The sequence below is a fragment of the Wolbachia endosymbiont (group A) of Hedychridium roseum genome, assembly GCF_964028325.1.
GTDB lineage: Bacteria > Pseudomonadota > Alphaproteobacteria > Rickettsiales > Anaplasmataceae > Wolbachia.
In genome coordinates this window covers 634,388-692,058 of the sequence record NZ_OZ034755.1, presented here as the reverse complement: position 1 = coordinate 692,058, position 57,671 = coordinate 634,388, and the positions used below count along the sequence as shown (strand labels likewise).

Genomic DNA, 57,671 nt, shown 5'->3' with positions numbered 1-57,671 from the left:
GTTATATTGTTAACCCATCTGCGGGAGATTTTGTTGATGTATCTTTCATTTCACTTTTTGGATTTCTTGCACGCTTTGTCTGTCGGTCATTGTCAGTAAAGTTCTTTGTTTTATTAGTTAGTTTTTCAAAACATTTCTTAACACCACTAAACCCTAAAGTGAGAGCAAGACATGTAGCTATAGCAATAGCTGCGAGGAATAAAGCGGCAAGGGCCCCAATGTAACCCTGAGAGACACCATATGCTACAGCTGAAATGAAAATAACCGTTGTTATGGATATTAATGTTTGACGGGTTCTCTTTGCTGGATCTATGTACTTTCCAGCAGCAGATACTGCTTTTCCTGTAGTAGATGCTGTTTTTTCTATAAAAGAACCTGCTTTTTCAATGCCAGACTGACATTTTTTTGAAGCAGTTTTACAGTGGTATTTTTCCTCGAGTTTCTCCTTTAGCTCTCTAACCTTTTTTTGTGCTTCTTGTGTAATTCTTGGATATTCTTTTAAATTAAGTAAAGTTAGATAATACTTTTTAGTATCAAATGTTTGACCTTCCAACTCTAGAGAACAGGGATCAGCGCCCATTTCTAGCAGCATTGCACAAAACTTTGTTGTATTGCTACAACTAACTGTTGAATCAAAAATTGTTCCTTGCTTTAGATATTCAATTTTTTCTTTCCTTGCTTTTGTTTTTAGCACCGCTTGTAGAGGCGTGTCTTCTTTCTGGTTGGTAGCATTCATAGCTTCTCTCAATTTATCTTGAGATATCACTTCTTTTTCTACTAAATTCAAAATCAACTCCAAATATGCAACTTTTTGCTCTCCTTTAAGTAAAGCAATATGATGTAAAGCATTGTTGCCATTTGTGTCTTTCAGGCTAATATCCGCCCCTTTCTGTAGTAACTCCTCAAAAAGTTTTTATCATTATTTTCAATTGCTGAATGTAATGGATTACTATCTGGAGTATTTATGGTATACCCTATAATTTCTTTAATTTTTGTTTCTGTATTGGTTTTTATTTCTGGTTCTAATTCAGACTTCTTTACTGACTCTGCCAATTTTTCTAAGAAGTTAAGATAATATATTTTTTGTTTTTCGCTTAACTCCTGTAATTCTTCTTTAGACAACTGCAAATCATCAATATTTGCTCCTAATTTGAGCAATTGTATAGCAGATACTATTGTATTGTCGTAGTGTGGTATAAGTTTTTTAAAAGGTGTTAAAGTTTTTCTAGGTGTAGTCTCAAAACTATGTTTTTCTTTTGTTACTTTACTAAGTAACAATGCTTGCAGTGGTGTTTGACCGTTGCCATTTTTATCGTTTACAGCTTTTTCAAGTTGTGCTTTAAGTTGCTCTTTTCCTTCCTTCTTACTCACATCTAGTACTGTATTTAAAAAATCAAACTTTTGTTTTTTCTCTAATTGTGTAACTATTAGGTGTAAAATATTATTTTACTTTTCATCTTTTGCACTGCTAATATCCTTACAACCTTTCAGATATTCTTCAAATTTCTTGCGATTTCCATTTTTAATTGCTTTGAATATTGGCTGTTCCTCATCAGTATATTGAACATTGCTGTTCGTTATCCCGTTGGTTTTCTCCACTTCTTGGTTTTCATTTGCTGTGTAGGAAATTGGTATACCCGAAATGTGGTCTTTCTCATCAGCAGGATCATCTTCAGCTTCGCTACTGTTGCCGCTTTCGATTCCACTGTCTCCATTGTCAATCGTCATCCCGTTGTCTTTCTCTACTCCTTGCCCTTCACTTATTGTGTTAGCACTACTGATTGAATGCTTCTTACTAGCGTTATGATCATCTTCAGCATCGCTACTGTTGCCGCTTTCGGTTTCACTCTCCATACTCCCTCTACGACCAATTTCATTTTGATCAACGTTATCAGGATGATCTTTTTTGCTGCTCTTGTTAATAGCTTCTGAAATTACTTGTTCTATTTCCTCTTTTTTTGTTGGGTCTAGTTTTTTTGACTGTTTGATTTCTTTTTTCAATGCTGGAAGGAAGTGTTGAGTATAATACTTATAATATTTTTCTTGTTCTTCAGGTGATTCTCCTAATTTGGTTAACACTTCGGTTAATATCTTAGGACTAGCCCCTTCCTTGAACAATCCCTTGCATTTGTTGAGAGTCTTGTCTTTCCCAACTTCTGGGTGTAGGTGTTTGTGCTTTCCTTTTGTTACTTTTTTCGTTATAATGCTCAATAATTCATTGTTGTGTACTAACTCACTAGATGTAGAATTTTCTTTTGTCATACCAAAGCCTCACTAAAAACTAACTATTTGTGTATCTTTGTAGTTGTAAGTGTCAACAATTTGAGATTGAGAACTAACAACTAAAAAGCTAGATTTAAATTTTAAAATGTTGTATATGTAATTGAAATACAGGCAGAAGAGCGTTTCTGCTAGTATCATAGTTAAACCTCACTTCAACGATTATCTACTATTTTAAATGTTTAGTTTTAAGAAAGGATAAATATTGGTATATAGCTAAAGTGAACAGGTGCAAAATGTGCTATACCGCGGCGCTAACGAGTAGCGGAATGACGGCATATCAAATTGTAGCTAGCTATAGAACGTTCCCTACTAGCTTATTCATGAATTGACGTAGTATTGATACATCGCTCATTTTAGTAGCTGGGTTTTCTGTATATTCTGATTGACTTGATGATTTTTGTACCTCTTGCTCTTCTAAATCGTTGGACTTATTTTCTATATCCTTAACAGAGTTATTGCATTGTGTATCATTTTTTGGTGCGTTATCTTGAAGTGTAAGTTGCTTTTCTTCAGTAAACTTTCCTTTAATTTTTCCAAATCCTTCATAAATATTTTCTAAATTCAAGTAAATAAGATAACAAACTCCAATAACTGCTATAATAGATGAGGCAGTTGCAATTGTAATACTTCCTTGAGAAGCGCTGAATATTACTGCACAGGCTAAAGCAGTAAATACAAGCGTTGTCACTACTTTACAAACAACATTATTGACATACTTCACAATATCGCGTGCTTTTAACTTCTTGCCAAAATTGCACTTCAGTTCAGTTCTCATATCATCTGGAATAAGCGCTCTACCCATTGATTTCTCTATTCCTTTTATAATTTTATAATACTCTTTGCTCCATAATCTTTCGGGTAGTATTAACTGCTTTGGGTCAACACCATTTTGCACTAATTTTACACAAAACTTGATCGTGTTATCACGGCTCTTAGGATTGACCAAATTATGTTTATCTTTTGTCGTCTTAGTAATTAGCGCTACTTGTAGTGGTGTGCGTTCTTTTTCGTTAGTGGCGTTTGCAGCTTTACTAAATTTCTCTTTTTCCACCGAATTTAAAATCAACTCTAAACATGTAACTTTTTGTTCTCCTTTGAATGAAGCAATATAGTGCAGAGCATTTTTTTCATCTTTATCTTGCACGGTAATATCTGCACCGTTTTGTAAAAATAACTCTAAGGCTTTATATCTATTTGTTTTTTCAAATTTCTTAAGTGATCGGTTCTCACTCTTCTCTTGTATGCGCTGGAGTACCAGATGGAGCGGTGTTTGCCCTTCTTTTTTATCATTTACAGCTTTTATAAATTGTTCTTTTTGGCTTGCTTCTAGCAATATATGGAGAAGTTTAAGTTTTTGTTTTGTTTCAGGTTTAACAATCAAGTGTAAAGCATTATTATCATCTGTGTCTTTAAGGCTAATATCTGCCCCTTTTTGCAATAGTTCTTTAAAAAGTTCTTTATCATTATTTTTAATTGCTAAATGTAATTGATAATTATCATTACTATCTGGAGTATTTATGGTACGTGGTATAATTTCTTTAATTTTTGCTTCTGTATTGATTTTTATTTCTGGCTTTAATTTAGATTTCTTTCCTTGCTCTGCTAATTTTTCTAAGAAATTACGATAGTATGTCTTTTGCTCTTCTTTTAAGCCTTGTAATTCTTTTGTAGATAATCCTAAATTATCAGAGCTGGCTCCATGCTCTAACAATTTTGTAAGAAACTTAAGTGTGTTATCATTATTTTGGATCGTATGAGACTCATGTTTTTCTTTTGTTATCTTGTTAATTAGTGCCACCTGAAGAGCGTCCTGATTTTCACTATTAATGAGTTGTGCTAAATCTTCCTTGGTGACCGTTTTTATTAGGATACCCAGAAACTTGCATTTCTGTTTCTTTTCGAGCGATGCAATAAGGTGTAAAATATTATTTCCTTTTTCATCTTTTATGCTGCTAATATCCGTACAATCTTTTAGATATTTTCTAAATTTCCTGTTATTTCCATTTTTGATCGCTTTTAGTAATTGAACATTATTATTCGTTATTCCGTTGCTTATTTCTACTTCATGATCATCTTCAACATCGCTACCGTAGCCACTCTCTGTTTCACTGTCCCTACGATCATTTTGGTTGTGGGTAAAACAATATTTGCTATTATAAGTAATTTCTGAAATTGCTTGCTTTACTCGCTCTTTTGTTTCATTTGGTGTTTTTTTCGATCGTTCTATTACTTCATCTAGCACTGGAAGGAAGCATTGGACATAATACCTATAATATTTTTCTTGTTCTCTAAGTGATTCTTCTAATTTAGTTAATACTTCAGAGCTAGCACCTTCCTCAAATAACCTTTTGCACTTCTTGAGGGTTCCATCTTGACCTCTTGGTTTTTCACGCTTGTGTTTTTCTTTTTTTACCTTTCTCTCTATAGTGCCATACAATTGCTCGTCTTTTCTATCCTGCTCTCGCTTTTTATTTTTATCTATGCATTCGTCTAACTTATCTGCATTAGTAGCTAGTGCGCTTAGATCTATACCCATACTAAAACCCCAATATTAAAAGCTATTTAAGTTGTCAGCACTAAACTAACAACCAAGAAGTTTGACTTTTAAATTGAGCTAAACGTTGTATATGTGATCAAAATATAGGTGGAAAGGCAGAAAACTAGTTTCTATTAGAAAATCTGTTATCATAGTCAAATCCTCACTTGAACAGTTGTCTACTATTTTAACCATTTAATCTTAAAAAATAATAAATATAGCTAAAGTGAGTAACTGCAAAACGTGCTACTGGCTAAAATATAGCTAAACTGACTTACGACAATTTGAAAAACCGTCATTCCGCTACTCGTTAGCGCCGCGGCGGTATGACGGTCCGCTACGTGTTAGCGGAATCTATGCTGAGATACCGCGGCGGTATGACGGTTCGCGGCGGTATAGCTATAGGATAAGAAACTATAGCTGCAGATCGATGCTTTTATAAATCTTCCAGACTTGGTTTTTCTTTTAGTTTTTTAAGTCTTTCTTTATTTAGTATGGAGCTTATCTCTTCTACACTTTTATCAATATCATCATTGATTATTACATAATCATATTTATCACGTTTGCTTATCTCTTTTTGAGCTTCGGCTAATCTGCGCTCTATTTCATCCGCACTGTTGCTATTACGCTTTTGCAGGCGTAACCTCAGCTCTTCCATTGAAGGGGGAAGTATAAAAACACTTACAACTTTTTTTCTCATGAGCTTGAATAAGTGAAATGCCCCTTGCCAGTCTATGCTTAGTAAAACGCTTATTCCACTGCTTAAGTTTTGCTCTATAAAATCTCTTGGTATACCATAAAAATTCTCAAAAACTTTGGCGTATTCAAGCATCTGACCAGCTTCGCATAACTCGTGAAATTTTTCTTCGGTAACGAAAAAATAGTCTTTTCCATTTATTTCGCCAGAGCGAGGCTTGCGCGTAGTCGTAGAAACAGACCTAACTAAATTAGTTGATCGCTCAAGTAATTTTTCTGATATAGTAGTTTTTCCAGCTCCAGAAGGAGAGGATAGAACCAATAATATGCCCTCACTTTTTATGGTCATTTTTCTTTGCATTTTTTAACATGGCGCTTTTTGGATCAGAGTTTAAAAAGCTAGAACCTTCTAAATTAGAATTTGATAAGTTGGTGCCAATGAGAGAAGAGTTATCAAAGACAGTATAGCGCAAATCGGTTTTTTCAAGATTTGCCTTATTCAAATTAACGTTTACAAACTTTGCTCTACTCAATGTTGAATTAGAAAAATCAGCATTTTCTAAATTCATATTCTTAAATTCAAAGTAAGAATAATTTACATTAAATTTTTCACCCTGTGATATTTTCTCTTGCAAATCTCCAATTGAAGTTATAGCATTTTCTAACCCTGCAAGTTTTTTCTGCCCTTGATTGTCAATCAAAATTGAATTATCAAACTTGCAATCTGTTAAATGAGCATCAGCAACTGAACTTTTATATATGCTTGAAGAGTGAAAAGACATATCACTAATTGTTGAATTGCTCAAATTGCTAAGAAAAAAGCTAGTTTTCCTAAAGGCATTAGCGTGAAGCAAAGAAGATCTGAAATCGCTTTCAATAAAATTTGAATTAGTTACTTTTAAATTGGACCAGCTCGAATTATCAGCTAATAAATTAAAGAATGTTGAATTTTCTATTTCACTGGAATCAATATTATGGTGAAAAAGTGTACTGTTATAAACTTGAGAGTCTTGGATTTTTATCTTATACATTGAAGTTGTAGAAAGGTCTGAATCTTCTATCTTCGCAGAGGTGAATAGTGAATGGTCAAAAAATGAGCCATTCATGTTAGAATTCGCAACTTTAGTATTATGAAACTTTCCGTGACGAATGTCAGCATTAGAGACATTAACTTGATGCAGTTCACTAAAACTAAAATCAATATTGGATAAATCAGCATCCTGAAGACTTGCTCCAGAAACATATACATGTTTTATCTTGGAACCATTTAGTATAGATTGAACAAAACTTGAATTATCGTCATTCACATAGGAAATTTGTGTGTTGCTTAAATTAGCTTCGTCGAAGTTACTGTTAATTATGATAGAAGAATTAAGGCAGGCATCGGAAAGATTGCTACCTGTAAAGTCTGATTCTTTTAACTCTGCACCGTATATGTTAGCATTTTTTAATGAAGAAAATTGTATCTTTAATTTATATGCATCCACTCCAAAGAAACTTGCATTATCAAGGTTATTTTTCTGCATAACAGTATCGTTTATTTCACTATCATTAAAATTTACGTAGCTAACATTCGAGTTTGATAAGTTGGAGAGATTCATTTGCACATTCGAGAAATTAGTATGCAAACCAATTACGTTGTGCATACTTACTTTTTTGAGATCGGAACTGATAAAATCAGCATAACTAACATGAGACTGATCAAATACGATATCTGTTAAGTTTGCAGAAACAAATTTTGTAAAACTCAAATTTGTACCTTTTATTTTAATGCCACGTAAATTAGCATTGGAGAAATTAGCACCACGTAAATCAACATCAATGAAAGACACGTCGGATAAATCGGTGTTAGAAAAATCAGCACCAATCAGACTTACTCCATCAAAAACAGATCCACTTAGGTACAATTGGCTAAAATTAGCTCCATTTAAGTTAGAGCCAAAACCTTTCTTAAAATCTTCTGGCACGCCCTCTTTGTGGCACTGCACCAAAAATTCAGCAAAGTCTTTTTTACTGTAAGATACGTATTTTGCATCATGTAGAGCGTTTAAAAAATCACTAATCTGATTTTTTTCATCATTTGTTTCGTTTCCATAACATAAATGACCAACTAAAATTAATATCAAAAATCTAATCATCTTGCTTATCGCACTGCGACTCATTGTTTTCTTTCGTTTTCACAGCCCAATCGTAAATTGCTGAGCTTTCTTTATTGTCTATTTTTCTATCCTCCAAAAGGTGTGGCATCATTTCGGCAATCGCATTTATTATATTGATCTGCTTTTTTTCGATTGCTATATCAATTGGGGATTGAAAATTATTATTAACTACTCTAAGATCAGCGCCTTGTAATAAGAGAAAGCGCACTATGTCTACCTCACCTTGTTTAACTGAATAAATGAGAGGAGTATCACCCAATTTATTTCTAAACCTTAGTATCTCTTGAGTTGTTAATCCAATTTTTTCTAGCTTACTCATTATTCCTCTTAAGCAAGGTAAGTTATTTTTCTTAATACAGTAAAAAAATTGCTTACTGTAATCATCAATAAATACAGTTGTAGGAAGATGCTCATTAAGGCTATCATATTGTCGTTTATATATTGACTTGCTTTGTATATCTTTATGACCCCATTCTTTTATTGGTTCTCTGTTTAGCTTTGTCCATTTTTGTAAATTTTTCTTTTCACTTTGCTCTTCTTCATCTTTTTTAGTTATAGGTTTTACTCTATTGCGGTCCTTAGAATTATTGTTTGTTTCTTTCACTTTTTTTTCTTCAAACTGATTCTCTACTTTTTCTTTTTTTCCCTCTAATAATTGACTCGCATCACTTTTTGAAAGTTCATTATCTTTTATATCAATCTTCTGATCAGCTTGTAGATTTTTTTGCGGGTCAGTTGTATTCTCATTTAAATCAGCACTTAAAGGCAAAGGCTCTGGTTTCAAATCTTTATTCACTTCTTTATTGGCCACATTTGGTAAATTTCGAGCAAATTCGCCTGTACTTTCTTCTAGCTGGTCATTTGGCAAACCTTTATCAATCCTTTCACCTTCACTTATAGTTTTTTCAACCACAGAAGCTTTATTCTCGTTGTGTTGCAGCTTCTCTTTATCGGTTACTCTTTTGCTCTCAGCCTCTTGTGTTTGTTTAGCATCGACGTTGCTTTTCAACTCATCTTTTTGATTTGTCCTATCTTGCTTCCTTACACCTACATTTTCGTTTTTATGAACTGATTCAATTTTCTTTTCTTCAAATTGCTCTACAGCAAATAGGCTCAGTGATCCAAATACAACAACTAATAGTACAAAGTATAAAATACTCTTCATAAATATTCCAAGCATAAGCTTAATTAAGATGATACTATAATCAAATGATTAATCTACAGTAAAAAATGCCTTAGGATTTAATTTATAAAAAAACAATAGATTTTTTGTATCTGTTCAGGGGCATCGCAAATATTGAAGCAAAGTGGTCAGTGCTTACTGTACGAACATTGTGATTTGAGAGCAATCTCCGCTAGGGAGGATGTCATCCCAGTGCCCTGACTACTTGGATCCAGGAATTTTGATTAGAGATTAAGTTGGTGAGTATAAAAGTAGCTAACCTTATGTTAAAACACAATATTTTTGGTGAGGGGTTGTATTAAAAGCTGGATTCCAGTGTCGAGCACTGCCGTCATAAAGGAACCAGTGTCAGCTACTTGCATGACACCCTGACAACCGTCATCCCGCTACTTGTTAGCGGGATCTATGCTAAGAGATACCGCGAATGAATCGCGGTATGACGTAGGACTGCTGTCATTCCAGTCTGGAATCTAGTCTTTACTGGGGAGAAGAAACTCTCCTTCTACAGTGTATCCGTTTAGGGGAGGTATCTGTTCAGATGCATGGCTAATGTACAAATATTGAAACAAAAATTCCAGTGCTCCCTTTCTTGTCATCCCAGTGCCCAGATACTGGGATCCAGAAAACTTAACTTTAAATAAGTGGCTGCATAATAAACTACACATTAAACCTAAAGTGCATTATATCACCATCTTGTACGATATAATCTCTGCCTTCAAAGCGAATTTTTCCTGCGTCTTTGCAAGCTGATTCACTTCCATACTTTATGTAGTCTGCAAAGCTTATAGTTTCTGCTTTTATGAAGCCTTTCTCAAAATCAGTGTGGATTACACCTGCTGCCTTATCAGCTGTTGATCCTATTTTTACTGGCCATGCCCGTGCTTCTTTGGGGCCCACAGTAAAGAAAGTTATCATACTCAGCACTTCATACATAATACGCGCTACCCCATCAAGGCCTGATTCTTGTAAGCCAAATTCTGATAAAAAACTCTGTTTTTCCTCTTCACTATCAAGATTTGCAATATCTGCTTCAAGTTTTGCTGAAATGCAATAAAATTTGCTTTTATTTTCCTCCGCCATTCTCTCTACCTTTCTAGATAATTCATTGCCAGTTATAACATTTGTATCTTCAACATTGCAAACGTACATAACGGGCTTTGTTGTGAGCAATTGAAGCGACTTCATCTCGGCTTCGTCCATGTTTTCCAAACTTCTTGCAGGTTTACCGAGTTTTAAAGTAGCTAATACCTCTTGCATTAATTCAAGTTGTCTCTTTAGCTCTTTATCACCTTGTTTTGCTTTCTTTTCCAATTGAGGAAGCCTTTTTTCTATGCTGTCAATATCAGCTAGGATTAATTCCATTTCCACCACTTCAGCATCTGATATTGGATCTATTTTACTGTGTACATGGCTGATATCGTCATCCGTAAAGCACCTGAGCAGATGCACGATGGCATCAACTTCTCTGATATGGCTTAAAAATTTATTGCCGAGTCCTTCACCTTTGCTTGCGCCCTTTACAAGACCTGCAATATCCACAACTTCTAATTGATTATAAATTATCTTCTCTGAACCGGCAATTGCTGCGATTTGTTTCAAACGCTGATCTTTTATCGAAATCTTGCCTATATTTGGCTCGATTGTGCAAAAAGGATAATTTGCAGCTTCGGCTGCACTTGACTCTGTAAGTGCATTAAATAAGGTTGATTTTCCTATGTTTGGTAACCCAACTATACCACAGTTAAAGCTCATATTTGCTATTTAAAGCCATAATTATTGCACAATTTAAGAATTTCTGCTATACTTAATTAGTTACTTATTGACAGTTTTGTTGGTATAGTAATATATAGCTTAAATTAAGGTAAAAATTATGCTTCAATCTAGGGAACGGAAATTACCAACTAATAGCCAAGTAGTTAAGTATAATACTGCGGGCGATGGCAATTGTTTTTTTCATGCTGTGTTTGGTGATAATAGCTCTGGTCCATATAAAGCTGAAAGAGCGCAAGATATGAGAATGGAATGGCACAAATTTTTAAGTCAGTTTGAGTCATTGGATGATGCAAGTATGCCAGCTCCTTTAAGAGATCATCTAGAAAATGTTTTTAATATGTTTTTAAACAAGCCAGGGGATTTAACTGGTAAGTCTGATAGAATAAAGGAGTTGGTTGAGCAAACAAATAGGAAAATTAAAAATGCTGAAGGTAATGTGAAGAGGTTAGTAAGTAAAGCTGTTAGCAAATTTAATATATCGCATGATCAAGCTATGCGTGATTTAAGAGAATATGCAGAGGCCCTTGGTGAAAATGAGTATGATGTCCAATATAACAGTGAATTTATTACACGCTCATTTCTTGACAAACCTGAACTCTATCAAGCCTATCTAGAAGCAATAGAAAGTAAAAGTTATTTTCCTTTCATTGGAGAAATTAGTATGTTAGCTTCTTTAGCTAACATTGAAATTAATGTCTACTACAAAGATAATAATAGCGAGGAGCAAAAAAAGTTTGAGCCAGATCCACAAATGATAAATAATGATGATCAGTTAAATCAGGTATTTAATCGTGAGAGTTATAAATTAAATGACGAGTTATGGGGTAGTAAAGAGCGAGAAACAATATATCTTGGAGGGAATCATTACTCTAGAGCTGAAATTGTAACTCAAGAATTAATAAGACAGCAGCAAGAGCAAGAAGACTTTCTATTAGCAAAAAAACTTCAGGTAGATGAGATCTTGGAATATTGTAACGTTTCAAAGGATATCTCTGAGAGAGCAAAGGTTGAGAAGAGATTTGATGAGTTATTGGCAGAAAATGCTGATAGAAAAATTGATGTTGTTGTAGGGCAGTGCGTTAGTGATATAAAGCAATACATAGAGCGCTCTGAAGAGCAAGACTCTTTGAACCCATCGTGTGGTATTGAAGAAACAAGGGTGGAAAAAGCATTTCATCATCAGCAACCAATACTTGTAAAGTAAATTTTCATAGCCCTGTATATTTTTATATAGGGCTTTTGCAAGCATTTCATATAATATGAACTTGCAGTACATACTAACCTAAATGCAAGTTGACCATGAAACTAGTTTAATCATCGATGCCATAGAGAAATTTGGTGGTGAGGCTAGGCTTGTCGGCGGGTGTGTGAGAGACTCAATTTTGCAGCGTGATGTCCATGATATTGATCTCGCTACCAATTTGCTTCCTGATCAGGTGATGAAAGCGCTAAAACTCCGTAATATAAAAACTATTCCAACTGGCTTAAAACATGGAACTATAACTGCGATCTTAAATCAGAGGTCTTTTGAAATTACAACATTAAGGCATGATGTGAAATGTGATGGCAGGCATGCGAAAGTAGAATTTACTAATAATTGGCAAGCTGATGCTTCAAGGCGTGACTTTACATTTAACGCTCTATATGCAGATAAGCATGGCCATATATATGATTACTTTGGTGGTATAGAGGACTTAAAGGCGCGAAGGTTAAACTTTATAGGCAACGCTGAAGATAGAATTGAAGAAGACTATCTACGTATTTTAAGAGCATTTCGTTTTCATGCAAAAATATGTGTCGGAGATTTGAGTGATGAAATACTAAGCGTATGCAAAAAGCATTCGCATATGATCCAAAACCTCTCTGGAGAGAGAATAAGAGATGAAATACTTAAATTGCTGGAGTGCAATGATCCTTTTCCAACACTTAAGAGCATGCAAGAATCTGATGTTTTGCAAAAGATTATCCCAAAAGAAGTAAAATGCGAAATTCTGTCTTCGTCACTTCTTTTCGGCACTGATGCACTAGTAAAATTAGCGTTACTCCTTAGGACCACCAAAAATGACAGGCTAAGTCTTGGAGAATATGTAAGCAAATTTTTACGTCTTTCAAACAAGCAAAAGAAAAAGCTGCTATTTTTACTATCCAACGATATCAAAACAGAACTTTCAGAAAAAGAGCAAAAAAAATACATATCTTTATTTGGTAGAGAATTATATTGTGATTTAGTAAAAATTTGTGGTGTTGAGTCTGGAGAAAATGTTGATAAATACATTTCGTTTGCTAATACATTCAATATTCCAAAATTTCCTTTATCTGGCGATGATTTAATAAGTATAGGTCACCAGCCAGGAAAAAGTTTAGGTAGGAGCTTGGAATTGCTAAAACAACATTGGGAAGACAGCTCCTACACTTTAACAAAAGAGGAGCTGGTGCTTTATGCTAAGAGCCTACTCTAACTGCTTTCCAACTGTTCAATGAATGTATGCTTGCAATATTAGTGTGACTCATCGAGGAATTAGGTGTGTATTCTTTTTTAGCTTTTTCTGTTAATTGGTATTCGTTTACTCCTCCTTGAGTTTGATTACACATTTTCTGATCTGGAGATAAAAATTTATCTCTTATACTTGGTGTCAGTTGTAACTCTTGAATCTTATTTGAAAAACATTTCATTTTAGCCTCTGTTAATTTTCCTGTAACAATTTCTTTAAGTAATTCTCCTGAGTCGTTATTATTATTATTCTTGCTATTAAAGCTGTGCAAGATAGAGTCTACAATCTTATTTACCCCTTCTTGTTTGTTAAATTCTAATTTTTTACACATTTTACAACAGAAGATGACAACTTGGCTTTTAACGTGCCATCTCGTGGTTCTTTACCTACATTTTCTCCAATGTTACAATGTTTGTTGACAACTTCTTTAACCTTGGCTTCTATGATCTCCCTTGCAGATTGTTTTAAATTACTTTCTAATAATTTAAGTAATTCTTTACTTTCAAATTTTCCACTATTTTTATTTGATAGAGATTTTATGGTTTCATCAAGCACGTTATGGCAAAAGTGCTTTTCTTTAAATTCAGGAAAACCTTTTTTTAACTCCTCGTTTTTCCTAGATAAAAAGTCATCAAGATTCTTATCCCTAAAAAGCTTATAGAAAACCTTTGAAACGTTTGACTGAGTTGATTTCATAGAATAATTAGGGAGTGTTAAATAAACTGTGTCAAACCGAAAAAAAAGTAATAAATTGATATAAAAAAATGGAGGTTTGACAATGAGTCAGAAAGTAGTAAACAGAACTACCGGTTTGGTAGATTATAAAGAATTAGAAACAAATATCCTGTCGTCTATACGAGAAGGAAGACCGTTGACAGGAAGAGATGGAGCATTAACACCGTTTATAAAAAAGTTGCTGGAGGTAAGCCTGGAAGGTGAAATAGAAAACCACTTGTCGGCTGAAAGCGAAGAGAATAATCGAAGAAATGGGAGGAATGCAAAGACTTTACGTACAAGCGCAGGGTCATTTGAGCTTTTGACGCCAAGAGATAGGGAAGGAAGTTTCGAACCACAAATAGTCAAAAAAAGGCAAACAAACTTACATCCAGAGCTTGAAACGAAGATTTTGAGCACATTTGCCAGTGGTATGGGCTATAGAGATATAGTGTCACATGTTGAGGAAATTTATGATCACAAAATATCGGTGGCAGAGATATCAAGTATTACTGACAAATTGCTACCAGTAATCAACGAATGGCGTAGTCGCCCGCTGCAGTCTGTATATCCGATAGTTTTCATGGTTTTTTAAAGTCAAAGAGGACGGGCATTGCGTAAGTAAATGCATGTATAACATATTAGGCATAGATCAAAATGGCAAAAAAGAAGTATTAGGTTTTTATTTGGCTGAAAGTGAAGGAGCTAACTTCTGGTTGGGAGTGCTAAATGACCTCAAAGAAAGAGGAGTAGAAGATATCCTTATTGCCTGCGTTGATGGGCTGAAAAGCTTTCCTGCAGCTATAAACAGTGTCTTTCCTAATGCGGAAGTGCAGATGTGTATAGTGCATCAGATACGCAACTCACTGAAGTATGTGGCCAGTAAAGATGCGAAGAGTTTTTTGAGCGATTTAAAGAAGGTATATCAAGCTTCAAGCAAGGAAATTGCCGAGAATTATCTGTTGGAATTAGATGAAAAATGGGGCACAAAGTACCCTATGGTTATAAAATCTTGGCAGAATAATTGGGAAAACTTGTCTGGTTATTTTAAGTATTCTGGTCCAGTTAGGAGGATAATCTACACCACCAATCCCATAGAGGGGCTACATAGGCAAATTAGGAAATTCACTAAGACCAAAGGCTCATTTACCAGCATAAATGCCTTGTATAAGCAGGTATATTGTGCTATAAAGAAGGCAGAGGAAAAGTGGACGATGCCTGTACATGATTGGGCATTAACTATCTCTCAACTTGATGTTTTCTTTCCTGGCAGATTGAAAATTGAGTTGAACTAAAAATGCGGTTTGACACAGTTTATTTAACACTCCCGAAGTAGTTGTAAACCGCATACCTATCGGTAACAACCAAATTCTTATAACTAGAAAATGTACTACTCTCTAGAAACTTAACTCCTCTTGTGTCTGCTAATTTAATAAGGCTTGCTTCATTATTAGCAAACACCCAGCACCAGCCAAGTTTACCTTTAGAATAATGGCTAGTTTCATCAATATGCAAAACTTTGCTTGCTCTCTCTACTTGTTCATATACATCTTAATACATAATTCTCCACAAAAACAATCTTCAGGGAGGAGCTGGATAATTATAAGCTCAGCATTATTGTTTGGCGCTATAGGAGCCACAATGGCTACAATGGGAATTATACCTGAAATTGCTGCTATTGGAGTAATTGCAACTGTTGTGTTGTCAGGAATCGCTGGTACTATAGTAGGTGGTGTAGCGGGATATCTTGTTAATGTGGCAATAAATCAATGCTGTGGAGCATGCAGCTCAGTAGTTCAAGAATAAGACCAATCCGGTAAAGAAGCATTTGTGGGAGTGGAAACCATTTTTTGATTTTTCTTTACTAAGTCTACTAAATATAGTTTAGAGTTGCTTGGTGATTCTGTTCTTGTGAAAATGATTTCTCTACCATTTGGTAGCCATGCCGGAGATTCAATTTTATGCCCTTCTGAAAGTAGACGTTCTTCTTTGCCACCTGGCTTCATAACTCCTATGTAAAATTTTCCTGACTGAATCTTTGTGAAAGCTATCAGATCTCCTTTTGGCGACCAAACAGGCGTAGCATATCTTCCACTTCCAAAACTAATTCTTTTAGGTTTTTTACTTTTGTTAGTAAAATCGATAACATACAGCTGCTGACTCCCACTCATATCGGAACTAAAAACCATATACTTTTGATCTGGAGAAAAAGAGGGAGAAGTGCTTATAGCTGAACCTTTAGTAATTTTTTTTGTCCGTTTACTACTTAAATCCAAAGATAATATATTCGTTTCACCACCCAATGAGTGGGAAATTAAAAGAGATTTACCATCAGGAGAAAATCTTGGTGCAGAAATAACTCCTTCAAATGCGCTGATTATTGATTCAGTGTGGTCTTTTAAATTTTTTAATACTATATAACTTTTACCATTTGCGTATGAGATATAAACAATACCCTTTCCATTTGGTGAGAATCTCGGTGTTGACACAAATCTATCGCCATTTGTTAAGTATTTTATATTACTTCCATCTTGATTCATCACAGCAATTTTACGCACAGATTTGTAGTTGCTATCTTTTTCTTCAGCGATATACGTGATTTTTGTGTTGAAGTGCCCTTTCTCACCAATCAATCTATCATGTATCACATCCGAAACGAGGTGACCAATTTTTCTCCAGTCTTTTGCTGGAAAAACAACTGACTGAGTAAGTAATTCTCTTTTTGTAAAAGTGTCAAATAAACGAAATGATAGCTCTAATGCACTACCAGATACTTCGCTTAAACTTACTGTGACTACAGTATCGCTTTTCCAAGATTTAAATTCAGCTTCCGCGCCACGTTTTACATTAAATAAGCCACAATTAGATAAATTTGTTCCTATTACCTTTGCAATATTTTCGCTTAATTCGCTTTCCAGCGCTGTTTTACATGTACATTTAGATACAACAAGACCAATGTTACCAACACTGCTTTTTTTTATATCAACATATAAAGCAGCTTTTGTAAAATAAGGAATAAATAACGAAACAAGCAATATTAATTGAACGAATAACTTCATTCTTTCATTTCATACCTGTTCTATCTGGACTTCAATTATAGGTCTTTTTAGTAAATATTCCTTTAAGATACTCAATATTGAACTTTCAATCTTATTTTTAATTTTTTTTGTTGGCTGCAAACTAAACAACGACTCAACTTTCTTGACAATTTTCTGTATAATAGCTGCATCTTCTAGCACTTCAAAAACACCAGGTACAAATACTTTCGGTTTAGTAAGCAATTTATTTTTCTTGTTTACAACTGCTATTACCACAATAACTCCGGCATCTCTCATTCTTTTACGCATTTTTATAACACTGCTCTCCGGATGACGTAGCAGCATACCATCAATACCAAAGTAGTCAACATCGATTGAATCAACTTTTTCTCCGTTCTCCAAATTAACAATATCACCTGGTGCAATCATTATTGCTTTTGCCACACCGCACTCTTTAGCAAATTTTACATGTGCATGCGTGTGAATATATTCGCCGTGAACTGGAATAGACATCTTCGGTTTTATTAAAGAATACATTTCCTTTAGCTCTTCTCTTGTTGGATGCCCAGAAGCATGAACATGCTCTGTTTTTTCAGTAACAACTTCTACCCCCATCTCAATAAAGGCATTGAGCATGTTGTGCGCACGAGTTTCATTTCCAGGAATGATTTTTGACGAAAAGATCATGGTATCACCTTGCTGCATTTTAAATGCTTGATGACTCTTATTAGCAAGCCTTGAAGTTGCTGCCAGTGGCTCACCTTGACAACCTGTGCAAAGTAGCACCAGTTTTTCCCTTGGAAAATTTACTGCTTCCTTTGCTTCAAGAAACTGAGGAGAATCAGTTAAATAACCACTATCTTGCGCAACCTTCACTATTCTCCATAAAGATCTACCAAGTAAAACTACTTTTCTATTTAGTGCTTTTGCAGCTTGGCTTATCGTTTCAATTCGTGCCACATTTGAAGCAAATAGCGAAACAGCAACTAATTTTTTAGACCGCTTTATTATGTTATAAATGTTATTATAAATTTCACCTTCTGACTCAGGGTGATGCTTGCTTAATATATTGGTTGAATCGCAAATTGCTGCAAGCAGGTCACCTTTATCGTCAATTTCTTTTAGACGCTCTATATTAGAAGTTAATCCAACAACAGGTTTTGGATCAAATTTCCAGTCTCCGGTATGGAGTGCACTACCCATTTCAGTGCTAATTAATATTGAATTTGCCTCAGGAATTGAATGAGTTATATTTATAAACTCGACGGTAAAAGGACCCAAATTTGTGCTGCCATTTATGTCTACCTCTTTCACAGGTACTGTATCTTCTAATCGAAACTCCTTTAGTTTCTCCCTAAGAAAATTAACCGTAAACTTTGTTGTATATATGGGGCACTGCAACTCTTCCCACAAGTGGGGCACTGCACCGCAGTGGTCCTCATGTGCATGTGTAATTATTATTCCAAGCAAATCTTTTTTTCTTTGAGCAATAAAATCTACATCAGCAATGAGCAGCTCAACACCTGGCATAGTTTCATCTGCAAAACCAACACCAAGGTCGATCATAATCCACTTACCTTGATAATGATATAGGCTAACATTCATCCCGATTCTTCCTACTCCCCCAAGCGGAAGAAATAAAAACTCATTTTTGTTTATATTCATTAAATTTAAATTATTAAAACCTGAGAATAGCAAAACTTCGACCTTAAATAAAGAAATTTATTGCTTTTACATAATTTTAAGGAACTAAGAAGTTTCTGTTGGCTAATAATGTTGATATCAACACTATTGTTAAGTTTTCCATTAATAAGGTCAAAGAATTGCAGGATTAAATGAAAACCCGTAAACAGTTACTCCTTCATGTCATTTAGCAGATTTCTTATTTTTTTTTTACTTTACTAAAAAACCCTTCAGATCGTTGTTGTACATTTGCATTTTCCTCTTCTTCAAACGCTTTTAATAGCTCAATTTGCTTTTTGGTTAAACTTTTTAGATTTAAGGTTTCAACTATTACCTGTACATACAAATCACCGCGAACATGTGAACTCATATGCGGCATACCCTTCTCCTTACAACGTAACTTGGTACCAGTTTGAGTGCTCTCTGGAACTTTTACTTTTGTTTTAGCTCCATCAATTGACTGAACATCAATTTCACCACCAAGCACAGCTAGTGTCATTCTTATAGGTACTTTACAGTGTAAATCTGCCTTATTTCGAGTAAAGATTTTATGGGGAGCTATTTTCACGTATACGTATAAATCTCCACTTTTTCCACCTCTTGCTCCAGCTTCTCCTTTACCACTTATCCTTACCTTAGCTCCTTCTTCTATGCCCTTTGGAATTGAAACGGATATATTTACTTCATCTCTTCTACGTCCACTTCCACCACATTTCTTACATTTATTTTGTATTATTTCTCCTTCCCCATAGCATGTAGTACATGTTCTTTCGATGGTAAAAAAGCCTTGTTGAGTTCTAATCCTACCGCTTCCCTGGCATGTGGGGCACTGAACTGGTTTAATTGCTCCTTCGCTACCTGTGCCTTGGCATGTGTCACATTTTACATTTGTCACATAATGTATAGGCGCTTGTATTCCTTTAAATGCATCTTCTAAGGTAATTTCAAGATCATAACGTAGGTCTGCTCCAGACACTCCTGTTGTGCTCCTCTTTGCTCTTGATCTACTTGCATCACCACCGAATCCTCCACCAAAGAAGTCATTGAATATGTCGCTAAAATCTCCTGCAGAGCTAAAGCCTTGAAACCCACCAGAAGCACCTTCGTGGCCATAACGGTCATAGCTTGCCCTTTTCTCAGAGTCAGATAGAACTTCATATGCAGCTGTTACTTCTTTAAATTTTTCCTCTGCTTCTTGATTGCCAGGATTTCTATCAGGATGATATTTTAACGCTAATTTTTTATACGCTTTTTTTATCTCATCAATACTGGCATTTCTTCCTACTTCCAGCAGATCATAGTAGTCTTTTTTGCTCATATATAATAGTTTAGTGTTTAACCTTTAAAGATAGGTATTGCATATATTAATTTCAAGTGTGACTTCTGTTTCCTATAAAATGTGGTGCACCCTGAGCGACTTGAACGCCCGACCTTTTGATCCGTAGTCAAATGCTCTAATCCAACTGAGCTAAGGGTGCTTTCATAAAGTTAACTTTAGCAGGTTTTGTAGCTTGATTCAATTAATTTGGCTAAAAATAAAACTGTTAATTTTTATCATACGTGAAACCTGCAAAAAATTGCATTTGTTTTCTTAAGAATCATTTTATGGTCAAGCTCACAACTATACGAACATTTGTAGTCAAGGCACTGGGATCTGAAATTGCAATGTTCGTATAGTTGTGGGTTTAGAACCCCTCACAATTCCCAAACTGCTGTTCCGAATTAGAATTATTAAATTCACTATAAGGAGGAGAGTAAGGAGGAGGTGGTCCATAATTCCTAACTGCTTCTTCAGCCTCCTCAATATTGTCTGATTCTTTCTCATGCTTCATATGAAAAGCTAAACCACCAGCAAAACATACGAGAGAATTAACGCCAAGGATAGCTAAACCCCACACTGGTAAGACTGGGTAAACAGCACAAGCTACCTACTTTCAAAACGCGTCCCCTCAGATTCTCACTTTGGCATCATTCTACCTTATCTAAAGCCATTTTATACCTTTTTATCCCTTCTGGGGTAATCTTTTTTCAGTTAGCTATAGTAGATCTTTCAGAACAACTAAACGTGACTTGTTCTACTTCCATCTAATACAATGTAACAAAGGGGTATAACTCAGAGCTAGAGGTTATGATTGTAATAAAGATATAAAAAAAACGGATAAGTCAAGCAAAATTACATTTGTAACTTTGCTTGACTATCCATTTATTACCACCTAAAATAGCTAACAAAGCCATCCCGTATGACATTTTATCTATATCTAATCAAGCATATTAATAAGTAAGTAAATTTTAATATAATCTTATTATACTTATAAATATGCTGTATAGAATGAAAGTATGGATGATTTCATAACTGCAAGAAGGAAAGATGATGCTGTAGCATCTGTTTGTCAGGATAATAAGAAAAAAAACGTATTAATTTTAGGGCTCAATCAAGCCGCAAGGAATTTGTTAAAATACGAGGAAGGGAATTTACTTAATAAGCCGTTAATCAATATTTTAAGTGCAAGAGCAGCTGACGACATGAAGAATTATTTAGAGTATACCGAAAATGGACACGATTTACTTGATGTATTACCTAAAGTGATAGGTTTTTCCTTAACTGATGCTAAAGGAGAAGATATAAAGACAAAAGTAAAAGTTTTCCGCACTGCACAATTTGCTAGTAATAAAATAAATTATGAGCTATTGATACGTGATATCAGCTTGTCTCATAAATTAGGAATCTTTAGAGATGAATATCTAATGGGTAAAAAATATAAAAACCATGACTTATTCGATATACCAAACAATGAGTCTACTATTCTAGAGTTATACGTTATATTAAATTTTGCCTTTCAACATCAAATTAATGCAGCTATAGGAGTGATTGGCTTAAATAGTAGCTGTAGTGAGACAAATGATGCACTGAAAGTTATCATAGAACATTTTTGTAAAAATTGCCGTAGTGATGATTTTCTAGGGTATATTGATGAGAATAAAGTGCTTTTTGTTTTGATTAACTGCGATGTAAAAAGTACGTCTAAAATAATTAATCGTATACATTCTGCCATTAATAAGCAGTTATTAAAGCGAAAATTACCAAGTGTATCAATAATTTATGGGAATATAGCTCAAAAACGGGCAGCAAAATCTACCAGCGGCGCCTTCTGAAAAGTTGTTTTTTATTTATATTGAGTTTAAACTTAAATTTTTATAAAAATTTAAGTTTATTTATGAAGTTAAGGTACTACCTGGTAGCACTGCTTTCATCATTATTTTTGCAGAGTAGTGCTAGCTCTAGAACAATTTTGGATAAGGAAATATTTTATGTAGAACTAGACGGAAAAATAGATTTGAGATTCGGCTACGCCTTCAACAGAGGTTCTTTCAATGCTAAGGCTAAGGATAAAACTTCAAGTTATTCATACTTGCGCTTTCTTTATTTACAGCAAGTTTATCCAAATACTCAAATGGGGTTTAATGTTAAGGCAGGAGTTTCTGGTATTGCAAACCTAAAAGCGTTAGACATAGAAAAGTTAGACATGGAGGAATGGTATTTCATCATTAAAAATCAGGTGCTTGGATCAATTGAATATGGTAAAAGAAGTTTAGTTAGTCAGGGCATGTTAATTAACACTTCAAAAATTTATACAGCTGCTGGAGGAGTAAATGGTCATTGGACAAACTATGCAAATTTGCGTGGTAACGAAAACAGAGATAATGGCCCTGGATATGATAAAGACAAGGTATTTTGGGTAAAACCCAACATTTACAGTAATTATAATGGACTCGAACTAGGGTTAAAACAATCATCAATTAACTACATCTCCCCTGAAATCTATAACTTTCAACTCGGGTTCAGTTATGTCCCAGGAAAAAATAACTTACAGTACAGCAATTTAATTGCTGCTGGCCTTTCCTATAAAAATGGCCTATCAGATGATATAAATTTTACTACTGCCTTAACTGGTGAATTTGCAAGAGAAAATTTAACTGATTGCTCAGATGGAACTTCTAAAAATTATGAATGTCGTAATCAATTACTGCACTGGAATTTTGGTTTGAAGCTAAAATTGTTCGATCTTGATTGCATTTTTTCGTATGGTAATGGCGGTAAATCTGGTGAGAAGCGTAATCCTGAAATAAATAATACGTATTATATGAATGCAGGTATTGCTTACCATTCTGATTCTCGCAAATTGAGCTTAACATATTTCAATAGTGGTAGGGATATTGCAGCAAACGAGTTAACATCATATGCTTTAAGCCTTGAATATCCATTTTTTATGGGCACTTCATACTATTTCGATATTGTAAAATTTAGTACCAAAGAGCCTGAAGTAGAAAATAGCAACTCTGGTTATGTGCTCTTGACTGGACTGAAATTAAGTTTTTAATGAGGTTACATTGCCTCCTGTCATCCCAGCACTCTTTTCTGTCATCCAAGTAGCGGATAACATAGAAACGAAAAACTTACTTGACACGTTTTGCCAGCCCCCTTATCATGACGTGTATAACAATGTTACAAAAAATAATATCATAGGGTTCTCTCTACTTTTTCTGGGTAAGATCAGAATTTCCTCTTAAGCCTTTAGCTCCTCAAATACTTCACTTGCTCTATTTAAAACAGAATCAGGAAAACCAGCAAGTTTTGCTACATGTATTCCATATGACTCATCTGCAATGCCTTCAATTACTTCATGTAGAAAGATAACCTCTCCGTTCCACTCTCTTATTTTTACACAAAAACATTTCACGTTCTTCAAGTATTTGCTTACTTTAGTTAATTCATGATAATGAGTTGCAAAAATGGCGCGGCACTTATTTACATTGTGAATATGTTCAATCACCGCCTGAGCAATAGATAAGCCATCATACACTCCTGTGCCCCTACCAATTTCATCAAGTATCACCAAGGAACGATCTGTTGCCTGATTTACTATCGTTGCTGTTTCGATCATCTCTACCATGAAGGTAGAATAACCAGCTGTTATATTATCTGTTGCACCAACCCTGCTAAATATCTTGTCAATCACTCCAATATGCGCACTCTCTGCTGGCACAAATGACCCCATGTGAGCTAAAACTGCAATGAGAGCGTTTTGCCTCAAGAAAGTGCTTTTTCCAGCCATATTAGGACCAGTAATTAGATGTATACCAGCTAAATTGATGCTATTTGCAATGAATTTATCGTTAACTTCAACCACTGGATGTCTTCCATTGCGAATATTGAACTCTTTACTGTCATCGATAATGGGTTTTACGTAATTATTTTGCACTGCAAGCTCCGCAAAAGTGGCTCTAATATCAAGTTTTGCCAAAGCATTTGCAGCAAGAGCAATTTTTTCAGATTCTTTAGCGACTTCACTACACAGTTCACTAAAAATTTTCACTTCTAAGCTGATTGCAGCATCACGTGCCGTAAGAATTTTATTTTCTAGTTCTTTCAATTCATTAGTAGTGTAGCGCATGCTATTTGCTAAGCTTTGCCTATGAATAAATATGTCCGAAGTTATTTTGTGATTTGCTGACACTTCAACGTAATAACCAAGTATATTGTTGTGTAATATTTTGAGTGCGGCAATGCCAGTTAGGTCGCGATAAGACTCACGGAGCTTAGTTACCAACTTGTTACTGTTGTTCAATATATAAGATAACTCAGATAATTCTGAGTTGTATTTTGGATTGATAAATCCTCCTTCTTTCACGGAACTGAGGTTATTATCAAGTATAGCGCTGTTTAGAAGCTCGAATAGATCTTTATGATTACCAAGACTTTTATGTATTGTGCTTAGTTCACTCTCGTCTGATTTTACTGTCATTCCAGCGCGTGACGCTGGAATCTGCATCTGGATTCCAGTGTCAGCTACTTGGATGACATATTGTTGTGGGAGAGATCCATTTTCACCTGATTCAATTTTACATAAGAACTCAGACAACTCTAAAGTTTTTTCTAGGCCTATTTTTAATAGGTTCATATCCTTTGGTGAACCACGCCCTAGTATTAAGCGCGATAAAGACCTCTCAATATCTGGAATGTTAGATAATATTTCTCGTATTTTTCTGCGTGGCTCATGATTATTTACAAAAAATTGAGCGGTGCTGAGCCTCAAATTGATTGCCTTGGAGCAAGCAAGTGGTGAAGCGAGCATTTGTTTGAGCAGGCGTCCACCAGAGGCTGTAACTGTGTGATCAATAACTGAAATTAGTGAACCTTTCTTTTCACCAAATTGAGTTGAAAACAACTCAAGATTTCTCCTTGCTGAAGCATCAATAAGCATGAAATTTTGTTGCTTATAGGTTTTTGGGAATTCAAGCCTTGGAATGGAGCCCCTTTGTGTTACTCTGACATATTCAAGCAGTGCACCGCACGCCATGATTTCTACTTTGCTGAAATTTCCTATACTCCCAAGTTCCCTGATTTTATAAAACTCGCATAACGTTCTGTGAGATTTACTATACTCAAAAAAACTCTGTGCGTGTTGTGTAATTGATATTTTATAATTTTTTAAAATCGATCTAATTTTTTCGTCCTCAGTGAATTTTTCAGAAATTAATAATTCTCTTGGTGATATACGCAATAAATCACTATCTAGAGCTTTCAAATTCGTTAAAGTGTGAAAAAATTTTCCCGTTGATAATTCAAGCCAACTAATAGCATATTCGTCATTTTGTTCAACTATGGATGCGAGATAATTATTGCTTTTATCCTCCAGTAGCGAATCTTCTATAATTGTACCTGGAGTTACAACTCGTACTACATCACGTTTTACTATGGATTTATAGCCCCTCTTTTTTGCTTCATCAGCAGTTTCTAATTGGTCACAGATTGCTACTTTGAATCCTAAATCTATTAGCTTGTGTAGGTAAGATTCGCTACTGTGTGCTGGCACTCCACACATTGGTATTTCTTGCCCATTTGAATTGCCCCTCTTGGTTAGCACTATATTCAGCAATTTCGCAGCTTTAATAGCATCATCGAAAAACAACTCATAAAAATCTCCTAGCCTATAAAATAGCAGATGATCCTTGTATTGAGCTTTCAGGTTCAAATATTGCTCCATCACAGGGGTGTTTTTTTCTCTTACGAAGCTCATAATATTTTTTAATATATTGTATTGGTAATAAATTCAATGTTATTATAGATTATATTGCACATGTGAATAACATAAATTTTAGATAGGTGTATAGAGGGGAAAATTTAAAACAATTAAATTTCTTGGATCCAAGTAGTCAGGACACTTGGATGACACCCTCCTTGTATGTATTATAGCTAAAGTGACTTACGACAATTTGAAAAACGACAAATTCGTCATTCCGCTACTAGTTAGCGGAATCTATACCGCGCATAGCTGTACGAACATTCATTTTTGAAGGTAAATTGCACAGCAAATGGTGTCATTCCAGTGCTTGACACTGGAATCCAGCTTCTATGCAACCTCATCAAAAACATTCATTTAGTGTAAGATCAGCTACTTTCCATGCTAGTTTGCTTGTGAACAAGCAAACTTTTCTGGATCCCAGTGTCAAGCACTGGGATGACATCATAGGGGCGCTGGGATGACACCCTCCTTGTGTGTATTATAGCTAAAGTGACTTACGACAATTTGAAAAACGACAAATTCGTCATTCCGCTACTAGTTAGCGGAATCTATACCGCGAATGAATCGCGGTATGACGTGTTGCTTGGGTCAGCTATACGTAGGTTGTGGCCCTTCTTTTTGCACCATCAACAGATATTTCAGAGCCAACAGTGCTAATAGTTTTTTCTATCGCTTTAGCCTGTTCATAGTCTTGACTCAAAAAATACATGGCCAGCCCAACAGCTATACTAGCAACAAGAACAGGTGCTATCATTACACCTAGTATCATACCACCAGAAAGACTTACTGCAACACACACACCAGCTCCAAGTACAACACCAAGAAAACCACCAATTATTACGCCAGGCACCAAACTGCCTATCATAGCGCTTTCTTTTTTCGTATTAGCTTGTTCTTTCATACTTTTAATAAGCACTTTTTTTGTTTCTCCTTGAGCTAAATCTAAAGGAATTTTATTATCCGCGTTTTGTATCAAAGGATTTGCACTATATGTAACAAGAAGGGTGATTATTTCTTCAGTTTTCTTACCTATAACTGCATGATGTAGTAATGTATTTCCCTTTTCATCTTTAAAGTTTATATGAGTACGAAGTTCCTCATCTAGATTTCTTATTGGGTTGTTTTTTGCATATATCCTAGGTTTTATTGCTCTATCTAAGCATTGTATCACTTGTTCTAGTGATTGCTCGCCAGGATTTTGTATAAAATGAAGCAGAATTTCGTGTACTATTGCTTCCTTTGTAGTTTTTTGGTATCGTAAAGCACATGCAAATGTGTCTTTATTAATAGTTATTTCTTTGTTTTGTTTAAGGAAATCTTTTAACTTTCCAACTCTATTTATACTGTGATTTTCGCTAGCAATTATCGATTGTAAAGTTTTTCTGTTATCGTCACCAGTCATGCTATCCTCCTTGATTTGATTGCATTACTCATTAATAAATAATATAATAAATCCTGCTAAAAGTCAAGCAATTAATTAATAAGTTAATATAATTCTCCAAAAGGAGCTCCTTACTTTTTGTTCAGCATGTCCATTGGATCAGACTCTTTAAGCTTGCTGTTTGCTGAATTTATTCATCACAATAGCTACAATGTGCTATCGAAGTTCTCTGTAATCTTAGTTGGTTCTTCTAGAATATTCAAAATATCAGTTGCACAATAAACCCGATCTCTCTTTCCTTGAGAAGTTTGTGAAACGATGCCTAAATCTTCAAGCTTTACGATTGCTCTTTGGGCTGTTGTAAATACGACACCTAAGTTTTCAACCACTTTCCTTATAGTAAAGTAAGGGTTTACAGCGAGATACCTTACAATACCACTCGCAACTCCCTCAGTTTTAGAACTAACTTCAGTTTGCCAATTTGCAATCAAAATGTTAATTCGTTCTGCTCTTGACAATGCATCCAATGATTGCAGTACTACACCATTTAAGAAATAAGAGAACCAATCATGCCACGTGCCTCTGTTGCTTATATTGTAAAGTTGGTCATAATACTCACTTTTTGTAGCTTCAAAAAATGCACTTAAGTATAACAGAGGTAATGGTAATAATTTTCTTTCGATCAGAAGTAATGTTATTAATAAACGTCCAATACGTCCATTGCCGTCCAAGAATGGGTGAATCGCTTTAAATTGATAATGACATAGAGCTATATGTATAAGTGGGGGTAATGTTCTATCATGTAAAAATTTTTCAAAAGAGTCCAAGCAACCCATCAATTCACCTGGCATTGGTGGCACATATTTTGCTGTGTCTATTGTACATCCTGGGCTTCCAATCCAATTTTGCACTCGGCGAAATTCTCCTGGAGTTGCGTGAGAACCTCTTACACCTTGCATAAGTTTTCCGTGAATTTCTTTAACCAACTGAAGCGACAATGGAAAAGATTGTAAACGTTTTAGTCCATAATCGAGCGCTGATATATAATTGCGTACTTCTTGTAAATCATCGGGATTGCGATCTACATTAGCACCTGCTTCTTGAGCCAAAATTTCACCAAGAGTTGCTTGAGTTCCCTCGATTCTACTTGAAAGAACTGCTTCACGTGCTATAAAGGGTCGTATGAGAAGATGAGGGTTAGGCAATTTAGCTCCTTCCCTGGATAACATACCCAAAATATGATCTGCTCTGGAAAGACTATTAACTAAATCATTGTCCCATTCAAATTTTGGTGGCAAGGGGTTAGGTATAAATGCCTGATAACCAGCGAATACTTTGCCTGATGGTGATCCTTTAATATATATTCATTCAACCTAGTACACTATTTTTATAGTATATATTATTTTCAAATAAAGTCAAAAATGAAAATAAGGCTTTATCTTATTTGCGTGCATGAAAATAAGAAACTCTCTTATTGTCGATTTTGCTCAAAAACAAAAATAGAAGAAGCTGCTGAACTTTATATTAGCAGTTATCCTGTTTTTCTGGAGAGCTGCTATAAAACTTCTGAGTGAAGTCACTTAATTTTTACACATCTATTGTAGAGTAAGAAGAGCCGAATTTGGGACAAAAATGCTAGCTGATGCTTGGACTTTACTGACACTTACACTACTTGAAACTATACTTAGTGTAGACAATTTAATCTTTATTTCTCTAGCAATAGATAAGGTACCAAATGCGCTGAGAGAAAGAGTGCGCCTTATGGGCCTTGGATTAGCGCTATTAATGCGTTTTGTAATACTATTTTTTACATCATCTATATTGTCAATGCAAAAACCTATATTTCACACTGCATCGCTAAATATTTTAGCAAGGGATTTACTTATGATCGCAGGGGGATTATTCCTTATTGTTAAAAGCTCTATGGAGTTATGGGATGACATCTTTGTATGTAAGAAAAATAAAAAGAAAGCAAACGTTAAATCAAAATTTTTTTTAGTTGTGCTACAAATTATATTAATAGATTTAGTTTTTTCAGTTGATTCGATATTAACTGCTATAGCATTAACTTATAACATGATAATAATTGCTACAGCATTTACATTTTCCATGCTAGCAATGCTGTTTTTATCAAGTTATACCGCCCAGTTAATCAAATCTAACCCAGGTTTAAAAGTAATTGCTATCTTATTTATTTTACTTGTCGGTGTGTACCTCATACTTCATGGATTTCATATAGAATTACCAAAAGGATATTTGTATTCTTCATTTATGTTTGCACTGCTTGTGGAAGTTATAAGCAAAATAAAGAAAACGTAGTGTGTAGATATAGCCTCACTCAAGCGAGATTTTCCTGTGGATTTAAGGTAATAAGAGGAAGTAGTAATGTTTTTTCGGGGTGAAAGTAACCTCTTGCATACATAAGTTTTTGTGCCATAATGGTTCTTTATTGAAAATAGCGTTGATGGATATCACTACTAGCTTATTAGGGGATATTAGTAATTTAATAGATAGAGCAAAGAATCATCTTGCTACACATTTCAATTCTACTCTAGTATTGTTAAATTGGGAAATTGGCTTCAGAATTGGTCAAGATATCTTAAAGCACAAACGTGCAGACTATGGCAAACGAATCATCTCCCAACTTGCAAAAGAACTTCAGATTAAATATGGACGTGGGTTTGATAGAGCTTCATTGTTTCGGATGGTGCAAATATAGGAATGGGGAGAAATTGATGAAACATGCATCCAGTTTGCCTGAGTGGCAAAAAAATGTTGTTGAGTTCTTATCTAGTCGTAGAAAGTATCGGTTATTTGGATGGGAGTTTGGTCCAATTTTATTTGATGAGTTATATAGGATAAGGGATTATCGCACAGACTATATAAGAGTTGGAGCTTTTTTCACTCCTATAGTTGCTTTTTCTGCTGGGCTTGTTTCATTTGTATCAACACGCAGGGTATATCTTGCTGCAGTAGTAACTTCTAGCCTAATAGTACTAGGGATTATAACTACACTTGCCGTTGACTATCAAATGACAAAAAGAAAGGCTGGGGTGGTAAGCCAAGAGGATTGTGTTAAATTGCTGAAAGCACTAGAGAGAATGCCGCAGTATTGGTGGTGGCCATGGAGTAAACAGATAGAGGATATTACGATCACTGAAGAACAAATAAATAGAGCAGTGAACTACAATGATTACTCGATTGCTTCACGCTTAATCTATTCCTTATTTACTAACGTTGCGTTGCATCAACTTTACGTTGCAAGGCTAAGTTATCTTTATAGTTATCATAAACTTGGAGGGAAAATGGTATTAGGGTTTGATATAATAGGTTCATGTAAAAAATTACTACAAAGCAACAATCTTATTTCTAGTGATGAAAAAGTACCTGAAACTGCACAGGAAGCATATAGGGAAGAAAATAGGTTAGAAGAGGCAAGTAGGATTGATAAATTAGTCAGGACCATATGTAGAGTTGATAACAAAGAATTGAGTTTAAGTCAGGCACTTGATTTATTGCAAAAAAAGTGGATGCCATTTTATCTTGATAAAAGCTTGGGTGGAGTGAGAAAAAAAACAAAGAGTGAAGAGGAACATAACAAATATTTTGAAAGTCTTATTAAACAATTTAGGAACTTATCATTAAAGCACCATCCAGACAAGGGAAAAGTTAAAGATGAAGAAATGCAAAAAATAATTAACCAGACTACAAAAGCTCTGAGGAATATACATTCATACATCATGCAGGATGAGACGTTTATTCTCAATAAAGACTGTTACTTATTGTATGGAATGTATAACCGCATACCATTAAGCACATTAAGTAGTGATGAAAAAGATATATCTAGAGTAGTAAAGGTGTCGTCCATAGATGGAATGTCTGCTTTGTTTGAGTTGAGTCGCTTGGCTGATCAGGAAGAAGAATTTTTGATGAGGGCAAGAAATAGGTACTTAAAAGATGCAAAGGCATCTGTTGAATTCCTTTGTGAAAAGTTGTTGGCAATAAAGAACATAACATATAAAGAAATTGAGTCTTTAAGCAACGTTATAGAAGTAAGATGGAAGGAGTTGATAGTGCTTATAATGGGTATGTGGAGGAATATTATAAACGTTGGGTAGATTACTTAGAGTCTTTGAATGCTCGTTGTGAAAAATCTGAGTTGCTTGAGGTAATAAAGGAAGCAGTAGAAAAGTTCTTAAAAGAGAGCAAGGAACAATATGAAATGCTAGTAGGGCAATCTTATGGCGTGAATCCAGATGAGAATTTTGTACTACCTATGTTAGACTATTTTACTTTGATGGAAGCATACTATAAGTTTGCTACTAAACTACTTAAGGACAAAAAGAATTGCTATAGTCTTCAGGGTTATCGTTTCGACTCAGATGCTCTTGATAAGATAAGTTCCATACTGAAAGAAAGTAAAGATAGCAAGGAAGTTTTGAAAGAAAAAAGCAAAGAAGAGGTAGAGGGTGAATCATCGCATGAAGAGAGAATAGAGAAGAAAAATCAATTATCTTATAAAGATAACATAAAGGAGGATAAGTTATCCTACAGAGAATTACTATTTCATACAAGAGCTATGGTAAATTCCTATGTTAAGAATGATGATAATGAATTAAATGAAGAGGTAAAGAGATCCTATAAGGAATCGAAGGTAGGTAAAGTACCGACTAAAGAAGAAATAGGAAATGTAATAGTATTCATGTTAAAACGCTTAGAGGAATTATTGAGTAATAGATTTCAAAGCAAGAAAACAGCTTTCCAAAGGCAAAGAGAAGAATTAAGCAATTGAAAGAAGAACGAGAGAAATCAGAAGAAGAATTAAGACAAGCAAAACACAAAGCAGAACTTACTGAGGAGGTAAGTGATCTTTTTACGAAAAGGTTATCTGACTTCAACATGGATAGTAAATTAGGGAAAGCAATATTGAAAGATCAAAGAAAGATTAAACGGAAGATTGTGAAGTGTATTATGGAGTACAACTTTTCTCTAGAGCAGGTGCTAGGTGCAATAATGGAAGGAATAAAGTTTAATGAAGAACGAGTTGTAAGAGAAGGCGCTGTTAGTGATGAATTGATAGAAGTAGTTATAAGAAACTTTTTGACTATTAATGAAATAGTTGAAGAAATGGTAGAGAAGGTAGTAATAGAAGTTGATAACAGTACTGTTTTGCAAGATATGCAGGCGCCAAGCTCTGTATTTAACAATGTAACTAATGAACCAATTGCAGGACCTTCTTGTAGGAGATAAGAGTTTTAAAGTTTGTGAAAAACTTGGATTTGTGGCTATTATTTTGTATGCTCTTTTTATCATAAAAAGTATTACTTTTATAAAAACACAAGTCCCTTTAGCGTCACAAAAAATTTGTTCATTTACTTTTCCAAAAATCACAAAAAAGTACCTACCTTTGTGAGAACAATTTAAATAAAAGCAGCGTTGTGAAAATAAAAACGCAAAATTGTTGCAACAAAGCCAAACAAATTAGTTCATATCTAAATGTGGCAAAAGTAGGTTAATATAGCTGACTTTATAGTATAGTAGAATTATTATATAGAAAAGTTCGAACGTATTGTTTGGTAAAGGAAAGAAACTACAAAACAATTCAAGTAGCAAACTCTTCGATGGAAGTAGAGAATGGGAACCGTAGCCGTCGTTCTATCAATCAACCTTATTTAAAACCACTTTTGTTCCAGATCCGAGGTTGGTTTGTAAACATAATGAGTCGATTATCTTTTCAAAGCGTTTCCAACAAGCAGACTCTATTATCAGCGCCTTTAGTAAATAAAGAATTTGTAAAAGGAATTGACGATAAAACTAAAGTGGTGCCAGACATTAGAAGCATTTCAGCACAATCTGATATAAATGGAAGAATACTATTAGCTGATATGTTGCTGGCCAAGAGAGGTAAAAGACAAATGTATACTTCTTCAGCAGATAAACAGATTTCTTTGCAAGAGGCACAAGGCTATTCATTAAATATCGTAGATAAGTTTGAAGCAGAACTAAAACAAGCAGCTTTTCGTTGTGGTATATCGGTACAACAATTAAAAATTAATTTTCAAGAAGTACAATTAAGTGTACTTAAGAAAGTCATAGCGGGAAACTATCATGAAATCTCAGGTATGCTGTACTCATATGCAGAAAAAGCTTGTCCAGCATTAGAGCAAAAGGAGAAATTCTCAATGTCTTTTAAAGGTAAAATCGAGCAAATGTTGCAGAAAGAAATGATGCCTTTACTGGACAAAGCAAATGTTGATCCTTCATCAGTAAGTACTAATAAAGCTGTAGCTCTATCTGGTCCTAGAACCAATTTAAATAACGTATCAATTACAACTAATTCTACTGAATTGATCAGATAGAGCCTGAGTGAAGGAAGGAGCAGGTGTTTGCATTTTTTGTGGCTACTTGCTCCTACTGTTTCTCTAACTAATGTTGATTGATCAGAAAGTCTGTTTGATTTCGTCAAGGGAAAGTCCGGTGATTTCAGCTATAACATCTATAGAGACAACGGCCTTAAGTGAATTTTTTGCCACTGCTATTTTAGCTTTCATTTCACCTTTTTCTTCGCCGATTAGGATGCCTTTTTCATGTCCGATTTGGATGGCTTCTCTATTTATGAGCTGTATTAGCTGTGGTATTACGTAGCAGGATTTCCTATTATCCAATCTGGTGCTCCTCTGCCATTTTCCCACTTAGCAAATCTCATCTTTTCCTTGAGATAATATCTCCTATAAGCTTCCACAGAACTGCTGCATTTATACTGATCCGGCAGTGCTTATATAAAAGCTTGCATATCAGTTGATCGAAAAATGAGTAAATCCTTATTACTATCACACCAATTTATTACTTCCTCTGATTTATGCTTTCTTTTGTATCGCCAAGTGTACTCTTTACATAATTCTCTTCCGTACTCTATCAACCAACAAAAATTCCCTTTCGATTGCCTAGCCCACAAAGAACAAGGATGATTGTTGTGAGTCAGTTTATATGGGACTTCTATATTCTGATTTATGATACTGACAAAAGGATTTGGCACTTTCAATGCTGTTGAAAAAACATTACTCAATAATTGAGCAGTTTCTAATGGCATTTTTACTATATGCTTATCACATAACATTTGAGCCGCAATTGCTGGGTTTTCATCTAGTATAAAGATGTTCATCTATACACCCAAAGATAGAATTAGCTTAAGTCTTTGACTTCGTTAACTGTAAGACCAGTAGTTTGAGCTATAATATCAATAGAAACCCCTGCTTTAAGTAGATTCTTTGCAACTGCTATTTTAGCTTTCATTTCACCTTTTTCTTCGCCGATTTGGATGCCCTCTTGTCTACCTTCTTGTTTAGCATCATCAATTTTTTGAGCGAGGACAGCCTGTTCATCAAGAATACGTTTTATTTCCTGTTCGTAGGCAATAAATTCTTTCTCTGACCAATTGAATCTATTTAGCTCTTCATAGGCCTTTTTAATTATTACATCACTACCTATTATTTTTTCCAGCTCTTCTTCACTAGTCTCATCTGCATATTTAAAGAAGTATATCCATTTTTCAACTATATTTTCTAACTGATCTTCTTTTGTTTTCGGAAATTTTGGCAATTCAATAAATATAAAATAAAAATCTTTTAGATCGTGTTCATTAGTGTCTTCATCTCGAATAGTATGCTTTGATTTGTACTCAGATTTATTAGGAAACAGTACACAATCTGCTATAGCAATGAAGATAATTTCCTTAAGGTCATGGTATTGATCGCCCTTGTCAGCCTGTCTTGAATAGGCTTTGGCAGCATAGTATTGGGCGCGTTTTTCAAAGCCTTTAGTTTTAGCGACCTGGTTAGGTAAGGAAGTAGTATTACTACTACTCCCTCCCTTAGAAACGCAGCATGCAGGTTTCCCAGCACTGCGCTTGAGCCCCTTATCTAAGTTCTTCTTTTCTCGAACCGGCTTGTCTTTCATGATTCCTCGGAAAACAGCATCTTTAGTGGTGACACTAACAGTAGAGAACCTTCTCTTGAGAAAGAGCTTGCTAACATTCTTGTTCGTTTCACTCTTTTATCAAAATACTTTTTCCATTTTAAGTCAAGTGGATTTGTATCCGCCCTGATTTTAATATGACGTCTAATAGGAATATCGCTTAGTTTGAGTAAGCTCATAAACCTTATTTCCTTTGGTTTGTTCTTGCATACAGAAGTAGCAAAGACCCATTGACGATGATTCGTTACTTTGAAGTAGCGATTCTTTATCCAACGTAACCCTTTACGGGGATGTCTTTTCTTTGCCCATTTCCATAAACTATGCCAAATTTCATTGTCGATCTTACTAAACGCTTTTTTAGCACACACATGACGGTAATAGTTTCCCCATCCTCTTAGTAAGGATTGAGTGATTTAATTACTACAGCTTGTGAACTACCTATATTTGCTTTTATTAATGCACGCGCTTTTTTAAGAAACCTCTTAACACTTTCCTTCGAAGGCGTAATAATTAATTTCTTGCTGTATCTACGTACATTACAACCGAGAAAATCGAACCCTTTTGTAATAAATGTAATCTTTGTCTTTTCTTCTGACAGAGCTAGACCTCTCTCACAAAGGAAGGATGATACTAATGGCTTGACTTCATCTTCCAGTACTTCACATGTGTTTCCTGAGATGATAAAGTCATCTGCGTATCTGATTAAATTTACTCCACTTCTGATTTTTTCTCTTCTTTTGCTACCTAGTTTACCAAAACGACTTTCTAATAATTTTTCAAGACCATCTAAGGTAAAGTTAGCTAGTACTGGAGAGATTATACCTCCTTGCGGGGTACCAGCAGTTGTGGGGTACAAGGTTTTTGATTCTAGGAAACCAGCCTTTAACCAACTATGGAGAATTTTTCTCTCCATAGGAATGTGCTTCATAAGCCATTCATGGTTAATGTTGTCAAAGCACCCTTTGATATCACCTTCTAGTATCCATTGTGGTCGATTGCGCCTTGCCAGTAATAAGTGACAAGCAACAATAGCATCTGCGCAGGATCTTTTAGATCTAAAGCCATAAGAGTGACGATCACTGATTGTTTCAGCTATCGGTTCCAGAGCAAACAAATATAATGCTTGCATGGCTCTATCTTTTATCGTGGGTATTCCAAGAGGTCTTCTTTTGCCATTAGATTTACTGATATAAATTCGTTTTAGCGGAGAAGGTTTATACCCTCTTTGTTTTAACTGCTTTATTCCTTGAAATTTAGCATTGTAAGTTGACCATAGTTGACGATCTACACCTGCTGTGTTTTTCCTTGGTTTTCAGTTACTCTTTTAATGGCTAAAGCTTTTCCACTAAAAGAGCGTGTTAAGAGATGTTGTAAAGATTTTACCTTACTCCATCTTCCTTCTTGAACAGCCTTAACAATACGCCTTTGTAGCCTCATAACAACCTTTTGGCATTTCTTCCATGGCAACTGGTTCCATGCTTCGGAGCTGTTGGTAGGTGCACTTACAGTTTTACTTGTAATCATCTGCTTTCCTACCTTAAGTGGTTGACAAAGTTTCTTGTCACGAGGGACCAAATGGAAGTCTGCTCGTTTTCACGCGAATTAATGTTACAAATTCTATCCATTTCGTTACAAAATGGCATTCGCTTTCTCCATTTTCCTTTACCTGCATTTTCATCAGCGTTCCTTGCGGTTTGCTTGCCATATAGGCGGAAATACAGGCTTACCCTGTTCCTTCTGTCATACAACAGTGGGTTAGGTGACTTCTCTATACCGGTGGAGTTATTATTTGCGTACATCTAGAGATGAAAAATGTAACTTATCCACATTACCTTTTGGTCAGAGCTTATCAGCATCTTTAGCTCTTCAATTTTTACGATACTTACGAAGCTTCACTTACGTTCACCATACCACTAGCCTAGCCCTCCAACCACATGATGCTTGTAGTTTATGCTCCTCTTACGATTACGCATCTTCTTTTTTCAAGAGGAGGGAGTTTCATTGTCCGCATCGCTCGGCACCAACCGGTTACCCGATTCGCACTGATGCGTAGACTCATATGGCAAAACATCTGGTTTAATAAGTTTTAGAATTCTTTCAGTTTCTTTCTGAAGGAATTCCTCTCCCTTTAAACAATATGACCGAAGACTTTCAGGTCGCACCATCTCGCAAATGTATTGAGCACCTGTAGAATCTCTACAGAGAACATCAACAATACTTTGCTTTTTAGCGGCGATATCAGGGTCTTGAATAGTACTTAAAAACTCTATATCCTGTATTGCATTTTTGCCAGCAAAACCCAGAATATCATTGAGGAAGTGAATGAGGATATCTTTATTCTTTTCAGTACCAAAGATACGGCGAAAGGCGAGGAGAGTAGACCAGGAAAACTTCCTTCCTGGCCCCTCGCAGAACCCTACGTGAGGTAGAGTGGGCAGCCAGCGAGTTACTTGTTAAGTACTTTTCCAACAACCCCTCTCCGAACCACGCATGATCGTTTCCGTATCACGTGGCTCTCCAATAATCTAACGTTTTAAGGAGTCACCATCATATTTTCCATATTGGATTTTCTTATGGCATTCATGACAAACAACAAGAGTCTTCCTCTGTCGTTCAATCATTCTCTTTTTCCATTTCGGTAGCTCAGTATTACGTTTACCTAGCAAATCAGCAAGTTTACGTACGTGATGTACTTCAATCTGCTCTTGTGATTTACATAATTCACAAGTTTGTGCCAATAGTCTTTGCTCTATTTCACTACGCTTATTCCATATTGGTATAAGGTTATCACTTATACTTACCCATTTATTCCATTTTAGTGACACAGCACCAAAGTGTGTAATTAATGGTATCTTTGATGGTAAACGATCTACTCTGACTTGGATGACTTTTCGTTTTTCACCTTCGTCGTTTTCAATCATTGCACCAAATTTTCTATAAATTTTCCTGCAAGTTGTTTTGTATTTAGATGCTAAAGTCTTTACTAATGATACTTCCATCACATACTTCAAATAACTTAGTGTGTGAAGGTTGTAGGCCATTTTGTAATATTATACAATTCCTCGATATTCAGTTTGATACTGAGCAACAATACTGTAAGCTGTATCAAGTGTACGTTGAGGTAAATGTATAGGCTTTCCACAACGCATATATTCAGAACACTTTTTCTGCTTTATATGATGTGGTACACGTAACCCAATACTACCGTTAATACATCGTTGTGTCCGATGATCATGTTTATCATCTGCATGCAAGACGTGTATTTTATAACCTAAAAAATTGGCTTTGCTATCACACGCGTGTGTAATAAGCGTTTTATCTTCATTAAGCATAAGTTTGAGCTCCTCATTGAGGAATTTAGCAATCTCATTTTTAATTTGTTCAGCTTCATTTTTTGGTCCTGCAAACCCTACCAGAATATCATCAGCATACCTAACATACCAAAGACGTCGATAATTTAGATCACAAGAATCCTTAGATGGCATACCCTGCACTAATTGACGCAGTTGTTTTGCTTGATCCCAGTTCCCTTGTTTTCTCATCATCGATACTTGCATGGTTAACCTTAAATATTTTGGATTTGTCTTTCTTCGCTTACCTCGGTTATTTGCTGGTATTAGTATATGTTCCACATGTTTATCTAACCGATCGAGTAATATGTTACTCAAAATTGGACCAATAATAGAACCTTGTGGTACCCCACTATGACTCTTATTGTACTTCCAATTTTCCATATATCCTGCTTTTAGCAGTCGATTGATTAGCTGAATAAAACGGTTATCTTGGAAGCTTTCACTCAGTATTTTCAACAACATAGTATGATCAATTGAGTCATAACATGCACTGAGATCTCCCTCTATAAACCATTTTGTACCTCTGCCTTTTTGCATTACTGCTCTTAATGCAGTGTGGCATCCACGTTTTGGTCGAAATCCATGTGAACATTCACTAAATTTAGGCTCATAGTAGGCTTCCAATATTAATCGGATTACTTCTTGAAGTAACTTATTTGACCATGTTGGCAATCCTAACGGCCTGCGTTTACCACTCTTCTTTAAAATATAGATACGTTTTACTGGTGTCCACCGATATCGCTCATAGCGTAAATCCTCTATGATTTTATCGATTTTCTCCAAAGACATACCATCAACTGTTTCAGTTGTCACACCTTCTGTCATAGCACCTTTATTACGACAAAGTTTGCCATACGCTCGAAGGTAAAGATCACGCTGATAAAGTAGGCGATATACGTTTTTAACCGGCAAATTTCTTTGTCCACGTTCACGTATAATGTTAAGTATTGTTTCAGCTTTCCGCATCTTGCGTACCTCCCAATTTCAACATTCAATTATCTGTCACCCTTTGCCCTGTATGTGGCTTTCCCACGCTCCCCGGTGATTCGTTACTTTCACGACTACTACGATGACTCCGTAACCATAGAACTCGCGTTCCTTAGGTCATCCCATGTTCCGTCACTAAGAACTGTTCTAGATCAACTTAGGTTTTCCATTCATCCTCTTAAATAAGTTCACTACTTATCGTTCTACAGCCAGAATGTCACACAAACGAAAGTTTAATCTGTGCTTACCGTAGACATGGGGTTTTAAATGCGATACCCATGGATGTGAAGTCCCACCCCTGAAGATTAGAATTCAAGCAGTTTAGCTTTAACCATATTGATCAGGTGTTGCAAGCCGTTATCTTACACATCTTCAGATAACTCTCGCTTTACATACATGCTCTTGTCCTCCTTCCCTTTCGGGTTAAAGTTAGTTGTTCACCTCGAGGCCATTTATTCTGAACCCCGCTTAGCTCTGCTAAGTATTTCTTAATGCGTACCACGGCGCACACTCGCGTCTCATAAAGCTCCCACTAGTCATTGCCCTAACCCTATAATTAATTTCCAGTGCACAAAAAGATTTGGTCTACTCTTTGCGATTCTTTCTAGTAACTTAGCTGCTTTGGTTTTATGCCTACTCAGCTTCTTGTACTTTGTCTGAAACCACTTTCTGAGTTTCCTATTAAACATTCTTATTATGTCCTCTAGCGCAGTTATGTGATACTTCCCGTAATAGTTAAACCAACCCCTTAGAATTGGATTACATATTCGTGATATATCTTCTATTTCCAAGTTTGTTCTTCTAGCAAATTTCCAGCCTCTAATTTCTTTCTTCATCTTTCTCAGACTTTCTTTACTTACGGTTGGAGTAAAACTTACAAATAGACTACCATCTTTTCTATTTCTTACAAGCCTTTTGCGAAATTCATATCCTAGGAATGTAAATGACACATTCTCATGACTATCCTTTCGTTTTCCATCTTGACAGTAGATGATTTTGGTCTTTGTATGTTTTATTTCCAGCTTGCAAGTCTTCAGTCTCTGCTCAAGTTGACTTAAAATTAGTTGTGCTTGGATCTTGCTTACACAATGTATAACACCATCATCAGCATATCTTGCCCACTTTACACTTGGATATTTTCTTCTCATCCACACATCAAAGCTGTAGTGCATGAATAGGTTACTTAAGATAGGACTAACTACACCTCCCTGCGGCACTCCGCTGAGACGCTTTATCTTTGTTCCATCTTCAAGTTGTATATCTGCACTTAGCCATCTTTGTATGTATAAGAGAACCCATTTGTTTGTAGTGTGCTTTCTGACTGCTTTCATCAGTAGATTGTGGTCTATGTTATCATACATTCCCTTGATGTCAAACTCTATTAACCAATTTTGGTCGAAGCATCGCTTCCTGGTTTGTCCTATGGCATCTAATGCTGATTTATTTGGCCTATAACCATATGAATCCTCATCAAATACCTTCTCAAGTTCTGGTTCTAAAACACTTCTTACAACTTCCTGTGCTATACGATCCGAGACAGTTGGTATTCCAAGTGTCCTTGTCCCTCCATCTGCCTTGGTTATATCACAAGCCTTAACTGCAGGTGGAAAATAACTACCAGATGATAGCCTATTCCATAGCCTGTAAAGGTTCTTGCTTAAGTCTTGATCAAACTTTTCAATTGTTAGATCATCAATACCTGCTCCTCCTCTGTTTTCTTTAACTCTTTTATAAGCCATAAACACTAGAGATTTCGGTATATCAAAAGGCTTTGTTCGTTCAATCATTTTCATCCTCCTTCAAGTTGAATGATTTACTAAAGTCGACTAGTTCAACCCCTTCGCTCCATGGTCATTACAACCACTTCTTCACTACTACGAGTTGATCCGCCCCAGTGATTTGTATCGCTACTCTAAAGCTTGAGGATTTGCCTCTTGCTTGTCTCGCTTTGCATCAAATCGACTGGTTCCTGCAGTTCCTTATTAAAGCCCAGATCAGACTCACGCCACCTTTATGCCGAACACCGCCTACACAGTAATCAGGTTCCCTGTACGCTTTTAAGAGGAGAACAACTCACTCCTCCTTTCGATGTTCACTTCCCTTTTCGACACGTTCATCAGTGGTTCACTTACGTTCGCCTTTCTGATCCACACCTTCCAGCTCTTACGCTGATTTTTCCTTAACGCTTATGACCCTATCTCTTAAATAGAGCCACTTAAGGTGGTTTGAAACCTGCTCCTGAAAACCGATTTCGAAGGACCTTCCTTCATCTTCAATAAAGCTTCTCACAAACATTACCCTGTTTGTTGCTGCAGCACACCATCATTCTTTGGATCGAGAAACTTCGAAAGAGCCATAACGAACTAACCTAAAAAGCATTAATAATTATACACAATTCTGAAAAAATATTCAACTTCTTTATTTTTAGTTTATTTTTTTAAGTTTTGAATGCGTTGATGAAAAAAATGTCTCCCATAGGTGGCTTTAGAATACTACTACGCACCTTAGAGGTCCTTTGTAGATCTTTTTATACCCCCCTCATAAAGCGCCTAAAAACCCCGGCAAATGAATTCATGAGCTATAAAGAGCTTTAAAAACACTTATTTTTGGTGCAAGGGCCTAACAAAAGTGCGAGCGTAAGCCTACCATTAGCTCTCACACCTTTCATAATAAAGAGCTTGAAGTCAACATTTTCATGGTAAATTTATGCTCACCTGTGTAATAATGTGTAGTTTATTTCTGTTAGCGGCATGGCAAAACGTACTACTATCTCCATAAGATACGAAATAGCGCAGAATGTAAGAAGCTGGATATTAAAGCGAAAATATACCCAAAAAGATTTAGCAAATAAAACAGGTATAGAATACTATACGCTGCTAAGGTATGTAAAAGGAAAATGTGGCATTCCAACTGAAAAGTTAAAACGTATAGCAAAGGCATTGTCAGTTCCTATTAGTAATCTACTTCCTCCACCAAGAGAAGACAGTTGTTTTGATAAAGATAAGGCGCAAGAGACGTACGATTTCATGGGAAAATACATGAAAACAAAGGGGAGAGGACCGCGCAAGGCAATTAATGCATTAACCAAATTTATTCGAGCTCAAGAGGAAAGTGATGTAAAAGCAGCAAGAATAAGAATGGCAAAAAATATGCTCGAGTTAGAATTTGATGCTGATATTATCTACCAAGCAACAGGCTTATCAATAGATGAATATGATAACAAAGAGCTAGTTGTCTGTAAGCGTCACAAGGAAGGACAAGAGATGAAGAAATGGAGGATAATAAGGGAATATACTCAAGAGGAATTGGCAAAAGAGCTCGGTGTAGCGCATTCACAAATACATAACTATGAACAAGGAAAGAGTACCTTTTTAAGCGAGGTGGCATGTAAGGTTGCAGAAATATTATCAGTGGATGATAAAGATCTGATAACGGAAGAAGATTACTATGAAGACGAGGAAGCGGAAAATGAGCTATTAAGTTTGACGAGAGAATTCAAAAGAATTGATAATCAGGAATCAAGAGATGAACTGAACATACTAATAGGATTTTTATCCCAAAGAAAGCAGATTTACAAAGAAAAGATCGACAAAGCAGAAGGGATAAAAGTAGCAAATAATCTACTTATACTAGGTATTTCTGTTGATGCTATTTCTTCAATCACTGGCTTATCTAGAAAACCCATATATACCTCCTAGTCTAAAAAGTACAATATATGAAAACAATATGGTAAAAATACAAACATTATTTCGTATGTCAAGTTTTTTTTACTTCAGAATATCAGAACCAATCATAAGTTATTCCTAATCTTAAAAAGCAACTAGAAATGGGAATTAATTTGGGAAAGTGTTGAAAAAAAAAGTACATAAATCTTCAAAGAAATGTATCTTTAGGTACTACATGCTTGTTTGACTGCTTTAATTCTTTCTAAAAACGCGAAACTATCATTGCTAGTATGTGTCTAAATAGGATGAAAATAGGCCAACATATTGGACTTTAGGTTACTTAAAGCTTGTGCATATGCTGATAATTTGAATCAAGATTTAAGAATACACTGGCGATTTATTGTGCCCAGTAGTCCATACACTAGAAAGGACGCTCTTAACAGCATCACACATACCTATATCGGGATCTTCTTGCTTTTCCTCACTAACTCTCTCGCAAAACTTTCCAACACCATAACCTACTAATGCACCAATTACTGCAGCTACAAGAAACACCGCAACAGCACCAACAGGAGTTAAAGTAGCAGCTCCTGCAAGATATGCTATGCTCAAACCTAAAAACAAACCAATTGCTATACCGCCACAAACATAGTATTTGTTGTTGTTTTTAGATTTTATTTGTAATTTAGGGTGTCTTTTAAAACCTATCCCGCAATGTATAAGATTAGCTAACTCATTTGCACCTTCATCACCAATGTTGTTATCAGATAATTCAAGTTTAGTAAGATTCGTAAGACTAGCTAAAGCTTTTGCACCTTCATCACCAATATTGTTATATGTCAAATCAAGTGTAGTAAGGTTTGTAAGATTACCTTCAGCTAACCCTTTTGCACCTTCATCACCAATATTGTTACTACCTAACCAAAGCCATTTAAGATTTGTAAAATTACCTTCAGCTAACCCTTTTGCACCTTCATCACCAATATTATTATATTTCAAATCAAGTTTAGTAAGATTTGTAAAATTACCTTCAGCTAACCCTTTTGCACCTTCATCACCAATTTTGTTACTACCTAACCCAAGCCATTCAAGATTTGTAAAATTACCTTTAGCTAACCCTTTTGCACCTTCATCACCAATATTGTTATCAGATAATTCAAGTGTAGTAAGATTTGTAAGATTAGCTAAAGCTTTTGCAACTTCATTGCCAATTTCTGCTCTGTGCAAACTAAGTTTTGTAACGTCTGTTCTATTTTGTAAAAAGCTTACTAGTTCACTTACGTTTACGGCGCAATGACAATAAAGGACACCGTACTTAACATGTTCATTAAAATCCATTTCTTCTCCTTACTAAAATTATCATATAAATATTTTAGCCAGTATTTCAGTGATTGTCAATTTTGTTAACAAATTACGTGAAAATTTGTAGAAAATACCAAACTCTGTAGCGTCACAAAAAATTTGTTCATTTACTTTTTCTAAAACCGCAAAAAAGTACGTATCTTTGTGAGAGCTTGTTTGGTAAAAATAAGGTTGTGAAAATAGAAGGTTGAAATTGTTGCAACGAAGTTAAGCAAATTGGTTCGTATATAAATATGGTAAAAGTAGGCCAATATAGCTAGTTTTGTGGTATAGTAAAATTATTATAAGAAAAGTTCGAACGTGTCATTTGGAAAAGAAGATCATTAGAGGGAAAAGAGGAGCTTGATGATTTGGAAGAGAGCTTAATTGATGAAAGATAGCGCTATGTGTTTCCAAAATTGTGCATAAAAGTAAAACAAAACGAAGGTTAACAGTTGCGTCTTTTTCGCAAGAATAGCTGATAAATGGATTTATGGAAAAAAGGAGTGCCTGAACTATGAAAACATTTACAGGAGAAACTATGAGAAAAAGAACATTAACTGTTACCTGTCGATATGAGCCTGATGAGTTAGCAGATAAACGCTTATCGGATGTATACGGGCAACTGATAGAGAGATTGATAAAGAGAAAAAAAGAAAATAGAGAGAAAGAAACAAATGAAAGTAGTGAGTTTATATGCGAGAGTGTCATCGTGCAAAAAATTAAGCATAGTACGACAAATACAAGTTTTCTTGTCGTTTTAATCTGCACAGATTGCGAAGTTAAATGAAACAGCTTCAGTTTCATGATAAGGGGGCTGACGAAACTTGTCAAGTAAGTTTTTTCGTTTCTGCGGGCTACTTCTTGACACCAGTGGTGTTAAGTATTCGTACAGTTATTGGTATTATTAAGATACTCCCTAATCTTCTTTAAATCCTCCCAGGCTAAACGTTTTTGCATTGGCTGACGCAGTAGGTAAGCTGGGTGAAATATAGCAGCTGTAGTGATTGAGTGAGATAAATATTGGTTAGTGTACGTATGAAATCTACCACGCAAATTCGATATAGTTTTTGTGCTGTCAAGAAGGCTATAACACGCAATTCCCCCGACCAAAATTAGAATTTGCGGTGAAACCAGTGCAACATGCTTCTCAACAAATGGTCTGCACATATCAAGCTCTAGGTCGGTTGGCTTTCTATTGACAGGTGGGCGCCAAAATACGGTATTGCTTATGTATACCTTAGTGCGATCAAGATTGATTGCATTTAACATTTTATCGAGCAACATTCCACTTGCACCACAAAATGGTATGCCTTGAAGGTCTTCATTTGCTCCTGGAGCTTCACCAACGAGCATAATTTTTGCGTTTGGATTACCATCGGAAAAAACAGTATTAGTTGCAGTTTTTTTTATCTCACAACCTTCAAATGATTCAACTGCACTTCTTAGTTCATCCACACTACTACATTTACTTGCAAGTTTCCTTGCTTCAATTATCCAATCACTTGGAAACATGTCTTTTCCATCTTTAGTGTCACCCCAGCGCGTATCTGCATCTTTCTTCTGGGTCCCAGTTTGGATAACAGAGGGTTGCACACCCTCTTTGCTCTCCAACTTTTTTTCCTCTTCACCCTCTGTTAGTGTGCAATCAACGCCCACTTCATGGTAAAATTTTAATAATTCTAGGTCTTCATTGCTCATAATGCTTTTTAACCTTTTGTGCTTTTTTCATGGCCATATCATACTTTAATTTAGATAAATGTCTAATATATAATATGCCATTTAAGTGATCTAGCTCATGCTGAATACACCTTGCGAGCCAGCCGCAAGCTTTTAGCGTCTGTTCCTCATTATTTAAATCCTTATATTTCACAGTCAAATATTTTGGACGCTTAATTTCATAGCTTTGCTCTGGAATTGAAAGGCACCCTTCTTTGAGAATTACTTGTTCATCGGATAATTCCGTAATTTCAGGGTTAATCATGTAAAATTTGCCAGTCGATTCATACCCTACTGGCTCGTCTTCAGCTCGAGAGAGCTGAATGTCCATAACAAAAACTCTCCTCAGCACTCCAACTTGCACTGCAGCAAGGCCAAGACCTTCTGCATCGTACACAGTTTCGAACATGTCGTTTACTAATTCTTTAATTTTATCGTTTATATCTGTTACTTCACTGGCACGTGTGATTAGTCTTTCATCAGGGGCAATTACAATTGGTAATATGGACATAAAAATTATAATTCTATGTTTTGCTTTTCCTTTTGTCCAGAATTTAGTGTATATTAAAATGTTGCTATATCTATAATAGAAATATAAATTATTAAAGAAAGCTACAATTTAAATGAAATTACGTAATAAGGTTAACTAATGTACTCTGCAGTAATAGCAAAACCAAAGAGAAACGTTTTTGCTGTTTTAGACATAGGTACAACAAAGATTATTTGTCTAATCGTTAAAATAAATGGCAACTTCAGCTATAAAGTGACAGGAACGGGCTATAAGATTGCAGAAGGTGTAAACGGTGGGTCGATAACTAATGTAAAACACGCAAATTACTCCATCTCATCAACTATAGGTTTAGCTGAGCAAGTGTCAGAGGAAACTATAGACCAGATATATGTGAACATTGCTGGATGTGGCATCTCATCTTTTAATGTACATAATGAAATTATTGCAGCTAATCATGAAATTTCTGACCGGGATATAAAACGTGTAGTTTTTCAGACGTTTGAGAAATATATTGAAGAAAATGTTATCATTCACAATATACCACTGAAATATCACTTAGATGACATGACTGACATAAAAGAAGTTGGTGGATTGTACGGAAAAAGACTATCTGCTGATGTTAATGTTGTCACTGCTTCGCGTCCAGCGCTTACCAATATTGAAAACTGTATTACCAATAATGGTGGATTAAATATGGCAGGTTGTATTGCTTCTGCATATTCTGCAGGTCTTGCCTGTCTGAGTGAAGATGAAAAAGAGCTCGGGACTGCTATTGTTGATATAGGCGGTGGGTGCACTGCAATTGGAATTTTCAAAAGAGGGAAACTTGTGTATGCAAGCAGCGTTCCAATTGGTGGCGTTCATATCACTCGAGATATTGCTTACGGGCTATGCACAAGCATAGAACGTGCAGAGTATATAAAAATACTGTATGGTAGCACTATCGTAACTTCAATAGATGAGAACGAATATATTACAGTCCAAAATAGTGAAAATGATGAACCTACTCAAGTATTCAAATCTGAGCTTATTAACATCATAAGACCAAGAGTTGAAGAAATACTTGAAATGGTAAGAGAGCAATTTCAAGAGCAGAAAGATCCAATTAATAAAGTAGTGATCACAGGTGGAACTAGTCAACTCACAAGCATGAAGGAAATTGCAGGCTATATATTCAATAAGCAAGTTCGAATTGGGTGCCCTGAGTCTTGTAGCGGTCTTGATGGCGAATATGATAAAAATCCTGTATTTTCTGCTGCTATAGGTTCTATAAAGCTAATAGTTGAAACTTTTTATAAGAATAACTCTGGAATGCTCGGTCAAGATGGTAAAATAAGTAAGTTGTACCATTGGGTTAAATCAAAAGTTACAGTTTAATTTTACTGAATGAAATTCTTATATCTGTCAAAGGAAACATTATGAATAAAAAACATTGTTTCAAAATTAATAAACTTGTTCGTGATCATACAACTGAAATTATACGTTCCCATGGAATTATTGTTTATGAGAGGGTGATGGAAAAAGATGAATACATTGAACGTCTCAAAGATAAACTTTTAGAAGAAGTAAAGGAAGTTATTGCCTCTAAAACCTCAGATGAAAACCTTGAAGAGTTAGCTGATTTACTTGAGGTCATACATGCATTAGGCAAAGAAAGTGGACTATCTATAGAACAAATTGAAGAAAAGCGTATCTCTAAAAAACAAGAGAGAGGTGGTTTTGAGAATCGTATCTACAATACTTACATTGAGGTGAATTCTAATAGCATCGATTACTATCACAAAAAACCTTCAGATTATCCTGAGATAGTAGTTGTATAGTTCAGATTATTAAATAGACTTCTTGCTTGACCACCTTTCATACAAATGACTTGACACTAGGATCCATAGGGCTTATTTTCATAATACGTAAAGTTATTACATTTATGTACTTGCAAGTAAGCGTACCAATTACAATAAGACATGGAAAATATGAACATAACTATACACTCACAAGAAGATTTTGAATTTATGCGCAAGGCTGGCAGGCTTGCTGCTGAAACTCTTGATTTCATTGCACCGTACGTAAAGGTAGGGGTGACAACTAATGAGTTAAATGATCTATGTCATGATTTTATAATTAATGCAGGTGCAATTCCAGCACCACTAAACTATAGGGGGTATCCAAAATCGATTTGCACTTCAAAAAATGCAGTTGTGTGCCATGGTGTTCCCGATGATAAAACGCTTAAAGATGGAGATATTTTAAATATTGATGTCACGGTGATTTTAAATGGTTGGCATGGTGATACAAGTCGCATGTTTTGGGTTGGCAAGCCATCAATAAAAGCAAAACGTTTGTGTGACGCTACTTATCATGCATTGATGGAAGCAATTAAACAAGTTAAACCCGGCAATAAGTTAAATGAAATAGGGCTTGCTATAGAGAAATATATTAGAGATTTTGGATATTCTATCGTACGCAGCTACTGCGGACATGGTATAGGAAAAGTCTTTCATGCTCCACCAAATGTAGTGCATTTCTATGATCAAGATGAAAATCTCATCTTGAAGGAAGGTATGTTTTTTACAATAGAGCCAATGATTAATGCTGGAAAACATGAGACTCTGCTCAGTAAAATCGATGACTGGACAGTGACAACACGCGATCTTTCACTTTCTGCTCAATTTGAACATACGCTCGGAGTAACTAAAGATGGTGCTGAAATATTCACATTATCACCTAAAAATTGGCACTTCCCACCATATAATTAGATTTTTTTAAACTCTGCTATACTGCAACTATACTTGGATCTTGAAGAAAGCTAATCCTTAATTTGCGATATAGCAACTAGCCCAATTAATGCACAGAAAATCATGTAAAAACTAGCTGAAGTCTCTTGTCCTGTAACTTTGATAATTGTTGTGCATATAAATGGTGCAAGGCCACCAAAAAATCCAGCAGCTATATTTCTTGACAAGCCAAATCCGCTGTATCGAACCTTTGTTGGAAATAATTCACACATAAATGCACTGACAGGACCAAGCGATGCAGCTATTGGAATTATAAAAAGAATATGTGCCGTAAAAGTGAGTAAGTAATTGCCACTACATAACATTGAGAAAACTGGATAACTCACTATTACAAAAGCTATAAATGAAAATTTCATAACTTTTTCTCTTCCTACCTTATCAGAAAGTATTGCAAACAATATTGTCAATCCTCCGAGCGCAATTTGACTCAGTATTTCTACCATATGGTTAAAATGAGTATTTATTGTTGATGTAAGCACATTGAAAAATACCAGATATATGTAAAGAGATGAGTTTTCAACTATATCAACCCCAACTGATATCAGAAAAGGTTTTTTATAGCTATTCAATAACTCTTTTAATGGCAGTTTAGATGGATTTTTCTGTCTTTTATACTCTGGGCTTTCATCAAGTATATATCTCATATATATGCTGATTAATCCCATTGCTAAACTGAAAATGAAAGGTAATCTCCACCCCCAAGATTCAAAATCAGATACTTTTTTGCATATGAGTACTGCTATCAGGCTTAATACTGAACCAAAAATTGCGCTTAATACTTCAATGCTGCCAAAAAATCCTTTTTTGTTTTTAGGAGCGTGTTCTATTAAAAATGGTGCATTTCCTGCTTCTCCTCCAAGGGATATACCCTGCAATAATCTTAAACAAACTACCAGCATTGACGCTAGTATTCCAATGCTTTGATAACCTGGAACAAAAGCAATTAATACGGTTGATAAAGTCATTAATATAATCGAGAGCAATAAGGCAACTCTTCTGCCATGCTTATCACCAATGTGACCAAATATAGCAGCGCCGACTGGTCTCATTAAGAAACCCACTGCAAACACTCCAAAAGCCTTCAATACGCTGGTTAGTTGATCATCCGATGGAAAAAACACACCACCTATTATGTTTATTAAGTGGCCAAAAAGCATGTGGTCATACCACAATAAAGTGTTACAAATCAAACTTGAAAATATTACTTTTGTTATTTGCTGCATAATTTTCTATAGTTTGTTTAGTATTTAGTAATATACATTACTTTTTTTATATAATAGAAAAATTTGAACATTATATTAATAATAGTATCTTATTAAATCTTAATATTTTTATATCATTGACTATATTCAAGTATTTTTATATTATTGCCTATATATTTCCATATGTTTTAGTGGGAAGCTATTTTTATTTGTATGCACAGAGTCTTTTGATGGAGCACTATGACACACACTCCAGTTTTGTTAAAAGAGATGCTATCACTACTATCACCGCAGGATGGTGGTATATACGTGGACGCCACATTTGGAGCTGGAGGGTATAGCAAAGCAATATTGGAGTCAGCTGATTGCAAGGTATATGCAATTGATAGAGATGAAACGGTAACTAAGTTTTATGATGATTTAAGCGTTAGATATCCCGATAGAATAAAACTATTCATTGAGAAGTTTAGTAATATTAAAAGTATACTAAGCAGCGTTGAGCCATCTCCTGTCATCCCAGTACTTGATACTGGAAAAAATAACTGGTCACGCGCTGGAATGAAATCAAACGGAGTGGATGGGGTGGTTTTTGACATCGGAGTTTCATCTATGCAGCTTGATAACGGAGATAGAGGGTTCTCATTTTTACATGATGGTCCACTCGATATGAGCATGGATAACTCTTCTTATATAAACGCTTCAACGTTTGTTAACGCTTTACGCGAAGAAGAAATTGCAAATACTATATATAACTACGGAGGAGAGCATCATTCTCGCAAAATCGCAAGAGCAATAGTAAGTGCACGGAAGAAGAAAACTATCAAAACTACATTTGAGCTTGCGAACATTGTACGTTCTGTGGTGTTCCGTGAAAAAAGCAAAATTGATCCTGCAACCAGAACATTTCAGGCAATCAGAATATGGGTAAACGATGAGCTGGGAGAACTTGAGAGGGGCATTAAAGCTGCATCTGAAATTTTAAATGAGAATGGCAAATTAATTGTTGTCACCTTTCATTCTTTGGAAGATCGTATAGTCAAAACTTTTTTTAAAGATCTATGTGAGCCAAGATCTACTGATTGTAAGACATTCTCTCTTCTAAATAAAAAAGTGATCAAAGCAAGTATAGAAGAAGTAAGTGCAAATCCGCGTTCACGCTCAGCAAAACTAAGAGCTATACAGAAGTTGTCATGAGAACTTTCTGCATCATCTCAATAGTTATGTTTTTTCTTAGCATTGTAGGACTATTTAAGATAAAACTACATGTTCAGTCATTAAATAGAGAGCTAATAAAAATAAAAAGTGAAATTAGTTTAGTACAAAGTGATATAAAAGTTTTACAAGCAGAGTGGAGCTATTTGAATAATCCAAAAAGACTTGCAAGCCTTGTAAAGAAATACCTAAAAAATAACTCTTTAATACTGGCTAGCCAGGTTAAAAATCTTGACTCTTTAAATGGCCGCAGTGTGTTAGCACAACTTAAAATCCATGATCAACAGTGAGATTAAGTCTTATTTTTTACAGATGAGCACATCACAATAAAACTTACTTTGTATCCGTTCAGGATAGCGGCAAGGTAGTATAACCATAGAGTAAAAGTGAGTTTACAACAAATGGTGTCATCCCAGTGCTTGACACTGGGATCCAGCCTTTCCATAATCATCAAAAACATTGTATTTTAACGTAAAACAGCTATTTTTATGCTTACCAACTTAATAAAATTCCTGGATCCCAGTGTCTGGGCACTGGGATGACAGCAGTCCTACGTCATACCGCGATTCATTCACGGTATCTCTTAACATAGATCCCGCTAACAAGCAGCGGGATGACGGTTGTCAGGGTGTCATCCAAGTAGCCCCTTTTTTCTGGATTCCAGACTGGAATGACAGCAGTCCTACGTCATACCGTTACGGTATCTCTAGATCCCGCTAACAAGCAGCAGGATGACGGTTGTCAGGGTGTCAGCTACTTAGATGAAACCCTTTTCCGGTGGAGATCACTATCAAATCACATAAGAGAAAACTAAGACCAATCACATTTTTTATCTTGCGGTTTTATTTGCAATATTGCTACCACACTGATCAACAAGCAGAAGACTATATAAAGCCCAGCAGCAAGGTTTGTTTGAGGAAATGTTACAGTCAACCAAATACAAACCATAGGAGTAAATCCTCCATGTAACGCATAAGAGATGTTGCGTGATAAGCTCACACCACTAAATCTAACATTGGTGGGAAAGAGTTCAGATGCAACTATTCCTATGGGAACTATACCTCTTTCTATTATAGAAAGAGCCATTACACTAAGCATAATTATAAGGTAATTTTTGTAGTAATATGCAATAGATAACGCAGGACAACATAGTGCCATTGTAATTGCTATAAATAAGATTGCAGTGCGCTCTTTTCCAACTTTATCAGCCAACATTCCAAACGCTATTGAAGATATCGGCATTAATACACTGGTTATAATGAGCACAATTTCGTTGATATATGTCGTTACATACACATCCACTGATGCTATTTCCTTTGCGAGTGTTCGAAGAAATATGGTAAATCCGACAGCAACATTAACAGGTACAGATATTAAAATAGCAAGTATAAGAGCTCTCTTGTGGCGCTTTATAAGCTCTATTATTGGCAAATCAGGTAAATTTCTTTGTTTTCGATTTTTTTCATATGCTGGAGTTTCTCCCAATGTGTATATGCTATACGCGCTAATTAATCCTAAAATAGCTGAGAAAACAAATGGCAATCTCCAACCCCAGGTACAAAAATCAGTAGTTTTTTTGCAGATAATTACTATCACCGCAGAAAGCAAGACACCAATGGAGCGACCACAGCCCATTATTCCAAAATACATTCCTAAGTTCTCTTTCCTACTGGATAAATGTTCTATAAGATAAACAGAACTTCCCTGTTCACCACCAAGTGCAATTCCTTGTGTCACATGGATTGCAAGAAGCAATATAGTAGAAATTATACCTACTTGATTGTGACTTGGAATAAATGCAATGAGACTTGATGGTATCGATATTAGCAAGATAGTAATTATTAATGCTATCCTTCTTCCATACCTGTCACCAACGTGACCAAATATGAATGCACCAAGTGGCCTTACAATTGCACCTAGCCCTACAATTCCAAATAATTGCAGTATGTTACTGTAGACATCTTTTGCAAAACAAAACTCTCTGCTAATTATGTTAATCAAATCAGTGAAGAGCATGTAGTCATACCATATTGCGATTCTGCAGAGTATGGTTGATATCAATACCCTTATTTGGTGATTATCCACTAAATTTAATTCGTAAATGTTTGCTTATTCTATTCTGGCTGCTTTTTGGGATTTTGCAACCTAAGCATGTGAAGTTGACTGTTTTATTATGGTGTGTGATAATTGAGATTGTTAAAATTTAGGTATTCACTGACCGTTCTTGTTATAAACACCAGAATAATAAGCTACTGATATTCTCCATCTTTTTTATCTTTAATCCATCATAGCTAGCGATGCAACAAAGCCATTCCAGTGTCCGCTACTCAAATGACATGGTGAGGCGTCATCCTGCTGCTCCTTTCTTGTCATCCCGCGCAGAATAATTAATCGTCATCCCGCTAACAAGTAGCGGTATGACGATTGTCAGGATGTCATCCTAGTAGTGTGACACTGGTTCACTCTATAATGATTTCATCCCAGCGCCCTCTTCTTGTCATCCAAGTAGCTGACGCTGGTTCCTTTATGACGGTTTCAGCCCAGTGCCTTTGTTACTTCTTTTTCCCATTCTCATTTACTTCTTGTGCTTTCGCTCCATCTACTTGAGTACTAGGTAATGCTACATATGTAATACTACCAGCTACGAGTGCAGATGCTACTGCTATACCAATCATTACTAACATCTCTAACCTAACTGTACGTTCAAGTGCAGTAAATGCTATCAGTCCAGCAGCAAGACCCATACCAACAGTAGCGGTGTACCGTGCTCCATTGCCTTGTTTTGGTTGCTCAGTTGTTTTGTTTTTAGCTTCTAGTGCTTGTTTTTCTTGATCGAATTTAGCTTGTAATTCTGTTTTTTCCTGCTCAGCTTTCAGCTTTTCAGCTTCTAATTCTTCGCCTTTCTTACTTAATTGTTTTCTTAATTCTGTTTTTTGCGTATTAGCTGCACCCAATTGAGTTTGTAAGTCTGTTTTTTCCTTCTCTATCTGCTCAAGTTTATTTACTTTTTCTTGCATTTCATTTGATAGTTCATTTTTAGCTTCAGTTTTTAGCTTTTCGGTTTTTAGTTCAGCTTTTGCAGCCGTTATGATTGCTTGATCAGCTTTGAGTTCAGCTTTTGCAGCCGTTATTGTTGCTTGATCAGCTTTAAGTTCATCTTTAGCTTCTGTTTTTATTGCCTCATCAGCTTTAAGTTCATCTTTAGCTTCTGTTTTTAGTTTCTCTCTGAATGCACTTACTATGTTTTCTGAAGTTTCTTCCTCTTTACCTTCCAACACTCCTTTAAGGAAAACTCTCAGCTCTTCTTTTTTTGTAGCATCCAGATTATGACCATTCTTATCTAAAGCACCCAAAATCCCTGCTAATCTTTCAAATCCTATCATAACGAACCTCAATATATATAATTAACATTACATAATACCTTTAGAACCTAAGATCAAGTAATATTTTTATCATAGCATAGAAAATTTATGTTCGTAAACAAAAAATTTTGGCGTAAAATTGCCGTATTTACTTAATTGTGCTATAGCTAAAGTAATTTAGGTTTATCGACAATCGTCATCCCGCTGCTTGTTAGCGGGATCTAGAGATACCGCGAATGAATCGCGGTATGACGGTTCGTGGCGGTATGACGATAACCTCGTCATACCGCTACTTGTTAGCGGGATCTATGCTAAGAGATACCGCGGCGGTATGACGGTTAAGTATCCTACTACGTGTTAGCGGCTGAGATACCGCGAATGAATCGCGGTATGACGGTTCGTGGTGGTATGACGATAACCTCGTCATACCGCTACTTGTTAGCGGGATCTATGCTAAGAGATACCGCGGCGGTATGACGGTTAAGTATCTTGCTACGTGTTAGCGGCTGAGATACCGCGAATGAATCGCGGTATGACGTTGCTAGCTTAAGGTTTAAAATTGAGAAATATTTATGTTAAAAGAAAAATACGGCTTTAAAGAAGTTGAAGACAAATGCAACATATTATGGAAAGGTAGTAAAGTTTATAAATGGAATGGTGAAAAGGATAACACTTTCACTATAGACACACCTCCACCAACAATATCGGGTAAATTGCATATCGGCCATATATTTAGCTATTGCCACACAGACTTTATTGCAAGGTTTCAGCGCATGCTGGGAAAAGATGTGTTTTATCCAATTGGGTTTGATGATAATGGGCTCCCCACTGAAAGATTGGTTGAACAAACCTATAAAACCCGTGCAAAAGAAGTTGGCAGAGAAAAATTTATAGAGATGTGCCATGAAGTTATTGAAAAATCAAAGCAAGAATTTAAGGAACTATTTAAATCGGTCGGCATTAGTTATGACTGGAGTTTGGAATATCACACGATCAGCAAGGAAACTGTGACACTTTCTCAAATGTCGTTTATCGATCTATATAATAAAGGGTATGCATATAGAAAAATGCAACCTATTCTTTGGGATCCGGTTGATAAAACCGCAATTGCGCAAGCAGAAATAGAAGATAAAGTTTTTGAGTCATCCTTAAACACGATAGTTTTCTCTACTCACGAAAATGAGCAGATCAATATTGCAACTACGCGACCTGAGTTACTTCCCGCATGCGTTGCAGTTTTTTGCCACCCAGAGGATGCACGCTATACCCATCTGATTGGCAAAACAGCCGTAGCGCCAATAACAAAGGAAAAAGTTCCAATAATAGCTGATGATAAGGTTAAAGTAGATAAAGGCACTGGGCTTGTTATGTGTTGTACATTCGGTGATGAGCTCGACATATATTGGCAGCAAAAGCATAATCTGCCGATGAAAATTATCATCGATCAGGATGGGAGGATGAACCTGCATCCACCACATGGTCAGAAGGAAAGAGCATGGATCCCAGTGTCTGGGCACTGGGATGACACCATAGGTGGCACTGGAATCCAGGAAATAGAAGAATGGATCCCAGTGTCTGGGCACTGGGATGACACCATAGGGGCTACTCGGATGACAGGAGAAAGGGCTACTCAGATGACAAAAGAAGACGTCATTCCACCACACCCCGGCGTCATTCCAGCGCGTGACGCTGGAATCTACAATGAAATCAATGGATTGAAAGTTACAGCAGCAAGAAAGAGGATGATCGAAATCCTAACTGAGAAGGAGTTACTAATAGAAAGCACTAGCATTTCTCATTCTGTTAAGTGCGCAGAAAGGTCTGGTGCACCACTTGAGATATTGCCTACTTATCAATGGTTTATCAAGACCTTAGAGCAAAAAGCTCAAGTATTAGATAAAGTAAAAGAATGCAATTGGCATCCAAGCAATATGCGTAAACGCATGGAAGTGTGGATAGAAGGGCTAAATTGGGACTGGTGCATCTCAAGGCAGCGCTATTTTGGTGTGCCATTTCCAGCGTGGTATTCCAAACGTAAGGGAGAAGAAGGTAAAATTATTCTAGCTGAGATAAAGGACCTACCTATAGATCCACTCAAAGATTTGCCAAAAGGGTATAGCAAAGAAGAGGTTATCCCAGATCAAGATGTAATGGATACCTGGGCCACAAGTTCAATTACTCCTCAACTAAGTGCACTGGCAGTAAACAGTGAGTTTAGCTTACCAAATCATCGCTATAATACAATATTTCCTGCAGATCTGCGCAGCCAGAGCCATGAGATAATAAGAACTTGGGCTTTTTATACTATTTTAAAGGCACATTATCATGCAGATTCTTTACCTTGGAAAAACATTATGATCAGCGGTTGGTGTTTAGCCGATGATAAGAAAAAGATGAGTAAATCAAAAGGTAACATCATCACTCCTCATGTAATACTTGAAACTTATGGAGCTGATGTAGTACGCTATTGGGCAGCGAACTCAAGGCTTGGAGTTGATACAGTCTACTCTGAAAATATATTTAAAATTGG

General features: G+C 35.7%; 50 protein-coding genes, 1 tRNA gene and 5 pseudogenes (2 of these 56 running past the window's edge). 21 read left to right on the top strand and 35 right to left on the bottom strand.

Going from position 1 to position 57,671, the window contains the following annotated elements:
- Window position 1 carries a 1-nt sliver of a succinate dehydrogenase flavoprotein subunit gene (sdhA, locus tag ABWU23_RS03290; RefSeq protein ID WP_253309404.1) on the top strand. The gene continues 1,805 nt to the left of window position 1, outside the view, so only 1 of the gene's 1,806 nt is visible here; its start codon lies beyond the left edge, outside the window; its stop codon straddles the left edge of the window (only 1 of its three bases is visible, at window position 1).
- On the opposite strand, the gene ABWU23_RS03285 is transcribed toward sdhA, so the two are convergent.
- The 9 genes from ABWU23_RS03285 to ychF form a co-directional block, all read right to left on the bottom strand.
- Window positions 2-787, bottom strand: a complete 786-nt coding sequence (locus tag ABWU23_RS03285) for a hypothetical protein (RefSeq protein WP_353270801.1) — start codon at window positions 785-787, stop codon at window positions 2-4.
- Window positions 788-867: 80 nt separating this feature from the next.
- Window positions 868-1,371, bottom strand: a complete 504-nt coding sequence (locus ABWU23_RS03280) for a hypothetical protein (RefSeq protein ID WP_353270800.1) — start codon at window positions 1,369-1,371, stop codon at window positions 868-870.
- Between the two features lie 75 nt (window positions 1,372-1,446).
- On the bottom strand, window positions 1,447-2,262 hold the full coding sequence (locus tag ABWU23_RS03275; RefSeq protein ID WP_353270799.1) for a hypothetical protein: 816 nt from the start codon (window positions 2,260-2,262) through the stop codon (window positions 1,447-1,449).
- Between the two features lie 313 nt (window positions 2,263-2,575).
- Complete coding sequence (locus ABWU23_RS03270; RefSeq protein ID WP_265016411.1) at window positions 2,576-4,819, bottom strand: ankyrin repeat domain-containing protein; 2,244 nt, start codon at window positions 4,817-4,819, stop codon at window positions 2,576-2,578.
- Between the two features lie 436 nt (window positions 4,820-5,255).
- Window positions 5,256-5,864, bottom strand: a complete 609-nt coding sequence (gene gmk, locus ABWU23_RS03265; RefSeq protein ID WP_253308926.1) for a guanylate kinase — start codon at window positions 5,862-5,864, stop codon at window positions 5,256-5,258.
- Window positions 5,848-7,653, bottom strand: coding sequence for a pentapeptide repeat-containing protein (locus ABWU23_RS03260; RefSeq protein WP_253309928.1), 1,806 nt, complete (start codon window positions 7,651-7,653; stop codon window positions 5,848-5,850). The genes gmk and ABWU23_RS03260 overlap by 17 nt, the downstream gene beginning before the upstream one ends.
- Window positions 7,646-8,839, bottom strand: a complete 1,194-nt coding sequence (locus ABWU23_RS03255; RefSeq protein WP_265016412.1) for an ankyrin repeat domain-containing protein — start codon at window positions 8,837-8,839, stop codon at window positions 7,646-7,648. The genes ABWU23_RS03260 and ABWU23_RS03255 overlap by 8 nt, the downstream gene beginning before the upstream one ends.
- 488 nt (window positions 8,840-9,327) lie before the next feature.
- Window positions 9,328-9,522 carry a hypothetical protein gene (locus ABWU23_RS07260; protein WP_410530045.1) on the bottom strand — a complete coding sequence of 65 codons (195 nt, stop codon included), beginning with the start codon at window positions 9,520-9,522 and terminating at the stop codon, window positions 9,328-9,330.
- Window positions 9,515-10,609, bottom strand: coding sequence for a redox-regulated ATPase YchF (ychF, locus tag ABWU23_RS03250; protein ID WP_253308924.1), 1,095 nt, complete (start codon window positions 10,607-10,609; stop codon window positions 9,515-9,517). Before ychF ends, ABWU23_RS07260 begins: the two co-directional genes overlap by 8 nt.
- Before the next feature lie 118 nt (window positions 10,610-10,727).
- Here ychF and ABWU23_RS03245 point away from each other — a divergent pair, with 118 nt between their 5' ends.
- The gene (locus tag ABWU23_RS03245; RefSeq protein ID WP_265016414.1) at window positions 10,728-11,834 is read left to right on the top strand and encodes a hypothetical protein; all 1,107 of its coding nucleotides are present in this window, start codon (window positions 10,728-10,730) and stop codon (window positions 11,832-11,834) included.
- Window positions 11,835-11,916: 82 nt separating this feature from the next.
- Complete coding sequence (locus ABWU23_RS03240) at window positions 11,917-13,089, top strand: CCA tRNA nucleotidyltransferase (protein WP_253309262.1); 1,173 nt, start codon at window positions 11,917-11,919, stop codon at window positions 13,087-13,089.
- Here ABWU23_RS03240 and ABWU23_RS03235 read toward each other — a convergent pair.
- Window positions 13,073-13,453 (bottom strand): hypothetical protein, encoded by a 381-nt coding sequence (locus ABWU23_RS03235; protein WP_353270798.1) that lies wholly within the window; start codon window positions 13,451-13,453, stop codon window positions 13,073-13,075. The genes ABWU23_RS03240 and ABWU23_RS03235 overlap by 17 nt on opposite strands.
- A complete protein-coding gene (locus ABWU23_RS03230) occupies window positions 13,438-13,818 on the bottom strand; it encodes a hypothetical protein (protein WP_353270797.1) in 381 nt (126 codons plus the stop codon). Before ABWU23_RS03230 ends, ABWU23_RS03235 begins: the two co-directional genes overlap by 16 nt.
- A gap of 82 nt (window positions 13,819-13,900) precedes the next feature.
- Between ABWU23_RS03230 and ABWU23_RS03225 the strand changes: the two are divergent.
- A pseudogene (locus tag ABWU23_RS03225) lies at window positions 13,901-15,131 on the top strand (IS256-like element ISWpi15 family transposase).
- 34 nt (window positions 15,132-15,165) lie between these two features.
- Here the strand turns inward: ABWU23_RS03225 and ABWU23_RS03220 are convergent.
- Window positions 15,166-15,384, bottom strand: a pseudogene (locus ABWU23_RS03220) (IS66 family transposase); the annotation flags it as partial.
- On the opposite strand from ABWU23_RS03220, the gene ABWU23_RS07255 reads away from it, so the two are divergent.
- Entirely contained in the window at window positions 15,346-15,642 is a 297-nt protein-coding gene (locus ABWU23_RS07255) for a hypothetical protein (protein ID WP_386086839.1), read from the top strand. The pseudogene ABWU23_RS03220 and the gene ABWU23_RS07255 sit on opposite strands and share 39 nt — an antisense overlap.
- Here ABWU23_RS07255 and ABWU23_RS03210 read toward each other — a convergent pair.
- The 5 genes from ABWU23_RS03210 to ABWU23_RS03190 all read right to left on the bottom strand — a co-directional run bounded on the left by ABWU23_RS03210 (window position 15,633) and on the right by ABWU23_RS03190 (window position 20,389).
- Complete coding sequence (locus ABWU23_RS03210; protein ID WP_353270796.1) at window positions 15,633-16,895, bottom strand: protein TolB; 1,263 nt, start codon at window positions 16,893-16,895, stop codon at window positions 15,633-15,635. The genes ABWU23_RS07255 and ABWU23_RS03210 overlap by 10 nt on opposite strands.
- 9 nt (window positions 16,896-16,904) lie before the next feature.
- Window positions 16,905-18,539 carry a ribonuclease J gene (locus ABWU23_RS03205; RefSeq protein ID WP_353270795.1) on the bottom strand — a complete coding sequence of 545 codons (1,635 nt, stop codon included), beginning with the start codon at window positions 18,537-18,539 and terminating at the stop codon, window positions 16,905-16,907.
- 217 nt (window positions 18,540-18,756) lie between these two features.
- The gene (gene dnaJ / locus ABWU23_RS03200; RefSeq protein ID WP_353270794.1) at window positions 18,757-19,875 is read right to left on the bottom strand and encodes a molecular chaperone DnaJ; all 1,119 of its coding nucleotides are present in this window, start codon (window positions 19,873-19,875) and stop codon (window positions 18,757-18,759) included.
- 82 nt (window positions 19,876-19,957) lie between these two features.
- Window positions 19,958-20,035 (bottom strand) — tRNA-Arg (locus ABWU23_RS03195).
- Between the two features lie 207 nt (window positions 20,036-20,242).
- On the bottom strand, window positions 20,243-20,389 hold the full coding sequence (locus tag ABWU23_RS03190) for a hypothetical protein (RefSeq protein WP_253309118.1): 147 nt from the start codon (window positions 20,387-20,389) through the stop codon (window positions 20,243-20,245).
- Between the two features lie 505 nt (window positions 20,390-20,894).
- On the opposite strand from ABWU23_RS03190, the gene ABWU23_RS03185 reads away from it, so the two are divergent.
- A complete protein-coding gene (locus ABWU23_RS03185) occupies window positions 20,895-21,710 on the top strand; it encodes a hypothetical protein (RefSeq protein ID WP_341814363.1) in 816 nt (271 codons plus the stop codon).
- 62 nt (window positions 21,711-21,772) lie between these two features.
- A complete protein-coding gene (locus ABWU23_RS03180; protein WP_253309116.1) occupies window positions 21,773-22,936 on the top strand; it encodes a porin in 1,164 nt (387 codons plus the stop codon).
- 186 nt (window positions 22,937-23,122) lie between these two features.
- On the opposite strand, the gene mutS is transcribed toward ABWU23_RS03180, so the two are convergent.
- The 3 genes from mutS to ABWU23_RS03165 all read right to left on the bottom strand — a co-directional run bounded on the left by mutS (window position 23,123) and on the right by ABWU23_RS03165 (window position 28,333).
- On the bottom strand, window positions 23,123-25,636 hold the full coding sequence (mutS, locus tag ABWU23_RS03175) for a DNA mismatch repair protein MutS (protein ID WP_253309115.1): 2,514 nt from the start codon (window positions 25,634-25,636) through the stop codon (window positions 23,123-23,125).
- 598 nt (window positions 25,637-26,234) lie between these two features.
- Window positions 26,235-27,044, bottom strand: a complete 810-nt coding sequence (locus ABWU23_RS03170; protein ID WP_353270793.1) for an ankyrin repeat domain-containing protein — start codon at window positions 27,042-27,044, stop codon at window positions 26,235-26,237.
- Window positions 27,045-27,229: 185 nt separating this feature from the next.
- Window positions 27,230-28,333 carry a Fic family protein gene (locus ABWU23_RS03165; protein ID WP_353271036.1) on the bottom strand — a complete coding sequence of 368 codons (1,104 nt, stop codon included), beginning with the start codon at window positions 28,331-28,333 and terminating at the stop codon, window positions 27,230-27,232.
- Between the two features lie 322 nt (window positions 28,334-28,655).
- Between ABWU23_RS03165 and ABWU23_RS03160 the strand changes: the two genes are divergently transcribed.
- The 6 genes from ABWU23_RS03160 to ABWU23_RS03135 all read left to right on the top strand — a co-directional run bounded on the left by ABWU23_RS03160 (window position 28,656) and on the right by ABWU23_RS03135 (window position 33,382).
- A complete protein-coding gene (locus tag ABWU23_RS03160) occupies window positions 28,656-29,342 on the top strand; it encodes a TerC family protein (RefSeq protein WP_353270792.1) in 687 nt (228 codons plus the stop codon).
- A 79-nt stretch (window positions 29,343-29,421) separates the two neighbouring features.
- Entirely contained in the window at window positions 29,422-29,742 is a 321-nt protein-coding gene (locus ABWU23_RS03155; protein WP_253309111.1) for a DUF1016 N-terminal domain-containing protein, read from the top strand.
- A gap of 16 nt (window positions 29,743-29,758) precedes the next feature.
- Complete coding sequence (locus ABWU23_RS03150) at window positions 29,759-31,141, top strand: J domain-containing protein (RefSeq protein WP_353270791.1); 1,383 nt, start codon at window positions 29,759-29,761, stop codon at window positions 31,139-31,141.
- Complete coding sequence (locus tag ABWU23_RS03145) at window positions 31,081-31,815, top strand: hypothetical protein (RefSeq protein ID WP_353270790.1); 735 nt, start codon at window positions 31,081-31,083, stop codon at window positions 31,813-31,815. The genes ABWU23_RS03150 and ABWU23_RS03145 overlap by 61 nt, the downstream gene beginning before the upstream one ends.
- Window positions 31,812-32,273 carry a hypothetical protein gene (locus tag ABWU23_RS03140; RefSeq protein WP_353270789.1) on the top strand — a complete coding sequence of 154 codons (462 nt, stop codon included), beginning with the start codon at window positions 31,812-31,814 and terminating at the stop codon, window positions 32,271-32,273. The genes ABWU23_RS03145 and ABWU23_RS03140 overlap by 4 nt, the downstream gene beginning before the upstream one ends.
- Before the next feature lie 467 nt (window positions 32,274-32,740).
- Window positions 32,741-33,382: a latrotoxin-related protein gene (locus tag ABWU23_RS03135; RefSeq protein WP_264732308.1), complete on the top strand. Its 642-nt coding sequence runs from the start codon at window positions 32,741-32,743 to the stop codon at window positions 33,380-33,382.
- An 81-nt stretch (window positions 33,383-33,463) separates the two neighbouring features.
- On the opposite strand, the pseudogene ABWU23_RS03130 reads toward ABWU23_RS03135, so the two are convergent.
- The 9 genes and pseudogenes from ABWU23_RS03130 to ltrA (ABWU23_RS03090) all read right to left on the bottom strand — a co-directional run bounded on the left by ABWU23_RS03130 (window position 33,464) and on the right by ltrA (ABWU23_RS03090) (window position 41,124).
- A pseudogene (locus tag ABWU23_RS03130) lies at window positions 33,464-34,185 on the bottom strand (pyrimidine dimer DNA glycosylase/endonuclease V).
- A gap of 20 nt (window positions 34,186-34,205) precedes the next feature.
- A complete protein-coding gene (locus tag ABWU23_RS03125; RefSeq protein WP_353270788.1) occupies window positions 34,206-34,979 on the bottom strand; it encodes an Rpn family recombination-promoting nuclease/putative transposase in 774 nt (257 codons plus the stop codon).
- Window positions 34,976-35,365 carry a group II intron maturase-specific domain-containing protein gene (locus tag ABWU23_RS03120; protein WP_353270730.1) on the bottom strand — a complete coding sequence of 130 codons (390 nt, stop codon included), beginning with the start codon at window positions 35,363-35,365 and terminating at the stop codon, window positions 34,976-34,978. Before ABWU23_RS03120 ends, ABWU23_RS03125 begins: the two co-directional genes overlap by 4 nt.
- A gap of 26 nt (window positions 35,366-35,391) precedes the next feature.
- Complete coding sequence (gene ltrA / locus ABWU23_RS03115) at window positions 35,392-36,240, bottom strand: group II intron reverse transcriptase/maturase (protein ID WP_353271033.1); 849 nt, start codon at window positions 36,238-36,240, stop codon at window positions 35,392-35,394.
- Between the two features lie 41 nt (window positions 36,241-36,281).
- Window positions 36,282-36,521 (bottom strand): reverse transcriptase N-terminal domain-containing protein, encoded by a 240-nt coding sequence (locus ABWU23_RS03110; RefSeq protein WP_253309103.1) that lies wholly within the window; start codon window positions 36,519-36,521, stop codon window positions 36,282-36,284.
- Between the two features lie 37 nt (window positions 36,522-36,558).
- Window positions 36,559-36,702 (bottom strand): hypothetical protein, encoded by a 144-nt coding sequence (locus ABWU23_RS03105; RefSeq protein WP_265016318.1) that lies wholly within the window; start codon window positions 36,700-36,702, stop codon window positions 36,559-36,561.
- 457 nt (window positions 36,703-37,159) lie between these two features.
- Window positions 37,160-37,354 (bottom strand): annotated as a pseudogene (locus ABWU23_RS03100) (PD-(D/E)XK nuclease family transposase); the annotation flags it as partial.
- A 168-nt stretch (window positions 37,355-37,522) separates the two neighbouring features.
- Window positions 37,523-39,316: pseudogene (locus tag ABWU23_RS03095) on the bottom strand (reverse transcriptase domain-containing protein).
- Window positions 39,317-39,873: 557 nt separating this feature from the next.
- Entirely contained in the window at window positions 39,874-41,124 is a 1,251-nt protein-coding gene (gene ltrA / locus ABWU23_RS03090; RefSeq protein ID WP_265044928.1) for a group II intron reverse transcriptase/maturase, read from the bottom strand.
- A 963-nt stretch (window positions 41,125-42,087) separates the two neighbouring features.
- Between ltrA (ABWU23_RS03090) and ABWU23_RS03085 the strand changes: the two genes are divergently transcribed.
- Window positions 42,088-43,035 carry a helix-turn-helix domain-containing protein gene (locus ABWU23_RS03085; protein ID WP_353270787.1) on the top strand — a complete coding sequence of 316 codons (948 nt, stop codon included), beginning with the start codon at window positions 42,088-42,090 and terminating at the stop codon, window positions 43,033-43,035.
- A 345-nt stretch (window positions 43,036-43,380) separates the two neighbouring features.
- Here the strand turns inward: ABWU23_RS03085 and ABWU23_RS03080 are convergent, their stop codons facing one another.
- Window positions 43,381-44,340 carry a leucine-rich repeat domain-containing protein gene (locus ABWU23_RS03080; RefSeq protein ID WP_353270786.1) on the bottom strand — a complete coding sequence of 320 codons (960 nt, stop codon included), beginning with the start codon at window positions 44,338-44,340 and terminating at the stop codon, window positions 43,381-43,383.
- A 520-nt stretch (window positions 44,341-44,860) separates the two neighbouring features.
- Here ABWU23_RS03080 and ABWU23_RS03075 point away from each other — a divergent pair.
- Window positions 44,861-45,133 (top strand): hypothetical protein, encoded by a 273-nt coding sequence (locus ABWU23_RS03075; RefSeq protein WP_264329155.1) that lies wholly within the window; start codon window positions 44,861-44,863, stop codon window positions 45,131-45,133.
- 89 nt (window positions 45,134-45,222) lie between these two features.
- On the opposite strand, the gene ABWU23_RS03070 is transcribed toward ABWU23_RS03075, so the two are convergent.
- Complete coding sequence (locus tag ABWU23_RS03070) at window positions 45,223-46,044, bottom strand: uracil-DNA glycosylase family protein (protein WP_353270785.1); 822 nt, start codon at window positions 46,042-46,044, stop codon at window positions 45,223-45,225.
- A complete protein-coding gene (def, locus tag ABWU23_RS03065; RefSeq protein WP_253309681.1) occupies window positions 46,034-46,573 on the bottom strand; it encodes a peptide deformylase in 540 nt (179 codons plus the stop codon). The genes ABWU23_RS03070 and def overlap by 11 nt, the downstream gene beginning before the upstream one ends.
- 138 nt (window positions 46,574-46,711) lie before the next feature.
- Between def and ftsA the strand changes: the two genes are divergently transcribed.
- From ftsA to map, 3 genes are all read left to right on the top strand, one after another.
- Entirely contained in the window at window positions 46,712-47,950 is a 1,239-nt protein-coding gene (ftsA, locus tag ABWU23_RS03060) for a cell division protein FtsA (RefSeq protein WP_265016322.1), read from the top strand.
- 41 nt (window positions 47,951-47,991) lie between these two features.
- Complete coding sequence (locus ABWU23_RS03055) at window positions 47,992-48,393, top strand: nucleoside triphosphate pyrophosphohydrolase (protein ID WP_253309683.1); 402 nt, start codon at window positions 47,992-47,994, stop codon at window positions 48,391-48,393.
- Window positions 48,394-48,543: 150 nt separating this feature from the next.
- Window positions 48,544-49,326 carry a type I methionyl aminopeptidase gene (gene map, locus ABWU23_RS03050; RefSeq protein ID WP_253309684.1) on the top strand — a complete coding sequence of 261 codons (783 nt, stop codon included), beginning with the start codon at window positions 48,544-48,546 and terminating at the stop codon, window positions 49,324-49,326.
- Between the two features lie 50 nt (window positions 49,327-49,376).
- Here map and ABWU23_RS03045 read toward each other — a convergent pair whose 3' ends face one another.
- Window positions 49,377-50,588: an MFS transporter gene (locus ABWU23_RS03045; RefSeq protein WP_253309685.1), complete on the bottom strand. Its 1,212-nt coding sequence runs from the start codon at window positions 50,586-50,588 to the stop codon at window positions 49,377-49,379.
- A 219-nt stretch (window positions 50,589-50,807) separates the two neighbouring features.
- On the opposite strand from ABWU23_RS03045, the gene rsmH reads away from it, so the two are divergent.
- Both rsmH and ABWU23_RS03035 read left to right on the top strand, forming a co-directional pair.
- Window positions 50,808-51,761: a 16S rRNA (cytosine(1402)-N(4))-methyltransferase RsmH gene (rsmH, locus tag ABWU23_RS03040; RefSeq protein WP_353270784.1), complete on the top strand. Its 954-nt coding sequence runs from the start codon at window positions 50,808-50,810 to the stop codon at window positions 51,759-51,761.
- 26 nt (window positions 51,762-51,787) lie between these two features.
- Window positions 51,788-52,069: a hypothetical protein gene (locus ABWU23_RS03035; protein ID WP_253309687.1), complete on the top strand. Its 282-nt coding sequence runs from the start codon at window positions 51,788-51,790 to the stop codon at window positions 52,067-52,069.
- A 520-nt stretch (window positions 52,070-52,589) separates the two neighbouring features.
- Here ABWU23_RS03035 and ABWU23_RS03030 read toward each other — a convergent pair.
- Window positions 52,590-53,864, bottom strand: coding sequence for an MFS transporter (locus ABWU23_RS03030; RefSeq protein WP_253308905.1), 1,275 nt, complete (start codon window positions 53,862-53,864; stop codon window positions 52,590-52,592).
- 467 nt (window positions 53,865-54,331) lie between these two features.
- Complete coding sequence (locus ABWU23_RS03025) at window positions 54,332-55,162, bottom strand: hypothetical protein (RefSeq protein ID WP_353270783.1); 831 nt, start codon at window positions 55,160-55,162, stop codon at window positions 54,332-54,334.
- Between the two features lie 551 nt (window positions 55,163-55,713).
- Between ABWU23_RS03025 and ABWU23_RS03020 the strand changes: the two genes are divergently transcribed.
- Window positions 55,714-57,671: the 5' portion of a valine--tRNA ligase gene (locus ABWU23_RS03020; protein WP_353270782.1), read on the top strand. 691 nt of this gene lie beyond the right edge of the window; 1,958 of the gene's 2,649 nt are visible here — the first part of the coding sequence; its start codon is at window positions 55,714-55,716; the stop codon falls past the right edge of the window.

Excerpts from the sequence above, each read along its gene's own strand:
- ABWU23_RS03260 (WP_253309928.1), bottom strand. The coding sequence starts at position 7,653 with ATGATTAGATTTTTGATATTAATTTTAGTTGGTCATTTATGTTATGGA.
- gmk (WP_253308926.1), bottom strand. The coding sequence starts at position 5,864 with ATGACCATAAAAAGTGAGGGCATATTATTGGTTCTATCCTCTCCTTCT.
- ABWU23_RS03270 (WP_265016411.1), bottom strand. The coding sequence starts at position 4,819 with ATGGGTATAGATCTAAGCGCACTAGCTACTAATGCAGATAAGTTAGAC.
- dnaJ (WP_353270794.1), bottom strand. The coding sequence starts at position 19,875 with ATGAGCAAAAAAGACTACTATGATCTGCTGGAAGTAGGAAGAAATGCC.
- ABWU23_RS03180 (WP_253309116.1), top strand. The coding sequence starts at position 21,773 with ATGAAGTTAAGGTACTACCTGGTAGCACTGCTTTCATCATTATTTTTG.
- ABWU23_RS03235 (WP_353270798.1), bottom strand. The coding sequence starts at position 13,453 with ATGTGTAAAAAATTAGAATTTAACAAACAAGAAGGGGTAAATAAGATT.
- ABWU23_RS03205 (WP_353270795.1), bottom strand. The coding sequence starts at position 18,539 with ATGAATATAAACAAAAATGAGTTTTTATTTCTTCCGCTTGGGGGAGTA.
- ABWU23_RS03025 (WP_353270783.1), bottom strand. The coding sequence starts at position 55,162 with ATGATAGGATTTGAAAGATTAGCAGGGATTTTGGGTGCTTTAGATAAG.
- ABWU23_RS03150 (WP_353270791.1), top strand. The coding sequence starts at position 29,759 with ATGAAACATGCATCCAGTTTGCCTGAGTGGCAAAAAAATGTTGTTGAG.
- def (WP_253309681.1), bottom strand. The coding sequence starts at position 46,573 with ATGTCCATATTACCAATTGTAATTGCCCCTGATGAAAGACTAATCACA.
- ABWU23_RS03245 (WP_265016414.1), top strand. The coding sequence starts at position 10,728 with ATGCTTCAATCTAGGGAACGGAAATTACCAACTAATAGCCAAGTAGTT.
- ABWU23_RS03135 (WP_264732308.1), top strand. The coding sequence starts at position 32,741 with ATGAGTCGATTATCTTTTCAAAGCGTTTCCAACAAGCAGACTCTATTA.
- ABWU23_RS03055 (WP_253309683.1), top strand. The coding sequence starts at position 47,992 with ATGAATAAAAAACATTGTTTCAAAATTAATAAACTTGTTCGTGATCAT.
- ABWU23_RS03160 (WP_353270792.1), top strand. The coding sequence starts at position 28,656 with ATGCTAGCTGATGCTTGGACTTTACTGACACTTACACTACTTGAAACT.
- ABWU23_RS03190 (WP_253309118.1), bottom strand. The coding sequence starts at position 20,389 with ATGAAGCATGAGAAAGAATCAGACAATATTGAGGAGGCTGAAGAAGCA.
- ABWU23_RS03145 (WP_353270790.1), top strand. The coding sequence starts at position 31,081 with ATGGAAGGAGTTGATAGTGCTTATAATGGGTATGTGGAGGAATATTAT.
- mutS (WP_253309115.1), bottom strand. The coding sequence starts at position 25,636 with ATGAGCTTCGTAAGAGAAAAAAACACCCCTGTGATGGAGCAATATTTG.
- ABWU23_RS03125 (WP_353270788.1), bottom strand. The coding sequence starts at position 34,979 with ATGAAAGACAAGCCGGTTCGAGAAAAGAAGAACTTAGATAAGGGGCTC.
- ABWU23_RS03105 (WP_265016318.1), bottom strand. The coding sequence starts at position 36,702 with ATGGCAAGCAAACCGCAAGGAACGCTGATGAAAATGCAGGTAAAGGAA.
- ABWU23_RS03110 (WP_253309103.1), bottom strand. The coding sequence starts at position 36,521 with ATGATTACAAGTAAAACTGTAAGTGCACCTACCAACAGCTCCGAAGCA.
- ABWU23_RS03085 (WP_353270787.1), top strand. The coding sequence starts at position 42,088 with ATGGCAAAACGTACTACTATCTCCATAAGATACGAAATAGCGCAGAAT.
- ABWU23_RS07255 (WP_386086839.1), top strand. The coding sequence starts at position 15,346 with ATGCAAAACTTTGCTTGCTCTCTCTACTTGTTCATATACATCTTAATA.
- ABWU23_RS03230 (WP_353270797.1), bottom strand. The coding sequence starts at position 13,818 with ATGAAATCAACTCAGTCAAACGTTTCAAAGGTTTTCTATAAGCTTTTT.
- ABWU23_RS03080 (WP_353270786.1), bottom strand. The coding sequence starts at position 44,340 with ATGGATTTTAATGAACATGTTAAGTACGGTGTCCTTTATTGTCATTGC.
- ABWU23_RS03255 (WP_265016412.1), bottom strand. The coding sequence starts at position 8,839 with ATGAAGAGTATTTTATACTTTGTACTATTAGTTGTTGTATTTGGATCA.
- ABWU23_RS03240 (WP_253309262.1), top strand. The coding sequence starts at position 11,917 with ATGCAAGTTGACCATGAAACTAGTTTAATCATCGATGCCATAGAGAAA.
- ftsA (WP_265016322.1), top strand. The coding sequence starts at position 46,712 with ATGTACTCTGCAGTAATAGCAAAACCAAAGAGAAACGTTTTTGCTGTT.
- ABWU23_RS03045 (WP_253309685.1), bottom strand. The coding sequence starts at position 50,588 with ATGCAGCAAATAACAAAAGTAATATTTTCAAGTTTGATTTGTAACACT.
- ychF (WP_253308924.1), bottom strand. The coding sequence starts at position 10,609 with ATGAGCTTTAACTGTGGTATAGTTGGGTTACCAAACATAGGAAAATCA.
- ltrA (WP_265044928.1), bottom strand. The coding sequence starts at position 41,124 with ATGATTGAACGAACAAAGCCTTTTGATATACCGAAATCTCTAGTGTTT.
- ABWU23_RS03075 (WP_264329155.1), top strand. The coding sequence starts at position 44,861 with ATGAAAACATTTACAGGAGAAACTATGAGAAAAAGAACATTAACTGTT.
- ABWU23_RS03210 (WP_353270796.1), bottom strand. The coding sequence starts at position 16,895 with ATGAAGTTATTCGTTCAATTAATATTGCTTGTTTCGTTATTTATTCCT.
- map (WP_253309684.1), top strand. The coding sequence starts at position 48,544 with ATGAACATAACTATACACTCACAAGAAGATTTTGAATTTATGCGCAAG.
- ABWU23_RS03185 (WP_341814363.1), top strand. The coding sequence starts at position 20,895 with ATGGATGATTTCATAACTGCAAGAAGGAAAGATGATGCTGTAGCATCT.
- ABWU23_RS07260 (WP_410530045.1), bottom strand. The coding sequence starts at position 9,522 with ATGTGTAGTTTATTATGCAGCCACTTATTTAAAGTTAAGTTTTCTGGA.
- ABWU23_RS03035 (WP_253309687.1), top strand. The coding sequence starts at position 51,788 with ATGTTTTTTCTTAGCATTGTAGGACTATTTAAGATAAAACTACATGTT.
- ABWU23_RS03170 (WP_353270793.1), bottom strand. The coding sequence starts at position 27,044 with ATGACTGGTGACGATAACAGAAAAACTTTACAATCGATAATTGCTAGC.
- rsmH (WP_353270784.1), top strand. The coding sequence starts at position 50,808 with ATGACACACACTCCAGTTTTGTTAAAAGAGATGCTATCACTACTATCA.
- ABWU23_RS03275 (WP_353270799.1), bottom strand. The coding sequence starts at position 2,262 with ATGACAAAAGAAAATTCTACATCTAGTGAGTTAGTACACAACAATGAA.
- ABWU23_RS03070 (WP_353270785.1), bottom strand. The coding sequence starts at position 46,044 with ATGAGCAATGAAGACCTAGAATTATTAAAATTTTACCATGAAGTGGGC.